A 57,671-nucleotide genomic window follows, 5' to 3' on the forward strand; every position below is an offset into this window, starting at 1 on the left:
CGCTCTTAAGGCCTGCGAACCTACAGCCAGCGTGGCAATTAGCAATGATAAGGTACCAGCCAAAGCAAAGCGCCACCAGCTAAGTTCAATTTGGTACGCAAAATTTTGCAGCCAATGGTGTATTACCAGCCAGCCAACCGGTATGGCTAGGGCAAAGGCCAGCAATACCAGGGCGACAAAATCTTTAACCAGCATGGTGGTTAATATTGTTACCGATGCCCCTAAAACTTTGCGTATGCCGACTTCTTTTTCTCTTTTTTGTGCCGATAAAAGCGCCAGGCCCAAAAGCCCTATCGCCGAAATAAAAATGGTGATGGCTGCAGCAAAGGTGATAACCTGTTTCCAGCGGTTTTCAGTTTCATAGGCCGCCCGGTTCTCTTCATCGCGAAACTGGTATTGAAAAGGATGATCGGGGTAAAGGCGATGGTATATTTTCTCCATCGAGAGCAGCGTGGTGGCAGTATGGCCGCCTTGGATGCGTACAATCATTTTTCCTAATGGTAGCGAAGGTTCCTGTGTAAAAACTATGGGTAGTATTTTTTCTTTTAAGGATTCATTGTGGTAGTCTTTTACCACCCCCACTATAGTTACTCTTCGGCTCCCCCACGTGGGCAGGTTCATATAATCGATGGTTTTACCGACAATATTTATTATCCCCAATTGCTTAGCAAGGGTTTCGTTCACTAATACCGACAAGGTAGAATCCAATGGAAAAGCTGGCGAAAAGTTACGTCCGGCAACTATGTTCACTCCCAATACAGGCAGATAATCGTCGGCAATGTGCTCATAAGTGGCTGTAAATTCTTTTGTACCAATCCGGGTTTTGCCGCCAAAGTGCCCTACGTTTGTGTACGACACACCGGTTACTCCTGGTAGTTTCGAAAACTCTGTTCGGTATAAGTCCATTACCTGCCTGCTCCTTATTCCCTGGCTAACCGTAAAATCAACCAGGTTTTTATCGGCATAGCCTACTGATGTTTGCGTAAGCAGGTTAAACTGCGCATAAATAAATAGAGTTGAGATAATAAAAAACGTAGCCAGTGCAAACTGTATAACCACCAGGCTTTTTGCTAAATAGTTTTTACCAATGGTATTTGCTTTACCATTCAATGCCGTCAGCGGGTTAAAGCCGGATAAAACCATTGCCGGGTAAAATCCCGCCAGGCTGCCTGTAAACACAGGCAACATAATAAACATAGTAATCAATCGCCAATCCAATAAGGATACAAAGTCCAGTTGTTTGTTGGCTAAAACATTAAAAACAGGCAGGGCAACTATCGCCAACCCTACAGCGAAAACAGCCGCAATTAAACAGGTAATCACCGATTCGCCTACAAACTGTGTGGCCAAACGGCTGCGTTTGCTCCCCATCACCTTCCTGATGCCAATTTCCTTACCCCGCTTAATAGACTGTGCCACCGTTAGGTTCACAAAATTGATACAGGCAATCAGCAATATAAACACCGCAACGCCGCCAAGGATATAGGAATATACCGGGTTGCTGCCCATTGGCGTACCCGCATATTCGGTATTTAAATGCATGGCAGTGATTGGCTGTAGTCCCCAATTGAAATGATTGCCATACCCTGCAAGGTTATTCAAATCAATTTCATCCTTTGCCCCTGTCTGATAAACCTGGTCCATTTTACGGGCGACTCCCTGGAGGTTGGCCCCTGGCGACATTAAAAAATAGGTGGGAAACGATACCCCACATCCACCCATTATCCGGGCTCACGGTTTCGAAATACGAGAATGGCAAAAGTATGTTAAACTGTATGCTGGAGTTTTTCGGCGCATCTTTGGCTACGCCGGTAACGGTGAAAGGCTCGAACTTGCCATTAATTTCCAGCAGCAAGGTTTTACCGACGGCTTGCGTAGTGCCAAGATATTTTATTGCGGAGGTTTTGCTCAGCACCATCGAATGGCGGTCAGCCAATACACTGTTTGCATTCCCCAAAAGCAGCGGGAAACTGAAGATGTTAAAAAAACTTTTATCAACCCAGGTAACCTGTTCACTAAAAATGTCGTTGTTCCTTTTTATGACGATATCCTTTGGGTTTACACGGGTAAAATCCTGCATTTCGGGTATTTGCTGCTTAAAGGCCGGACCCTGTACCAATGCTGCTATGGCAAATTTTTGGCTGCCGCCGTCCTGTTCTGTGCGGACACAGGTCAGCTGGCATATATTGTATTTTTTAAGATGAAAACCATCGAAACTTAACTCATCTTTTATGTAAAGAATGATAAGTATACAGCACGCCAGCCCAATACTAAGCCCGGCTATATTAATGAACGAAAGCGCCTTGTTTTTGCGGATATTCCGCAGTGCTATTTTTATATAATTGCGTAACATAACGTAGTTTTTTAATTAATTTTTTATGCAATGGCAACCCAGGGACGCCATTTGAAGCATGCATTTTATGTAATGAGTAAGTATTAATATGTGATTTCTGCCGACGGTCTGTTATGGACTGGTGCCCTGCTTTCGCGCTCGTTCTGCAGCCGCTTTTTCAGCTCGCTTTTTGGCTTCAAGTGCGTGCGTTGGATTTTGCGGCGAAACGATTTGTTTTGTATTTACTAACGAACTTATATTATTTACCGGGCCGGCAGTTATAAATAGCACGCCGAAAACCAATAATATAGCAAGGCAAATAATTTCAATGTAGTTAAGTCCGCGGTTGCGGTTGTCGATCATCCGCTCCATACGTGCTATTATAGCGGTACCTTTGCCGCCTAAAGCAAAAGTATGCCTGGGTGGGTTAAAGTTATACTCCTGGAAGTGCACCAAAGCCCTGATATAGTTTATTTTATTACCGGTTTGGGCCAACACTACGTCATCGCAACAGTTTTCGCGTTCCGTTTTTATTAAATGTGATAGCCAAAGCACTGCCGGATTAAAAAACAACAGCGTTTCCATTATGCTTTGCAGCAGGTTAACCAGGTAATCATTCCTGCCGATGTGGGCCAGTTCGTGCAAAAGAATGGCTTCCACTTCCGGTTGTTCCATTGAATTGACCAGGCCTACAGGTATAAGTATCACCGGCTTCAGGTAGCCAATAACCAAAGGTATTTTTGTGATCCCCGATTCAAGCGATGTTACAGCTTGTTTAATTTTTAGCGACGACCCTAGTTCTTTAAGTTTCTGATTCCAAAAAGCCGGTAACGGGTTAATCTTTACCTGCTTTAGCCGCTTGGTTATATAGAGGCCAAAAAGTAGCCGTGCACCTTGCAGCATTACGACCAATAACCATATTGCAACAATAATTCCAGCCTTTTCGTGCGCATATTTCATCCCAAAACCGAGATAACTCCAAACGCCCGTTAGCGCATTAGTTTTTATAATGACTGGAGCGTTGTTGATATTTAAATTGCTTTCGACCGGATTTAAAAGCTCAAATGCAAGGGTATATATAAATGCAATGGTAAACAACAGTAAGGTGCCAGTCAGCAGCCCGTACCTTATTGCAGCGGTTGTTTTTCTGGTAAATAACACGATAGTGCCCGTTAGTATTGCCAACAATATTCCCTGCCACAGCGAGTGCACCAATGTATGGCAAATAGCCTGGCTGATGTGTGAGGGGAATAAATGTTGTATACGCTGCTCCATCTTATTTAGCCTCTTTTTGCAATTTGTCCAGCAGTTCCTTCATTTTTTGCAAATCCTCTTTGGTGGTTTTTTTGTTACCGGCCAGCTGCATCATCAGGCTGCCTGCCGAGCCCTGGTAAAGGGTATCTAAAAATTTATCCAATAAATGCTCTTTGGTTTTCTTTTCATCCTCTACCACATGGTAAACATGCTGCATACGGCTTTCATCCCGTTTTAAAATACCTTTATCTACCATTAGCTGCATCAGCTTTAAGGTGGCGGTATAGTTCAACTCGCGAATTTTGTTGAGCTCCCCCATCACAAACCGAACCGGTGAAGGCCCATGCTGCCACAACACCTGCAGTATCTCCAGTTCTGATTTGGTGGGCTCTATGGGTTTATTATCTGTGGGTTGAGTAATCTTCATACTACAAACCTACAAATATTTTTGTAGGTACAAAATTATCTGTAGGTTAATGGGGTTATTTAACAAATTTTAACAGGGTACGGGGAATTGTGGGTGCTGAAAGGCATTCAAACGTAAAGACGCAATGTTTTGCGTCTCCCATTTTTGTAGAGACGCAATACTTGCGTCTCCCACGTGCAAATCAAAAAAGACGTTTTTTCAAAAGGTTGGTTTTAGAGACGCAAGGTATTGCTCTCCGAAAAAAATTATTTTACCCTGCAAATTCAGAGATGCAAGTTTGCGTCTCTACAAAATCATTTCGAAAGCTTCCTGCGCTTAACCTCTTTGGTAATCAAACCCAGCTCACGGCTCATTTGGCCGGCTATGGCAGTGTTCTCTTGCGCCCGTCTGAAAAGGTAAGGCAAAACGGCCTTTATAGGCCCGTAAGGCACATATTTGGCCACATTGTATTTGGCATTCGCAAGGTTAAAGCTCAAGTTATCGCTCATGCCCAGCAGCTGTGAAAAATAAACATGGGGATTATTATGGTCGATGGTCTTTTTATCCAACAATTCGGCAAGTTTTCGGCAACTTTCTTCGTTATGGGTCCCTGCTACAAACGCAATTTGGGCAATGTGATCAGTGCAATAATCTAGCGATAAATCGTAATCCCTGTCTGACGATTGTTTATCCGGCTGAATGGGCGATTGATAGCCTTTTTCTTCGGCTCGTTTACGTTCTTTCTCCATGTAGGCTCCCCGCACCAGCTTGGCGCCCAAAATAAAGCCACCGGTAGCTGCGACCTCATGATCGTTTTTTAATGATTGCAGTTTATCATGCCTGTAAAGCTGGTAAGTATTGTATACAATGGCTTTTTCGGTATTGTACAGGTGCATCATATCCAAAGCCAGCATATCAATGGTTTTCTGTATCCAGCTTTCTTCGGCATCTATCATTACCGGAATTCCTTTGGCATGTGCCGCTGTACAAATTGCCAAAACGCGCGACTGTACCTTTTCCCATTCTTCCTGTTCTAAAATACTAAGCTGCGCCTTTTCATCAAGTTTTTCCAATAGCGAGAACCGGGCTACACCTGTAACCTTAAAAACGGTAATCGGAACAGACTTATCCACGGCTGCGCGTTCGATGGTACGGATAATTTCGTCGCGGGTATTGTCAAATACATGCTCGTCGTCTTCCCCTTCTATCGAGTAGTCGAGGATGGTGCCTACGCCGCCGTTATAAAGGTTTTTTATGGTTTTATCGCATTCGGCAATGGTTTCGCCGCCGCAAAAATGTTTAAATATGGTTGCTTTTATCAGTCCCTTAATAGGCAGGCCGATATTAATGGCAAAGTTGGTAATAGGTGGGCCAATTTTTACTAAAAAATTAACGTTAATAACTTTAAAAAGCCAATAAGCACGCTTAAGGTCAGAATTGGACGAATGCCGGAAAGCTATCTCCGTATTCTCGAAAGACAAATTATTTTTTTCAGTCATGGGTCAGTTAGTACAGGTCATGTTTGTAGTTGATAACCTATGGAAAACATCCATCGACTACCAACTATGAATTATGGGCCAGTTTGCAAAATTATAAATTGCAAGCCAAATATCTCATTATTCGTTGAATAGTTTATTTTTGCTGCCCGATGATAGAGTTTAAAGTAACCGGCGACTATATACCAATGATACAATTATTGAAAGCAGCCAACCTGGTGCAAACCGGCGGCGAAGCGCAAATAGTTGTAACTGAGGGAGAAGTGATGTACAACGGGCATGTTGATTACCGCAAACGCCTGAAAGTAAAAAAAGGCGACACCGTTGAATTCAGAGGTGAAATTATCAGAGTTATATAAATCATGCAGACCATCCACAGCGATAACTACCCCATATTTTTTGAAAACAGCCTGGCCGAGCTTAAAAAATTTGTTGATGCCGGCAAATATTCACGATCGTTTATTTTAACTGATGAGCACACCTCGGTTCACTGCCTGCCCTTAGTACAGGCTGTTTTTGACGGGCATGAGAATTTCGATATCATAGAGGTGAGTTCGGGCGAAGAAAGCAAAACTATCGACTTTTGTATAGGCATTTGGAAAATGCTGATTGATTTTGAAGCAGATCGCAAAGCATTACTAATAAACCTGGGCGGCGGTGTAATTACCGACATGGGCGGATTTGCAGCGTCGACCTTTAAACGGGGGATTGATTTTGTACACGTACCCACTACCCTGCTTTCGCAGGTTGATGCCTCGGTTGGCGGCAAAACGGGTATCGATATGGATAATATCAAAAACATCATCGGTACTTTCACCCAGCCAAAAGCAGTATTTATTTCTGACGAATTTTTAAAAACGCTGCCCGAAAGACAGATACTCTCCGGCGTTGGCGAAATGCTAAAGCACGGACTGATAATGGATGCTGCTTATTGGGAAGCTTTAAAAAACAGCGATTTAAGCAAGCCGTCTGCGGCATTGATCCACCGCTCTGTGGAGATAAAAAACGAGGTTGTAATTGAAGACCCAACCGAAAAAGGTATTCGTAAGGCCTTAAACTTCGGGCATACCATTGGTCACGCGGTTGAAACTAATTCATTGATAAATGACAAACGCCCGTTAACACACGGCGAAGCTATTGCTTTAGGTATGATTTGCGAGGCTTATCTGTCGCACAAAAAAACCGGCTTAAGTAGTGCTGATTTAGACGAAATTGTAAAGGTGATAAGTAAATTATACCCAAAATACAATCTTGCAGAAACAAACTTCGATACGTTGTGTGCAATAATGCTGAAAGATAAAAAGAACCAAAACGGCAACATAAATTGCACTTTATTGACTAACATTGGCCAATGCGTGCTTGACAATATTTGCACTAACGACGAACTTTGCGAAAGTTTATCATTTTACGCAAATTTGTAACGTTAAAACGCTCGATTAGGGTTTTCAAAATCCGAAATCGAACATCCGAAATTCGAAATCATTAAGCTATGTTCCACCCCGACCCCAGGCAGGAAACCGCAATTGTACTGGTAAGCTTACTGGTAGTGATGACCGTACTAGAAATGTGGTTCAGTTACCGCGAAAACCGGCATTATTATGAAAAGCGGGACACGCTCACCAATATTTATTTAACGACGCTTGCATTTTTGTTAAACCTTGCGGTTGGCGGCTCTACGTTTTTTATTCTGCATTTCGCGTGGCAGTTCAGGTTGTTTCAAATACACAATGCCATTATTTACTGGGTGATATTGGTTGTGGTACAGGATTTTTTATACTGGGCGCTGCATTATACCGGGCACTATTGCCGCCTGTTTTGGGCCATTCATGTAACCCACCATTCCAGCGAACATTTTAATTTTACAACCGGCTTCCGTTCCACCGTTTTTGAGCCGCTTTACCGCGTGTTTTTTTATCTGCCCCTTGCCTTTATGGGCTTTAGTGCTGTTGATATTTTGTACGCATACCTGGTAACCCAGCTTTATGGCAACCTTGTGCATACACAGTATAATGTGCCGCTGCCCAAATGGTACGGGCTTGTATTCGTAACGCCATCGCATCACCGGGTGCACCATGCATCAAACGTACCCTATCTTGATAAAAACATGGGCATGGTTTTAATAATATGGGACAGGCTATTCGGCACCTTCCGTGCAGAAAATCTACCCGAACCCGTAAAATATGGCTTAACTCACCAGCCCGAAAACCTTGGCCCGGTAAATGTATTATTTCACGAATGGCAGGCTTTATTGGCCGATGTAAAAAAAGCGCCAAACTTAAAAATTAAAATGCAATATCTTTTCAATCCACCGGGATGGAGCCATGACGGTAGCAGCCAAACCGCAAGGGTGATGCAAAGGCAGTGGGAAGAAAATCAAGTTTCAAAACAATTAACCGGACCCACCTATAACGCCTGAACAAATATTATCTAAACCGAGCCTTAATAATTTAAATAAAAAGCTGTTATATTTAGATAATAGTTTTATCCCACCAATTATGAAAAAAACACTTTTATCATCAGGACTGGTTTTTGCGTTTGTTGCCTTAACCTTAACTGCGTGTCATTTTAGCGTTGGCACCAGCAAAGATTTTAATACTGGTTTAAAGGAATCGCATAATGGTTTTGCGGTAAGTGATGTTTTCCTCGCCAATAAAGATGGTCAGCACTTAAAAAACAATAAAGTAAAAATGGATTCCACATTCACCATCGTAGCTACCGGTGTTGAAAATTATAAATTAAATGGCGGCAAAGCCTACCCCGGCTGCGAATTAACTTTAAAAGATAAAACGGGCAAAGTACTGGGTTCGATTCCTGATTTAATGGCCGATATTGCCAAAAATGGCCTCGTTCCAACGGGCGCTACTACTTTAACAGCAATGTTGTCCCTACATCATCCATTTGTATCGGGCGAGACCTACCACGTAACAGCGCGCTTTTTTGACAAATATGAGCCGAAAAATGAGATAAAAGTGGATGTAGAAGTATTGCTCCAGTAGTTACTTATTGGGCATCCATTTGATAATTCCCGGTATCGGGCAGCAAACTCGCGTCTGATACACATCAATGCAGGCTAATAACGCGCGTTATTTGCCAAATACCATTTCTAAGTCTCCACACTACTATAAACTTATCAGGTTTGGATGGCGTTTCACTTTCCTGGTGATTAATAAATCGGTGAAGGCCAACCTCTACAGCGCCAAACCCGGCTATGGGATAAACCTCAATACTCCCCGGCACCAGCACCCTGGTCACTTTGCCGCAAATATTCTTCTTTAACGCATCCAAAAGAGCTTGTTTTGAAGTCTGCAAGCCTCCTTTGTCGTGGTAAAACTCTATGCTGTCGGCATAAATAGCGGCTTGTTTATCCATATCGCAAGTGTTGTAGGCGTTAAAATACACGCTGTCCATATGCGCGATGGTATTATATAACTCCTGCGATTCGGGTTTGTACGTATAGGTTTCCTTATTTTGCGCGGATACCACAACCGCAGTAACCATAATAGTAAGCGAAGTTAAAAGTGTTGATAGTTTAAAGATTTTCATGATTACAATATTATTTACAGTTTGAGAGTCCAGTTCCATGCCAATTAATTAACAAACTGACAATCAAATATTTGAATCCTGTTAAAAACAGAACACGTTCGTTAATGATACATGTATCGTTTGCTTTCGATACCATTAGTGACCCTAACAAATCTAAGCATCCCCATTTAAATTAATACGAATATTCGCAGGGTTTCATTTTATTTCCTGACTTTTGAAGTAAACCAATAACCAATGCAAATCAAATTTTTTTGCCCTAAATGGGGTTCGGATAATATCACCTGGGATGCCTTTTGTGCAAAGGTAAAAGCAGCGGGCTATGATGGTGTTGAAACCCCTGTGCCTTTTGATGCTGCCGAACAACAGGAGATTATTACTGCAATAAAAGACCATGAACTATTGCTTATCGGGCAGTATTACCAATCGTTCGAAAAAGACTTTGAGGCGCACAAAAGCAGCTTTAAGAAGTACATGGAGTACCTGGCAGCAATGCAGCCTTTGTTAATCGACTCGCAAACCGGTAAAGATTATTTTACCGCTGCCCAAAACAGCGAACTTTTTACAATTGCACAGGCAGTAACTAACGAAACCGGCGTAACAATAGCCCATGAAACCCATCGCAATAAGGCCCTATTTGCCGCACATGTTACCAAAGACTTGCTGATAGCCAACCCCGAGGTAGTCATCACCGCCGATTTTTCGCACTGGTGCAATGTATCCGAAAGTTTACTGGAGCAGCAGCAGGAATCGCTGGATGTTGCCACAAGCAGGACTGTGCATATCCATGCCCGGGTTGGTCACGCCGAATCAGCACAGGTATCCGACCCGCGGGCCCCGGAATGGAGCGCCGAAGTTGAAGCACATTTGACGTGGTGGGATGCTATTATTGATTGTAGACTAAAAAGTGGTGCACAACTTAGTACCATCACACCCGAATTTGGCCCGGCACCTTATATGCCGGCATTGCCTTATACTAAAATGCCGGTAGCGAACCAGTGGGATATTAATGTTTATATGATGGGGATGTTGAGGGCGCGGTATAATTTAAACCATGAAGAGTAATAATGTGCACTAAAAGGATTAAAATCAAATAAAACACACGTTTTCTTAGTGTTACCCATCATCTTCTGAATTATTCGGAACCAAAATAAAATCTTTGTTAAGGTCAGCTAACAATTCCAAATATAACTTTCTTTTAATTCGTTTGTACCATATCCACAATTCCATAACAAAAAGGTAAATAAAGATTGAAGAAACGATAACAAATGAAGAGGACTGAATATGCAATTTGGCTGCTAAGACCACCGAAAGTTCAGTAAATGACAGTAGGTTTACGAAAACAAGTATTATTGAACCGACAAAAAAGCGCTTCCAAAACCATTTCCCCATAATATACTGCTCAATTGCAATAATCGATAATAACCCCAAATAATCATTTGCTTCACTATACCTTGTTTTACTCTCTTCAATTGCAGGTCCAACAAACTTGCCCATATATATTTCGCCAATTTTACCGGAAATAGAAAATAGAGTAAGTACTATGGTAAAAAATCGCAAAGAAACTGCACTCAGACACAACAATGCAAATAGAATCCCCGCCATAAATATCATTCCAACACTTGTTTTTGTTAATTTACCTCTATTGGGCGCTATAATAAAAGTATATTCTTCGTCATTTAAATCCGTAATCGTTCCGTAAATCCACGATAGGTAACAAAGTGTAAGGGTTACTCTCAAAAAGGTTGATGAGAGTTTGTCATTAATTTCCGGGGCGGGGATTTCTTTGAATTGAAGCCATGTAAAAAAGATAACAAGCGCCGCGCCGATATACTTAATTAAAGCTTTTACCACTTCGAATATTTGCCTTCGTCTAATTAGTTCTTCGTTTGGAATTAGAACACTTGGTCTAACTTTTTTCTTGTCCATTAGTATAATGTATAAGGTTCAAACAGGCATCAGGCAATCTACAGAGAAACGAGTGGATTTATAATGATTTATAATAAGGTTAAATATGCTTAGTAAAGCTAACTGTTAATAATGATAAAAGCAACAAGTTAGCCCTTGAACCTGCAAATTGTTATCCTTCTATTATTTCTTGATAAACAAGGCTAAAAACCTATATTATAGATTGACCCACCAAATTTTATTCTGTTTACCCCCTTTATTTTCAAAAAAATAAAATTTTCTATTGACAATACCATTTCTACCCGTATATTTACACCGCAAACAAAAACAAAATGAAATTTAACAGTGCATATTTTTATGGTTACTACTTTTACTTTACCAGTAAGAGCCGGGACTAATATGCAGTAACAAACATATAAAGAAACTGAAAAGTCCCGGCCAAAAACCGGGACTTTTTGCGTTAAAGGGAGTTTATGAAACAAGAACAATTACGAGTTGCAATTCAGGGGATACGCGCTTCGTTTCACGAAGAAGCAGCATTCAAATATTTTGGTGAGGATATCCATACTATTGAATGCAACTCGTTTAAGCAAACATTCGAGGCGTTAAAAAATAAAAATGCTGATTATGTGGTAATGGCCATAGAGAATAGCATTGCCGGCAGCATTTTACCCAACTACTCGCTGTTGCTCAGCTATGGCTTCCCGGTTGTGGGCGAAATTTACCTGCCCATACAGCTGCACCTGATGGCGTTGCCGGGCGTAAAGTTCGAGGATATTAAATATGTAACCTCGCACCCTATCGCCATCCGCCAGTGTGTTGATTTTTTTGACGAATATCCGCAGCTAAACATTGTTGAAAGCAACGACACCGCTGCCTGCGCCAAACGCATCCGCGATGAGCAACTTACCGATACCGTAGCTATTGCCAACTCGCTGGCCGCAAGATTATATGGGCTGGACGTATTGGAGCGCCGTATTGAATCGAACAAAAAGAATTTTACGCGTTTTTTGATACTCACCCATCATGAAAATGTATCGAAAAAGAATCCTAATAAAGCCTCGCTTTGTTTCCAGGTGAGTAATACCGTTGGGGCGTTGGCCAAGGTGCTTAACATATTTGCAGAACAGGGCCTTAATATGAGCAAAATACAAAGCATGCCAATTTTAGGCAAGCGCAACGAGTATAACTTTTATGTAGATGTTGAATGGGACGATACCAAAACCTACGACATTGCCATACGCCAGATATTGAAGTATACCCAAAACTTTAACATACTGGGCGAATATGAAAGGCACGACGAAGAAAACGGCGCACTGCCAAAAACTGTAAAGAACGAAAAGGTACCGAGGACATATATTAAAATTAAGAAGATGAGCTGAAGGGAAGTCCGAAAGTCGGGAAAGTCCGGAAAGTCAGTAAAGACAGAAGGATAGCGGAGGTTTGAAAGTCAGAAATCCGCAAATGAAAATTAGCAGAGAACCAAAAACAATTAAAATATAAAAAACAATCTTCCGGTCTTCCGGACAAAAAACAAAGAAATGAAACTAAATTTAAACATACAACCATTAAGCTCATGGATTAAGACCGGTAGCGAACCGTTATTAATTGCAGGACCTTGCAGTGCCGAAACTGAAGACCAGTTGGTAGCCACCGCCCATTTATTAGCAAAAACCGGCAAGGTATCAGCCCTTCGTGCAGGTATCTGGAAACCACGTACCCGTCCGGGTGAGTTTGAAGGCATTGGCAGCATTGGCCTACAATGGTTAAAACGCGCAAAGGAAGAAACCGGCCTGCCAACTGCCATTGAAGTTGCTACCGCCAAGCACGTTGAAGAAGCTTTGGCCGCAGGCGTTGACATCCTTTGGGTGGGCGCACGCTCAACCGTTAACCCTTTTACCGTGCAGGAAATTGCTGACGCTTTGCGCGGCGTTGATATACCGGTAATGGTTAAAAACCCGGTAAATCCCGACCTTTCATTATGGATTGGTGCGTTGGAGCGTATCAATAATGCAGGTATTACCAAGTTAGCAGCTATACACCGTGGTTTTTCATCGCACGAAAAAAGCGCATTCCGTAACGAGCCAATGTGGGATTTGGCCATCAGCCTTAAAACACTGGCACCAGAATTACCACTAATTAACGACCCAAGCCACATTACCGGCAACCGTGATTTGATTGGCTACATATCGCAAAAAGCATTGGATTTGGATATGCAGGGCTTAATGATAGAGAGCCACATCGACCCTTCAGTGGCCTGGACAGACGCTAAACAACAGGTTACGCCTGCTGCTTTGGTTGAAATTATTGAACACTTAACCTTGCGTAAGCCTGAAATTCGCAATGCTGCTGTAAAGGATAAATTGGAAGAACTACGTCACCAGATTGACAAAATAGATGACCTGGTTATTCAGAAAATGTCTGAGCGTATGAACATTGTTGAGCAGATTGGTAACTACAAAAAAGACAACAACATCACAATTTTGCAAGTTAACCGGTGGGATGAGATTTTGAGAAAAGGCGTTAACTACGGCAAAGCCCTAAAATTAAGCGCAGAGTTTACTGAGAAATTGCTGGAATTGATCCACGCAGAATCAATCCGCAAACAAACCGAGATAATGAATAAGGACAAAGCCGGACAGGCAGCAGATAAATTAACGCACGCGTAATTGCCCGCATAACCTTGCACTTTGGAGACGCGAAGCATCGCGTCTCTACAAAAGGTGTTTTTAAAATTCCGTAGAGGCGCAATATTTTGCGTTTCCTGAACAGAAAATTATATACAGAGACACAAAGTATTGTGTCTCTACAGGAATATATTTTAATGAAACATAATATCATCCTTACCAAAACAAGCAAAACAACAAAAGGCACGGTACAGCTGACTGGTTCAAAAAGTGAGTGCAACCGGGCGCTGATAATTGAAGCGCTAAGCAATGGTAAGGTAAAAGTTGAAAATATTTCGGACGCAGCGGATGCGCAGACGTTGTCTGAAGTCCTGAGTCGAAAGTCTGAAGTCTTGAGTCAGAAAGCAAACGATTCCGGACTTGAGACTCAAGACTTAAAGCTCGTAGACATTGGCCCCGCTGGCACGGCTATGCGTTTTCTAACTGCTTATTTTACATTGCAGGATGAAGAGGTAATACTAACCGGCAGCGCACGGATGAAGCAACGCCCGATTGGCGTTTTGGTAGACGCTTTACGCGAGTTAGGTGCCCAAATTGACTATGTAGAAAATGAAGGGTTCCCTCCTATTAAACTAAAAGGCAGCTTAGCGCAGCAATCTAACAAGGTCAGTATAAAAGGAAATATAAGCAGCCAGTACATTACTGCCTTGCTGCTTATAGCTGCCCGGCTGCCTTTGGGTTTAGAATTGCATATCGAAGGCGATTTAACCTCGCGACCTTATGTTGAAATGACGCTAGCCATGCTGCAAACAGCCGGTATTCAACACAAATGGGTTGATAACGTAATTTCGATTGAGCCGCAGGAATTCAAACCGACATCGATTTATATTGAACCGGATTGGAGCGCCGCGTCGTATTGGTATGCGATTGCTGCTTTATCGGACGAAGCGGAGTTATTTTTACCCGGTTTGACCCAGTATAGCCTGCAGGGTGATAGCGTTATAACCGAGATAATGGCCAACTTTGGTATTACTTCGCAATTTAAGGATGGCGGTGTCTACCTGCAAAAGGAAGTTAAACCAGTCTTCCGGAAAATATTTGACATGAAGGAATGCCCCGACCTGGCACAAACTGTTATAGTGGTTTGTGCAGCGTTAGGCCACGAAGCTACATTTACAGGACTTGAAACCCTGAAGATAAAAGAAACCGACCGCATAAAAGCCCTGCAAAATGAGCTTGCAAAAATTGGCGTTAAACTGGTTGAAAAAGGCCAGGTTTATAAGCTTGACTGCAGCGAAAAGCAAATCCCCGACCGTATATTTGTAAATACCTACGACGACCACCGTATGGCCATGGCCTTTGCGCCGCTGGCGTTAGTGGTGCCCGAGGTGGAAATTGAAGATGCCGATGTGGTTGAGAAATCGTACCCGGCTTTTTGGAAAGATTTGGAGAAGGCGGGATTTGAGGTGGAGGTGAAAGTGTAAAGCCGAAAGGCAAAAGCTAAAAGCCCCGCGTCATTGCGAGGAACGATCCGCCAGCTGGCGGACTACGCAGGACATTCAGGGAACAAAACAGTTGTGGCGTGTATGCGGCCGCCTGCTCATCACAAACTAAAGGTCCTTGATTTGCATGTGAAGAGGTTGCTTCGTTCCTCGCAATGACGGGCGCAGAAATAAAATCAAAGAAATCGATGTAATCATTCACCAATCGGTGAAATCAAAAAAATAAAATGGCAGGCAATTCATTTGGGCAATTATTCAGGATAACAACTTTTGGCGAATCGCACGGCGAGGCTATTGGGGTAATAATAGATGGCTGCCCGGCGCAACTGGATATTGATATGGATTACATACAGGGCGAGTTGGACAAACGCAAGCCTGGCCAATCCAAAATCACCACGCAGCGTAAGGAAAGTGATACAGTAAAAATTCTTTCAGGCATTTTTGAAGGTAAAACCACGGGTACACCCATTATGATGCTGATACCAAACGAGGACCAGCGCTCAAAGGATTACACCCACAATGTTGATGTTTTCCGCCCGTCGCATGCAGATTACACCTACCAAACCAAATACGGCATCCGCGACCATCGCGGCGGTGGCAGGTCGTCCGCCAGAGAAACTGCGGCCCGTGTTGCAGCAGGCGCTGTGGCTAAGCTAATGCTAAAGACCCAGGGTATTGATATTGTTGCCCATGTAAGCAGCGTGGGTAAAATCAATGCACCTAACGTAGAGATAAAAAACGCCGATGAATTTATTGCGGACCGCGAAAAAAACATTGTGCGCTGTGCCGATCCGGCTACTGCGGAAGAAATGATCGAATATATTGATTCTATCCGCAAGCAAGGTGACACCGTAGGCGGCAAAGTGAGTTGCTATATACAAAATTGCCCTGTGGGCCTTGGCGAGCCTGTGTTTGACAAGCTGCATGCCGATCTTGGTAAAGCAATGTTAAGCATCAACGCGGTGCATGGTTTTGAATATGGTTCGGGCTTTGCGGGCAGCGAAATGCGCGGCTCTGAACATAACGATATTTTCATTAAAAACTCATTGGGCCAGGTTGGCACACTTACCAATTATTCCGGCGGTATACAGGGCGGCATAAGTAACGGTATGCCAATTGCGTTCACTGTAGCATTTAAACCGGTCGCCACTATAATGCACAACCAGGCTACTATCGATAGCGAGGGTAATGCAGCCGAAATATCAGGCAAAGGCCGGCACGACCCTTGTGTGGTACCACGCGCAGTGCCTATTGTTGAGGCAATGGCTGCACTAGTGCTTGCTGACCATTGGTTGAGGAACAGGAACTCGATATTGCAGCGATAACGCGAAATTCGTTGTGCATATTAGTCTAATAATTAAGTAAGCCTATAACTTGGATATTTATCATTTACAAGTATCCACAAGTTTCCTCCGAACCGGGGTTATGTTTATCTTTCCGCTCATCAAAAACAAGATGCGGCATCTCATAACTGGCCTTGGTTGACAGCAACTAACTTTGCCATTGTTTGTAAATATTATTTCCCCGGTTAGGTTACCTTTAGATATTTAGAAGTATAAAGATCAGGGTGTTAATCACAATTCGCCCCAAAAAATGTCTTTTTACTCATGCTTACCTATACTATCCAATTATACAAAAATGCATACAACGGACTATCTAAAAATAGCTGGTACCTTTCTGCAGTAATGCTCATTAACCGGGCGGGTACTATGGTGGTGCCTTTTATGAGCATTTACTGTGTAAAGCAACTACATTTTAGCATAGTGCAGGCAGGGGCAGTTATGTCGCTATTCGGGGTGGGTGCAATAAGCGGTTCGTTTGTTGGGGGCAAACTAACCGACAAATTTGGATTTTATGATGTACAGGTAGGCGCCTTGCTAAGCGGCGGCATTTTATTTTTGGCGCTGGGTTATCAACATACTTTTCCCACAGTTTGCTTTGGCACATTTATACTAAGTTTTTGTAACGAGTCGTTTCGCCCGGCAAACTCCACTGCCATTGCGCATTACAGCACGCCGGAGAATAAAACACGCTCCTATTCGCTGAACCGGCTGGCGATAAACCTTGGCTGGGCTGTTGGCGCCGGTTTTGGTGGATTGCTGGCATCCGTAAATTACCATTTGTTATTTTGGGTTGACGGCAGCACGAATATTTTGGCGGGATTACTTTTGCTTAAAATTATGCCACGGGCCGGCATTGTTAACACCATTAAAAAATGGAAGCCGGTGTTGCAAAAATCTCGCCGTACCGCGACAAAGTTTACCTGGTTTTTATCCTGCTTTCAACATTGTTCGGCATGTGTTTTTTCCAGTTTTTTATAATGGAACCGGTATTTTACAAACTGCAATGGCATTTCAGCGAACGATTTATCGGCTCGCTGATGGCCCTTAACGGCATACTTATCGGTATAGTTGCAATGGTACTGATAAACTATCTTGAAGGCAAAATGCATGTGTTGATTTATATAGTCGGTGGGGTTTTGCTGGGTGCAGTAGGCTTCGTCTTGCTCGTTTACCTGCCGGCCAGCGTAGCCGGTGCTTTAATAATTGTTTTATTGATGACTTTCGGCGAGATGCTAGCAATGCCTTTTATGAACACCTTTTGGATAAGCCGCGCCAGCGAATACAACCGCGGCGAATATGCAGCCTTGTACAGCATGTCGTGGTCGGCTGCGCAGGTTTGTGCGCCGGTTGTTGGCGGCGTGGTAATTAGTTATGGTGGTTTTAGTTTGTTGTGGTGGGCGCTATGCGGACTGAGTGTTGTTGCGGCCGGGGGGTATTATTTATTGTATAGGTTTACAAGGCATAGCCAATAATATTTAAACATCTTGTACGATTTAATTATATTTGTGTATGGAAACGCTTGTTATAAATATTCCGGAGAAAAAGAGTGCTTTAGTTAAACAGCTATTAAAGGAGTTAGGCGTAACGATAGACAAAAAAGCTACTGTTAATTGTACAAAATCACATCTTCCAAATGCATTAACGGCTAAGACCATTGAGGATGCCCATAATGGGATTGGATTAGAGGGGCCTATAACCGACTTAAAAGCTTTTATGGATTCCTTATAATGTTTGTTTTAACAATAACCGGTCAATTTAAAAAAGACCTTAGAGCAATAAAAAAGCGTTCGTCGAAAAACCATCAGTTGGTGTTTAATTTTCTCTCTGAATTAAAGATTAAAGGAGCTGCAGGGATAAATAAAAAATACTTACCTCATAAGTTATCAGGGAATTACAAAGACGATTGGGAAGCTCACATAAAACCTGACTTGCTTATAATTTGGTTTGAAATAACCAATGAGAATGAAATATTGTTATTAAGAGCAGGCTCACATTCGGATTTGTTTTAAACGATTTATTATCATCGTTCGTTTTAAACTTTCTTTTCGGTAAGCTGAAAGCTTACCACATGCTACCACGAGTTACGCTTTGCTAAACTCGCGGTAGCGATTAGGTCAAATTCTATCCCTAAACCAAACCTCATCGGGCTTTATCTCAATAGTATCCATCAGGTTAACCAATTCTACAGCATCACCCGACGATAAAACCAGACCACGGTTTGCCGGTTTCAGGAACTTTTGCTCAACCATCAGGTCCATTTGCTGTAGCAGCAAGTCGTAAAAGCCGTTTACATTTAGTATGCCTACCGGGTGGCTATGCAGGCCAAGCTGTAGCCAGGTTAGCACTTCGAAAAACTCTTCGAGGGTACCAAAACCGCCGGGCAGCATAATGATGCCGTCGCAAAGATCATTCATCAGTTGTTTGCGCTGGTGCATGTTTTCGACTATGTGCAATTCGGTCAGGCCTGTGTGACCAACTTCCTTATCCATCAAAAATTGGGGGATTACGCCAATTGCTTTACCGCCATGATTTAAAACAGCATCGGCCAAAATGCCCATTATGCCAACTTTGCCGCCGCCAAATACCAGGGTGATGTTGCGGTTTACCATCACTTCGGCCAGTTGTTCAACAGTCTGTCGCAGCAAAACGTCGCCATTAAAGTTAGCGCCGCAAAAAACACAAATTGCTTTCATAAGTAGTGGAATTGTAGTGGCGAAGGTCGTAAAAAACGGGTGACGAAAAAAAGTTTACCATATTATTTTGTTAAAATTGTGAAGCCAATATTTATACACCTGCTATATTCCGGGTCCTGGCCTGTTTAAACCTTTTGAAATGAAGAAAATTATACTTTTTGCATTACTGGGCATTGTGTGCCGATATTCCTTCGGGCAGGCAGCAACTGAAAATTACCGCCAGCTACTAAAATCCGGCTGGAACATGCAATCGGCCATTACTGATGCTACTGCGGGCGGGCAAATTTCAACAACTGCTTTCAATGCCGATAAATGGTACAAGGTAAGTGTGCCGACTACTGTAATAGCGGGCCTGCTGGCCAACAAAGTATATGATTTCGATCCGTTTTATGGCCGTAACTTTGAAAAGCTGAACGATACCCGGCTGGACAAACCATGGTGGTTCCGCAAAGAGTTTAAACTGCCCGAAAGCGAAAATGGCAAAAACGTCGTATTAAAGCTACAGGGTATAAATTATAAAGCCAATGTTTGGTTTAATGGTAAATTGATTGCCGACTCAACCCAGGTAATGGGGCCTTTCCGCATTATAGAACTGGACATAACAAAAGATGTAAAACACACCGGTATCAATGTGTTGGCCATTGAAGTAAAACGCCCCTTCGACCCCAACAAACGCGGCGGCGATTTAGCTATAGATTACGCCGACTGGATACATTACCCGCCAGATTTCAACAACGGCATCATTAATAATGCTGAAATAAAAACTTTCCGTAAAGTTGGTGTTGAATACCCCCTGGTAACCACAAAGTTCGATTTACCCTCACTGACTGTTGCCCATTTATCGGTTGATGCCATGGCGGTTAACTATACAGATAAGCCACAGGATGTCACGATAAAAGGTAAAATTAATGGCAATGTAAGCTTTGAGCAAAAGGTTCACCTTAATCCGCGCGAAAAAAAGCAGGTTACTTTCAGTTCGGCAAGCTATCCACAGCTTAACGTTAAAAATCCCCGCATTTGGTGGCCGTGGGAATATGGCAAACCAGAATTAAACAGAATTGAACTGTCATCGGTTACCAATGGCCAGTTAAGTAATGAGTTAGCTGAAAACTTCGGCATCAGGCAGGTATCGTCAGTGATGATTGATAGTAATAAAGCGCGCAAATTTGTGATAAACGGCAAGCCGATCATGTTGCGTGGTGCGGCGTGGTCACCTGATATTTTTCAGCGCCGTTCGCGCGAGCGCCAGGAACAGGAGCTGAAGCTGGTGCGGGATATGAATATGAATATTGTGCGCTCGGAAGGCAAGCTGGAAGACGACAGTTTTTACGAGATATGCGACCGCGAAGGCTTGTTGGTGATGACCGGCTGGATGTGCTGCGGTGCATGGCAATACCCCGAAAGATGGGATGCAGCTAAACGCAGCGTCGCCATGGCGTCGGACAGTAGCGTGATGTACTGGCTTCGTTATAAGCCATCGATGTTGACCTGGCTAAACGGCAGTGATATGCCGCCGCGTGATAAAAAGGTGGAAGCGGACTGGCTGGCTATTGAGGCTGACCTTAAATGGCCCAACCCAACCATCGCCAGTGCAAACGAAACAGCTTCCAAGGTATCGGGTCCAACGGGTGTAAAGATGGCCGGGCCTTACGATTGGGTTCCGCCCGCCTATTGGGAAGCTGATACAGGCAAATACGGCGGCGCATGGAGCTTTGCTACCGAAATTTCGCCGGGCCCTTCTATCCCACCCTACGAAAGCCTGATTAAGTTTATACCAAAGGATTCTATTAATAATAAAAGCCTCGACTGGTTGTATCACTGCGGCACCATGCAATTCGGAAACACCAAAATTTTTGATACGGCACTTTATGCCCGTTATGGAAAGCCGGCAGACATGATGGATTACCTTAATAAAGCCCAATTGCAAAATTATGAAGGCCATCGCGCCATGATGGAAGGTTACGGCTTAAAAAAATACAACAACGCGACCGGTGTGGTGCAATGGATGTTGAGCAATCCATGGCCGAGCCTGATTTGGCATACCTATGATTATTACTTGTACCCGGCGGGCACGTACTTCGGCATGAAAAAATCGCTGGAGCCGCTGCACGTGATGTATTCATACAAATCAAATGGCGTTGATATTATCAATTCAACGCTGCAATCATTCACCGGGTTAAAGGTTAAGGCAACGGTGTATAATCTCGACGGCACATTGAAATTCACCAAAGAGGCATCCGCAGATGTAGCTGAAGATGGAACAAAAGAGTGTTTTACACTCCCGCAAATAGAAGGCTTAAGTGATGTGTATTTTGTGCGGTTAGAGTTAAAAAATGCCGCTGGTAAAATCGAAAGCATTAACTGGTATTGGTTATCGGCAAAAAAAGATGAGCTGAACTGGAAGAAATCAACCTGGTATTATACACCACAATCAGTTTTTGCCGATTATTCATCTTTAAGCGGCATGGCGAAGGCAACTTTGAAAGTGAGCCGCACATCAGCCAAAACAGAAAATGGCACCTCACACAAAATCACGTTAACCAATGCCGGTAAATCGGTTGCATTTTTTGTGCATATACGGGCATTGAGAGAAAAAGGCGGCGAGGATATTTTGCCGGTTATTTTTGAGGATAACTACATTACCCTTGCTCCCGGCGAAACGCGTACCATCAATGGCAGCTATTTAAATAAGGATGCCGGTAAAAGTGAGCCTTATTTCCTGATAAAAGGATGGAATGTGGACGCAGTTGAATAAAACCGGCGAAGATGTTTTAACTTTGAAGATTAGCGGAAAGTAAGCCGGTAGTTTAAAAATATGAAAAAAGCATCTTCAGCAATTTTATTGGGACTGATCTTTTTACTGGCTGTTTCATGGAAAAAACCTGTAACAGACACCATATCCGAAGGACAACAACCTCAAATATCAATTGATAAAAAGGGAGTTATCCGCGTGGTGTTTGGGCAGCAGGATAAAATATTTTGTGCCACCTCTGCCGATAACGGAGCTACGTTCTCAAATCCGGTGCTAGTGGCTAATGTTCCTGATATGCACCTGGGCATGTCGCGCGGACCGCAAATAGCAAGTTCGGATAAATTTTCAGTGATAACAGCCATGGATAAGGCCGGTAATATTCATTGGTACAGGCTAAGCGCGGGAAAATGGAACGACATGGGCAATGTTAACGATTTGAAAAAATCAGCCCCGGAAGGTTTAATGAGCATCGCTGCCGATGGCAAAGATAATTTTTATGCGGTCTGGCTTGATACCCGCACAGGTGGCAATAACCAAATCTATTTCTCATCGTTGCAAGGCAACAATACAGGTTGGTCTAAAAATATGATGGCCTACCGTTCGCCCGATGGTCACGTTTGCGAATGTTGCAAACCTAACATTGCTGTAAAGGGTGCACAGGTTGACATCATGTTCAGGAATTGGCTAAGCGGATCAAGGGATTTGTATTTGGCAAAATCCAGCAATGGCGGCAAATCTTTTACCCCGGCCGAGAAATTGGGTAATGGTACGTGGAAATTAAACGGATGCCCGATGGACGGTGGCGGCATTACTATCGGTGATAACAACCTGGCTAACACAACCTGGCAACGCAGCGGCACTATTTTTTATGCCGAACAGGGCAAACCCGAAATTTCTGTTGGTGCCGGAAGAATTTGCAGCATTGCCGGCAACGGAGCAAACACCTTAATTGCGCTTCAAAAAAACGATACCGTAAAATTATTCAACCTAAAAAACAGGAGCGAAACCTTTATTGGCAATGGCAGCTTTATGAAGCCTTTGGCATTACCCGGCGCCAAAACACTATGTGTTTGGGAGCAAAACAATAAAATTAAGTATAGAAAAATTTAGGCAGGCAGCCGAAATATTTTAAAAGCGTTATTTGCGTTTATATGGAGTAAATAATTGCGTTACAAATTTTAACTTTGAACACGCTAACCCGCAGTTTAATTTCAAATATTATTTATGAAGACTTTAAAAACACTTTCATTTGCCCTGATACTGGCTTTTTTGGCCGTGGCGAGCAATGCAAAGCCGGCCACCAGTAACACTATCGACAAAATAGTGGCCGCCTATCTCGACCTTAAAAATGCCCTGGTAAACAGTGATGGCAATGCAGCAAAAACAAAGGCTAAAGATTTAGTTACAGTATTATCGGCCCCGGGTGACGCAAGCCTGACGGCGGCACAGCAAAAAATATTCTCCAAATACCAGGATAAGCTTCTATTTGACAGCAGGCACATTAGCGAAACTAATACAGTTGAGCACCAGCGTGAACATTTCGCCAGCTTATCGACAAACATGTACGAAGTTTTGAAAGCTGTTAAGTTAAACAGCGCAACGTTGTACCAACAATACTGCCCCATGAAAAAAAGCCTACTGGTTAAGTGAAAGCAACCAGATTAAAAATCCGTATTTCGGCAGTAAAATGCTTACTTGCGGCGAGGTTAAAGCCACGTTGGCGCCAACCAAATAACAAGCAAACAGTAACGACATCGGCAAAGCCCGCAGATACTAACCATGTGTTTGCGGGCTTGCTGGTTATATAGGCTTGTTTTTTTGACAACAGTCACATTTTGCCCGTGCAACTGTCATGTTTAATCCGGGCGTCTATAACCAATTTTGTGTTGACTTAAAAGATTAACAACATGAAAAAATTGCACACCCTATTATTCATATTGGCTATTGTAACCGCTGGGTTAACGAAAACAATCGCCCAAACGCACCAGGAAAAAACCGCCAAAATCTTCATCAACAAAAAAGGTGAGATTAATGACGAAAACGGAACCAAACTTGGCTTTATTGACAAAGACAATATTGTAAAAGACAATACCGGCAAAAAGCTATATTTTATTGATAAGGACGGCAACGTTATCGACTCGCAGGGAAAAACTTTAGGCAAGGCGCAAAAAAATGGCTTTTACTACAATAACAAAGGCGAAAACGTGCTTCAAACCAAAGACCTGAACAAAGAAAAATGTGCTATTTTAGATCCACAGGGCCACAATATTGGTACGATCCACCAAAATTACAAATTGCATGCGTGTGCCGCCCATTGCTTCTTTTTAGAGCAGAAAAAGTTAAAAGCAGAAAAAGAAAAAGCTAAGACGAGATAGGTTCTTTTAGCCAGAAACTCATTAAAGTCCGAAAGATCGTTTGTCCGTTTTTCAGGGAACCTGGGAGCAAAAAGATTTTTTCGGGCTTTTTATTTTTCGGACTTCTCGGACCTGTTCCCTACCACCACTTCAGCGGAAACTCAATTGCATCTACTGAACTTACAATTAAATCGGGTTTAAAAGCGTAGTGACTAAGTTGTTCCTTTTTTGCAATACCGGATAGTACCAGGATTGTTTTATAGCCCATTTGCACACCGCCCTGTATGTCTGTTTCCATGGTGTCGCCAACCACGGTTGTTTCGGCCGTTTCCAGGCCAAGGTATTTGCGTGCCGAACGCATCATTACCGGGCTTGGTTTGCCGGTAACAAAGGCTTTGCGGCCAGTGGCTTCTTCAATCATCGCGGTAGTTGCTGCAATGCCCAGGTTGTTCCAGCCGGGTTTTTTGGGCGATGGGTCGCGATTGGTGGTGATAAACTTGGCACCACCAAGAATCATATCAACAGCGCGTTGAACCATCTCTAAAGTAAAATTCCTGCCTTCGCCAAGCACCACAAATTCGGGGTCGGTATCAACCAGGGTAATGCCGTTTTCGTGCAGGCTGGTAAGTAGTCCGCCTTCGCCTAAAACATAAGCTGTACCGCCAGGACCCTGATCGCCAAGGAACTTGCCGGTTGCCATGGCGCTGGTGTATACATGTTCCTGGGTAACTTCAATACCGAAACTTTTTAGCTTACGTACGGCTTCCAAACGGGTGCGCTGGCTGTTATTGGTCATAAATGTAAACGGAATTTTCTTTTCGAGCAGCTTGGCGATAAATTTATCAGCACCTATTATCAGCTGCTCGCCGCTGTATATCACGCCGTCCATGTCTATTAATAGTCCTTGTTTCATGGGTAGTAGTTTTTATTATCAAATCGGGGTATTTAGTTTCCCAATATTTTCAAATATAAGATAATGGCGCGCGACAATAGGCGTATGGTAACAAAAATGATTTATACTTAACAAGTTGCCATGAAATAATGCGATCTATTAAATTAATATCAATACCAGGTTATTTGGCGGTGCTTGTTGCAAAATTTTGCTGTAAATAAGCTAACTTATCGTTGCAATGAAACAAAACATTGCGCAACCTGACGATGTTTTAAAACGAAAACGCCCCGCAGTTTCCCACGAGGCATTTTCATTTACAAAACTTTAATCGTTATTGGCTTATTGTCCTTTCGGAACTTCGTCGCCTTTACCTATCAAGCCCATAAATTGGTCGAGCTTAGGTGTAATAATTATTTGGGTACGCCTGTTCTGACTCTTGCCACTTGGTGAAGAATTATCGGCTATCGGGTTATATTCGCCGCGACCTCCTGCAGTCAACCGTTTAGGGTCGACATTGTAAGTAGTCTGCAAAGCTTGTACTACCGACGATGCCCTTAGGCCGCTTAAATCCCAGTTGTTACGGATGTTGGTCTGTTTTATCGGTACGTTATCGGTGTTACCTTCAATCAGCACATCGTAAGTGGAATAGTCGTTGATAATTTTCGCAACTTTTGCAAGTACACTACCTGCGGTGGGCGAAATTTCATAACTACCCGATTTATACAGCATATTATCGGCCAGCGATACGTAAACAACACCTTTAAGTACCTTAACATCAACGCCCTGTGCCTCAGCCGGGCTAAGCGAACGAGTGAGATTGTTGGTGAGAATCATGTTAAGTGAGTCGCTTTTGTTTTTCAACTCAACCAGGTGGCGGATGTATTTATCCGATGCAGTAATCTGATCGGCCAGTTTGGCAATGTTAACATTGCCCTGGTTGTTACCGGCCAAACATTTATTCAAAGCATCCTGCAAAGCTGACGCATTTGATTTTGCCGCAGCAATTTGCTCCTCCAGGCTGGTAACCCTGGCCCTGCTGCCCGAAAGCTCCTGCTGGGTAACCTGCCAGCTTTGTTTCAATTTGCTGTTTGTATCGAGCGACTTATTATAATTTGCTTGTAATTCGGCATATTTTTTATTGCTTACGCAACTTTGGGCTACTACCGCTACCAAAAGAATTATTGGTAACAAAAATTTAATTTTCATAAGTATGTGATTTTACTTTAACCGATTATAATTCATCTATAATCGACACTTGTAACAACAGCATAAGCTGAAAAAAGTTTATATTATTTCCTTTTTGTAAAAATAATTTTGTATTGAAAAAGTAATTTTCCTTCAATAGCGCACTATTTAGGCGTTTAATTTTCGAGGTACGATTTTGCATACAGGCAACCGGTATTATACTGGTGTCGTATTGTATTAATATTCACCGGCTGCGAAACAGTCAGTCCCGAAATTTTAAAAACGGACTTTCATCGGTTTACTGTGGCGGTTAATCTATGTTTAGTTAGGTTCTATCTATTTTCAAGCTCAGTAATCAGGTATAATTATATATTTGAGCAGATATTATAAACTAAAACTTAAAACACTTAATAATTATAAAACTTTCAAACAACCAACAATGAAAAAACTTATTTATCCCGCAGCAGCAGTAGCACTGTTATTCGCATCAGCTTTTACAGTAATCAGATCGCAGGACTGGAAAATTGCCGAGGGCTATTCTATAAAATTTGATGGCGGCGACCCGTCAGGCGAATTCGGGGGATTAAAAGGCGCCATCAGCTTTGATGCAAACGACCTGGCAAACTCCAAGTTCAGCACAAGCATTGATGTAGCAAGCATAAACACCGGGAACGGCATGAAAAACACCCATGCCAAAAGCGAGAAATGGTTCGACGCAGCAAAATATCCAAGCATCACCTTTACATCATCGTCAATAGCTAAAACAGCATCAGGCTACGCCGCCACAGGCACGCTTGATATGCACGGTGTTCAAAAACCAGTTACCATTCCTTTTACTTTTGATGGCAGCACATTTAAAGGCAGCTTCGAAGTTAATCGCATGGATTATAACGTAAACACAGCCGAACCAGCCCACGGCAGCCAGAAATTTAAGGTTGATATTACCGTTCCGGTTTCAAAATAACAGGCAATGTTTAAACGAGCATTTTTTCACGGCCTCGCGGCAAGTGTACTTGCGGCAATTGTAGGCATAATTTACAACCGGATATACTTTTTTGCTACAGAGGCAGATTTCTCGAAAGTATTAAACATTGGCAGCATAACCGGCATTAGTGTTATGGTTTGCATGCTGGCGACTTTTGTATATTTTGGTTTAGCCACGTGGCTTAAAAAGACAGGGGAGATCGTATTTAACTTATTGTTTTCTATCATCTCTTTTGCTTGTGTAATGATACCCATATCTATTTCGTTACCATTAACCATAAAAACACCGGAGCTATTCCCCGGATTGGCGGTGCCGATGGTTTTTTTCCCGGCCCTGGCCTGGTATACGTTAAAACCGCTGTTTACCGGTAGCAACAAATAAAAACGACCAGGTACAACTTATAAATTAAAACGCCTTCCGGGAAACCGAGAGGCGTTTTGCGTTTAAAGTAGGGCTGATATTAATGGAAAAAATCTTCTTACCATTTTGTTATTTGTATTAAACTTTAACTGTTATTCGTTAATCAAAAAGTTGACTATTCTGCACGCGTGACCTTTGCTCGCCTTATTTTTTTGTTCGCTTATCCTGATCTTCAATACATGGCTGCCGGGTTTTAAATCACTACTGAGTAAAAGGTACCATGGCAAATGAAGCATGCCGCTCCACTGGGTGTACAAGTCGATATTTTTGAATTCGCCGTTATCAATAGCGTATGAAATTATGCCCGCATCTGCACCGGAAACTATGGCGATTCCGGCAGCTGTGCCTTTAAAATGCAGGGATAACTCCGCTCCCGGCGTGTTTGAGCTTAATACCGGGATATTTACAAAGCCTTCGCGCGTGGGTAATCCATCTGCCGGTTGCCATTTGGGTGTAATTGTCCAGCCATTTTTATAAACCGCATTTTTAATATTGTAATAGTTGCCATTTTGAAAACTTGCTTTATTAAGCGGTTTTGGCAATGCCATTTTAAGGCTTGCTATGCTTTCAGGCAGATGGTCAAAACAATCCTGGAGCAAACTTTTGATGGTGGCAAAATATAACTCCTGCCCAAACACAGCCGGGTGAAGGTCTTTAAAATCATCGGTCCACGTAAACTCCTTATTGCTCATTTTATCCCTTACTTCCTTAGCAAGGTTAATAAAAGGAAGATTATAGTAATGTGACACTAACTGGTGGTTATTGATCTCCGCCGGCTCCCGCCCCCTGTTATAATCACTTGTTTTTTCAGGGTCGGCAAAGGCCATCATCACAATGTCCATCTCCGGGTTGCTTTTTTTAGCATGCCTGATGATGCCTTCAAGGGCACGTACCTGGGTGAGTCTGTCAGTGCCATTCGCCTTGTCGTTTACAGCTGCTTCTACAAACAAAAGGTCTGTCTTTCCCGAATCAAGCACATCCTGCTGCAGCCTGAAAGCGTGGGGTAGGCTGCCTAAAGAAGGGATACCTGCCGCGATGAAATGAAATTCCGCATCGGGGAACCGTTCCTGCAGATACCTGCCTATTTTTTGCCGCCAGCCTGGATTATAGGTGATCGATCCGCCAAGAAAAGTAACCGTGGCTTTTTTACGGGTGGTAACCGCATGATAAAAATTACTTAAACCGCCTGCCATTTCAAAGTAATTGCTGTATGGCAATGTCTTTTTTACCGGGAACGAGTTATTGAATATAAAATCGGCATAATAATCCGGCCTGTCAATCGGGAAATGATGCCCCTGTAACTCCTGCGGACCAATAGTTACCGGGTGAACGCTAATTGGCCCCCCGGCAGCTATGTACCGTTGTGCAAACAGGTAGGTATTTTCGGCAGGTGGCGCCAGCTTATCATTTAATCCTATAACATGCAACATAGGCACCCTGAAGGCTGCAAGCCCTTCCAGGTTGTCAACAGGGTTATCGTTATAAGCCATTGCCTGCGGCTCGGTAAAATGGTAAACGGCCTTTAACTGGCTCCATAAAGCGGTATCGCCTATCCCTTTTTCCTTGCCACCCGGCCAGCTTTTAATATCGCATACCGGGGTTTCTGCATAAATGCAGGTAACTTTATCCGGGTTCCGTTTTGCCCATGCGTAAGCATACAGTGCACCGCGGCTTACTGCCTCGAGGGCAACTTTTGGGGCCAACGATACTTCATTAGTGAGATAATGATAAAACTTATCCCAAACCTGTAATGATTGCGGGCTTCCGTACTGATCATCAACGCTTATATAAGCAATATAAAAGCCCCTCGAAAGCAGGATGCTATCCATGTCAGTATGCCAGTCGGGAAATGAAGCTCTCCAAATCCAGGGATTTCCCGGCAAGGCGTGGGCAGGCTTTACATAATACGCCATATGGCCCTCTATGGCAAGCGCCTTTTTCTCAAAACCTTTCCATAAACCTGGTGGAGGGTTTTCCTGTGCTTTTACCAATAAAAAAATGCTCACCAGCAGGGTGGTTAAAATAAGTTTTCGGGATTTTATTTTCACTTCTAATAAAATATTTCATCACAAATTAGTTAAATCAATTTAAACTATACGCTGGCGATGGTAATTACAGGAAAAAATGGGGTAAGCGCTAAGGACAATTATTGAGGACCTGCTTTATTTTATTATTAATACGCGAAAGCATGAAATCGCCAACAGCCTCCTCGCTTTCGGGGAATTCAGCATCCTGGTATGCCTTTTGGCGATACCATTTTAACAGCGCTTCTTTTTCAGCTTCAGAGGCAGTATTGTCCCTGTATTTCTGAATTAAAATATTAATACGGTCCTGGTTCAATTGGTTATTGCGGGTTTATACAGGTGTGTACCCTAGGAAAGGGTTAACCCTATATGGAGGGTGAAATATTTTCAAGGAAAAATGAAAGAGGAAATAAAGCGCTAAATTTGATAGCAGATAAATAGTTGTTAAGGCTGTAGTTAAGAAAGCCGTAATTGAAAAAGGGTACGGCGATGTTATTGTGATCGACAATGTTAAAAGTCACGCTGACGACCCATTTTTTGTAAAAAAAGTGGGATACGTAAAAAAACGTTAAGTAAAAAAACTTACCAGGGGATAAAAGTAAATAGCGAAGCAGATCATGAATTTAATTCATAAAATAAGAGCAGATATACAGAACGATTTCAATCAAGATACTTTTAATAAAGGCGACACTGAAACATCGATTTCCCCTTCTAAAAAATTCAGATTGGAAGCGACTAACTTTTGGTCGAACGAACCGAACTGGAATCTGACCAAAGTGGAAATTTATGATCAAGCGCGAAATGACAAAATATTTGATTTTTTTATAAATGAAGACCAGTTTTTTTACGACTGGATGCTAACAAATGGCCTTGAATATTTAATATGTGCGGAAGATATCTTTGGCGGTCAAACAATTGTTGATTTAACAAATCTTCGGATGGCTGGGTATTCTCCTAATGAGGACGGATTTATATGGACGAATTTCAGCTTATCTCCAGATGGTAAAACGCTGGCAACAATTGGCTGTTATTGGGCTTGCCCCTATGTAATAAAGCTTTTTGATTTCTCCAACCCCTTAATCTTACCGTTAAGAGAAATAAAAGAAATTATGTTGGCAGCCAATGACGAGGTTATTTTAGGTTGGCTGGATAACGAAACATTAAAAACGAAGGGAATAGAAAGAGAAAGCATTAGAGAATATGACGATGATGGTGCTTTTACTACCCGGACAATAAGTGAAACGCCATTCGAACGTGAAATTAAAATAATGGAATAAAATCCCTTTGAGCAAAACAAAGTCTATTGACGAAAAGGAGTTTTATCTGCGATTATGCCTTAAGGAAAAATACAGCTCACGCGAATTAGAAAGACAAATGAATAGTGGAGTTTTTGAAAGGGTCATGATCGGAAATCAAAAACTCCCGGCAGTGATGAGAGAGATGGGGTTTAATGGGCAAATGGTTCCAACATTTGATTGATGGCCACCTGACGCAAAATTGATATAACGTAAACTTATGTCAGTTCTCGTAAATTGATCGCATTGCGAAAAATGACCGAGTAGACCACGAGTCAAAATTATTAATTTCAGCGTGGTTAAAATGAGAAGTCCGTTTATTGCAATTATTATTCCTTTTAACGATACGGCTTTGATTAAGATTACAAAATTATTTTGATCAATTTGCATCCTCAATAAGCAAATAAACGGCACAAAAGTAAAACTTACGTCAACTGGTGGCTGTGAACTGACGGGAGCTTTGTATTTCGTCTTGCTCCTATAATATGTATTTAAACTTCCTAAAATTTAAATCTATTCTTAAAATTTCCGAACATTGTAGGAGTAGGAGTAAAAATAGAAACGACCAACTTGTAGACTTGTATTTCACAAACTGTCGTACTCGAACCAAGCGTTAAACGTGAATCTTTTTGTTATTCTTAGTTTGACGGTAGTATCCCTAAGCACACGACTGTTAATTATCGTTAGATTTTCTCTTTGAATCAGTTTTTTTAAAAATCCGCTAGTATCAATATTATCAAATCTCAGTTTAGAGGAACTGCTTTTATCCATTATAAAATCAATACCTCTAGAATATCGTTTACTCGTTACCGTGTGGACTAACCACCCGTCCACTCCGAGGTATTGATATACTGTGAACGAATGATTGTCACAATAAAAATAGGTTTTGTCGCCAGTAACCGACATAGGTGCTGGGTATTCGGTTTCAAATACCGATACGGAATCTTTTCGATTACATTTAAATTTCACTGGTGCCTTTTTATTCCAGGGGTTAAATACAATCATACTATCTAATAGGTTGCCTTTGTAAACCAGTTCATAAAATCTACGTCCTTGAGTTTTTTGTTTTCTGGCCTCTCCTGGACTGATTGCAATAAGACCACAATAACATTGGAAACTAAAATCTTCAAAAAACAATGATTTATAATTTTGTTCTTTTTTGCATCCAATAAATAAGTATATAATTGAAACCAACACAACGTTTTTCTTTATTATCAATAATTTAGTCATATTCGGAATTTTTATTACTACTAAGGTAATACGTTACAATTTATTTTTGCCGTTTTTATCCGGAATTTTACCTGCCTGATCAGTTCCAGTAATTGCTCCTCTAGCGCGAGTATCCGGGCTGGCGAAAAGAGGTGGGCTACTCGTGCTCCGCTTGCTAAGTGGCCAATATGCATGCGGCGGTATCCTTCCCTAAACATTGAGGTTCCTTGATTGTCCTGTGCAGAGATTGCTTCGTTCCTCAATGACGCGCGGGGAGGAAGGTCGTCACCGCTACCGCAAGTATTTCCCTTCTATCGCAGCCGCCCCGATTTGTCGGGGTGGCCCGCTGACAGGTAACAAAGCGATAGGTAGACAACAATTAATTATGAATCACTTAAAAGTGCAAATTTTGAACCGTAAAAAGCCCGCCTCGTTAGTAAAGCGGTCTACCTAAACGCGGACCACAAGCGAGCACGCTTGCGGTAGCGTAAGACGCTTGAACCGGCGGGAAACTGAACCCATAAACATTAGCTGTTTCGTTTTATAAATAATCTATTTTCATGTTCAATTGCGGATTCGCAAATGCTTTTAATGGCGCTATATACTTGTAAGTCGGACGGGGCTAAGTTATCAACGATAGTAAGTAGCTGATCATAGAACTCTTGCAATCTAACAACAAGAGAAAACGTTGAACCATAATTATTGGCAATGTTTAAAAGGCGAACTAAATTTTCTGGATCTGATGTTTCGTCATAGGGAATCCAGTCAATAATTCCGCTAAAGTCGGCCTGAAATAATCTAACTTCATACACAATGTTATCTGCACCAACTTTTTCAATTAAGACAACCTCCAATTCTCCTTTATAATGCTCTGAATATAGATCTATAGTAATCATTTATTTTGCTTTAAAATGTCCTTTTTCTAAAATTAGTGCCCCCCCTCCCGCCTATTCATCGTCTCGTTTGAACCTATGCAAATGTAAGCGTCCCCGCTTACAACAACCCGTTTGCAATGTCGCAAAATAGCTCATATTTATTACCATGCAACGCCTCAACCGTAAAATGTATAAGGGATCAGTTGAAACATATAAATGCGCCTGCACGCTTAACCAGACCTTTGCTTTACAAATTAAAATATAAAGCAATGAAAAAGACAGTATTAATAACAGGCGCTTCATCCGGGTTTGGAAAAGTGGCCGCTAAATTATTTAATAACAGGGGCTGGAACGTAATAGCCACCATGCGTTCGCCCGAAAAAGAAACCGAACTATCTGCGCTTAGCGATGTTTTGATAACTAAGTTAGATGTTACCGATAAGCAAACTATACAAAACGCGGTGGCAGCGGGCATCGAAAAATTTGGCAAAATTGATGTATTGGTGAACAACGCGGGCTACGGCGCATTGGGTGCATTGGAAGCCGCTACCGAAGAAGAGGTTAAACGGCAATTCGATGTCAATTTGTTTGGGTTGATAGCAATGACAAAAGCGGTATTGCCAGGTATGCGGCAACAAAAAGCAGGTACAATAATCAATATTTCTTCGGTTGGTGGAAGGGTTACTTTCCCGTTCAGCTCACTTTATCATGCAACTAAATTTGCGGTTGAAGGGTTGACGGAATCTTTGCAATATGAATTAAATCCGTTTGGCATAGGTTTAAAAATCGTTGAACCAGGGGGTTATAAGACCGAGTTTGCCGGACGTTCGATGGCCCTTTTCGGCCTTGATAATTTCGCTGATTATCAACCCGCATTTGGTAAATTCACCGCCATGCTGGATCAATGGCCAATGTCTGAAAATATTGGCGAAGTGGCCGATGCGATTTATGAAGCAGCAACCGATGGTACTGAAAAATTGCGTTACCCCGTTGGTCATGACGCCGCGCAATTGATAGAAGCCAGGAAACAAATGGATGATGTGGATTTTAAAAAAATGATGGCTGCCCAAACGGGTATTTAAAATTAATGGCTGCCCAAATGCGTGTAATTCAAATTGTCGCCGAAATACCGCATAGTCGTCTATTTTTCGATTATAAAGCATGGTGGAATTTGGCTAAAGCCCCGTTTTATTATTTTATTATTCCCGTCGGCTAAAGCCAGACGGCAATGAATTGAAAAGAACTGTTTCATTGCCGTCGCTTTTAAGGGACGGGACATAAATAAGCGGATTAGGGCTTTAGCCAAAAATTGGAAGCGATGATTTGAATTGCACCCGCCCAAATAAGGGCAGCCATTAATTTTTATGGTAACTTTATAAAAGTAAAAACATGCCGGATAAATACATTGATCTTCAATCTATCAGCGACCTGCACAAGCTGGTAAAATATACACCACCGAAACACCCGCTGGTGAGTGTTATAAACCATACAGACTTTTATGAAAAGCGCCCTAAGGAGAACGCTTTTTACCGTTTTGGCTTTTATATCATTTCCTGCAAAAAATTCGAGGGCCTGTTAAAATATGGTAAAGGATATTACGACTTTAATGAAGGTTCCCTGATGTTCACCGCACCCGGACAAGTTATAGCGCCCGGCCCGGACGTTACCGTTGAGGAAGGTTGGGCCCTGTTCATTCATCCCGATCTGATCCATGGTACCGATTTAGGTAAGAAGATACACCAGTATTCCTTTTTCAATTATGAGGTGAACGAAGCCCTGCATATTTCGGAAGAGGAGAAACTGATCATTAAAGATTGTGTGGCAAAGATTGAAAGAGAGTATTCGCAAAATATAGACAAGCACTCACAAGGCCTAATTGTCAGTAATATCGAACTGTTGCTAAATTACTGCAGCCGTTTTTACGACCGGCAGTTTTATACAAGGGCAAAAGTTAACTCGGATGTGGTGCAACAGTTTGAAAAATTGTTAAAGGATTATTTTTCGCAAAGTACCCTGATTGAAACAGGCATCCCAAACGTTAAATATTTTGCTTCCCAACTCAACCTGTCGCCTAATTATTTGTCTGATCTTTTAAATAAGTTTACGGGCAAAACCACCCAGGAACACATCCACCTGGAATTGATAGATAAAGCTAAATCGTTGTTATGGGGTACGAATGATTCTATCAGTGAGATCGCATACGGGCTTGGGTTTGAACATCCCTCCCACTTTACAAAGATCTTCAAATCAAAGACAGGAAAGTCGCCCAGTGAATATAGGAACGTAAACTAATCTTAACAGATGTAATATCGGGTGTGAAAAACCATCAGCCCAGCCAGGAATATTTACGGCCTGCCATCATTAGCTTCGGTATTCGTTGCCGCGTTTAATTGGTTAAAGTTATCATTCCCTTTTCCCCGGATTGAATTTTCGCGATTCGTCCTTCCTAATATGTGATCCAGCAGTTCCGGCGTGAGCGCCATATCAATTGCTGATGTTTTCATGCCCCAGTAGGGTTTGGGGATTAGGCCGGGTGTTGCTTTTGGGTCATTGGGAATTACGTCATTGGTTATTGGTGGGGATTGTATAAGCTGCGGGGTTGGGTGTTCTGTGTCAGGCCTTTCTTCATACTTAAATCCCGGCTCCGTGAACCCCTCCCTACCCTCCCCGGGGAGGGAATTTGCGCGGGGGCTTTCAGCAACTATATTTTCCAGTATTTGCATTTCAGTAAATACTTCATTATCTATTAGTACCTCATCTGCGGGTGTTCTGCATGGCGGAGAACACACCCCAGCCACAACACGATCCGCCGCGCCCCCTTCTGCGCCACCGCTAAAGCTAAGGCGGCACGCGGTCAAGAGGGGATCCGAAAGACCCTCATCTACACATGCTTCCTCATCCGCACATTCACGCATCTGCATATCCGCACATCCATGAAGCAGGCGGTTAACCGTAGCGAGGCCTATACCCAGCTGGTTACTTATTTCGCGCTGACTGTGGCCGTTGGCAGAAAGGGCGGCTATTTTATGGGCCAAGTGTTGGCGGTCGGCGGCGGTGCGGGTGAGCAGGTGGTGGCGTTCGGGGCTGTTGCCTTCGAACTGGAAGTGCAAAAAGGTGCCGGGTTTTTGGATACGGCACAGGGCTACATTGTCGTGGCCGTAGCGCTGCCGGGTGTTGCGCTGTTTGATTTGTTTGAGGTAGCAAAGGTCGGCGTCGGCGGTGCTTTTGCCGATGGCGAAGGCGCTGTCGGCGAAGTTGATGAGCAGTTTGCTGCCGTGGAGGTCGTCGGCGCTGATGGGTTGTGTGGCATTGCGGCGTTTTGGGGTGTGCGCCAGTACGAGGATAGACAGTTTATGCTCGGTTTTTAATGCCTTGAGGCTTTTCATGAGCGCAAGCGCGACAGCCGAATTTTCGGTACCGCCGCGCAGGCAGGTGATGTTGTCGATGATTAAAACTGTGGCTTTAGCCTGGTTTACTTTATACTCAATGGCTGCAATCAGCAGCTCGTTTTCGTTAACGTTAGGCGTCGGGTCGGGGATAAAATTATACTGGGCGCGGAAAAAATTATCTGAAAACTGGTAGTCTTCTTCGCCCTGGCTGTAGCGCAGCCCGAACTGTGTTTTGCTCAGCTCGAAATCGATGTAGAGCACACGGGTCGGTGGCGCCTGGCAGGTGAAAGGTGCAATGCTTTGTCCGCGGGCTATGCTTTCACCGATCTGCACAGCCAGGATGGATTTGCCGATATTGGTGTCGGCAAACAGCATACAGAGTTCGCCCTGGTGCCAAAGCTCGCCAAGCAGCTGTTTGGCTTCGGGTTCGCGCCGGGCAAGTTCCAGCCAGCGGTTGCCGTTTTCGATGGTGAACATGCGGCGAATGTCGTCGGGACTGGGTGGTGTGGGTTCGGGGCGGTTTTTCTTAGCCGGGCGGTAAGGCAGTCCGCGGCCTTCGGCGCGCAATTGTTCGATGATGGGCGGGCGTTCGGATAGTGGGTTTGTTTGCATAATTGTTGTGATTACAACAAATTTAAGGGGTTGATTTGGTTAAAGTGCTGACACTGTTTTGTCAGTGGGTTGACGCATCTTAGAGACTGGTTAAAACTAATTTGGGGAGGCGTCTCCGGTACACAACGACCTTGCATCTTTAACTTAGGTGGCGTGAATAGCATATGGAAGACGCAAAACATTGCGTCTCTACGCCGAAACGCATGTTTTATATCGTTTGATTCAGCTATTTGCAGATTTTCCAAAAATGAATACACTGATAATGAGGATGTTTCAGAACGTTCCGGGCGTTCCATGTGCAAAAATGGAACGCTTCATTAACCGCACTGATAATTCTATACACCAGCCTTGCATGGGTTTGCAAATCATTTCACCTTAATCTTTAACCCTACCTTTTTTTTAACAAAAACGAACATATTTTTCAGGAAATAGCAAACAAAAGGGGTTAACTAATCAAATAAATGTCACCAAGTGATTTTTTTTATTAAAAAATCAACAAATAAACATACGTTTTTTAATGAAAATTAAATTAATATAAATATTAAATGATAATTACTATAAATTTTATGTTAAAGCTTTGTAAAACAGCAATAAAATTTACGTGGTAAAGCTATAAAACACTAGTTTATTGAAAATATTTAAAAAAAAGATGTAAATATTTGTATTTTTGATTATCTTGCGATGCATTTATTACGAATAACATTAATTAAATGAATAGAAAAACACTTTTAATCTATTTTCCTCTGTTTTTTTTATTTCTGTTAACGACTTCCTGCTCGTCGACGAAAAAAATCAAATATTTTCAGGACATACCAGATTCCGGGGAATTAAAAACGATTGCCAAAGGGGAATATGCAGAACCTAAAATATTGGTCGATGATATACTAACGATCAATATCCAAACAATAGATCCGCAGTCTTCGGGCCCTGTTTCAACAGGAAATATTACAAGCAGCAATGCTACTGCTTTAGGGGCCGCCGCTCTTTTTTCCAATGTTGGCGCGAGCCCCTCATCTGGCTACCTCGTAGATAAGGAAGGAACCGTTAATATTTCTATAATCGGAAAAGTTAAGCTTGCTGGCTTAACAACTTTTGAAGCTACGCAGGCTATTCAAACAGCAGTTAACAAATATTATAAAGACGCAACCGTGAATGTCCGGTTCGCAAATTTTAAAATAAATGTTACGGGTGAAGTGCTGAGGCCCGGCACCTATACAATGCCAAATGAAAAGGTTACAATACTTGACGCTTTGGCACTTGCTGGTGACCTAACCATATTCGGAAAGCGGGAAAACGTGTTGCTGATCCGGGATAACCCGGATGGCACCAGGACGCCGTACCGTATCAATCTTAAAAATAGTGATATCATGTCAGCGCCATATTTTTATCTGCGTCAAAACGACTTCATATATGTTGAGGCAAGAAAAGCTAAATCTGATGCTACAGACGCCGCCCAAACGAAATATATCTCGATAGCAGGAACCATTTTATCTTTAATTATTGTATTTGCCACAAGGCGTTAAAATTATTATGGCTGAACAAACTTATTCAAATAAAGGAAAAATTATTACCAATATACATGGTGAAGAACGATTTGATTTGAAGGCTTTCGTAGCGAAAATATTAAATCACTGGCCATTATTTTTAGGAAGCGTAGTGGTTTTTATGGGGATTTTCATGGTGTATAAAAGGTACAACAAGCGCTATCTATTGTGCAGGATACTATTGCCGGTGTGTGGCTGCAACGGATTGAATACACCTTATAAATAAACTATTTGAGATTGGTAGAGCAACCAGGTTTAAACAGCCTTTAAACACTCAAAATACAGTTTACTTTATATGTCTAAAATCAATTTAAAAACGCCCATCAGCTATTATGGGGGTAAACAAACATTAGCTACAAAAATCATTTCTTTACTCCCGGAACACGTATTGTACTGCGAACCCTTCATTGGCGGCGGTGCAATATTCTTTGCAAAGCAACCTTCCGAAATTGAAGTTTTGAACGATACCAATAAGGAAATGATGAACTTTTACCGCACGGTTCAAAACGACTTTGTTGGACTTGAGAAGGAGATTAGGATAACGCTACATAGCAGAGACCTTCACCGCAAGGCAGCGGTTATTTATAACTATCCTGACCTGTTCAGTGAGATTAAAAGGGCCTGGGCTGTTTGGGTATTAAGCAGCCAAAGCTTTTCGGCGCAACTGGATAACTCATTTGGCTATGATAAGTCAAAGCAAACCACTACTAAGAAGATAATAAACAATCGTGACGGGTTTACCGAGGAGTACGCTATCAGGTTGCAAAACGTCCAATTAGAGTGTGCTGATGCGTTGTATGTAATCAGGAGCCGGGATACAAAGAACACATTCTTTTATCTCGATCCACCGTACTTCAACAGCGATTGTGGCCACTATGACGGATATTCGGAGCAGGATTTTGAGAACCTGTTGATACAGTCCAGTAAGTTGGAAGGTAAATTTCTTTTGTCCTCGTACCCCTCCGAACTGTTAACCAGGTATGCAAAGGCAAATGGTTGGTATATGTGGTCAGTCGAAAAGGGAGTAACAGTCAATCAAAAGAGTGGCTATTTAAAGAGGAAGATTGAAGTGTTAACGTCTAACTATCCGATTAACTAAGCCTTGTGTGAGGAGTAAAAAAGGCCCGGACGGCAATGAATTATTGGCGATAAAACATAGCAGGAGTAGCAAGCTACTCCTTGTCCGGGCTTTACTATTTAGATTGAGTAGAGCCGTTTTTTACTATGTTTTATCGCCGGTGTAAAGATAGCAAAAACCAACAAAGCCCGGCATTGGCCAGGCTTTAAAATTTACACGATTTGAAAAATTAATTTATACGATTAGTTTTGGCGATTATATATGGCATTGCTTGACCTGAAAGGCAAGGTATTGGGCACTCCTTGTTATGAGTTGCTTGGTGGCGCATTTAGGAAGAATATTTTGTTGTATGCCAACTATTGGTTCACAGGCGGAGGGCATAACGCTGATGATTATGCTGCACAGGCAAAAAAAGTAAAGGAAGCTGGCTTTACAGGGTTAAAGTTTGATCCTTTTGCACACACTAATTATCTGTATGGCGAAGATCTTTCAAGTAACCTTACCCTTACTGCACAACAACAGGATCTGGCATTTAATGTAAGCAAAGCTGTTCGTGAGGCTGTTGGCCCCGATTTTGATATTATGATAGAAACCCATGCCATGCTTAACTACCGTGTGGCAGTAAAAATGGCCCAGCTTTTATCCACATTGGATATTACCTGGTATGAAGAACCCGCAGGTCCCGAAAGTGCAGATACTTTACGTGCCATGCGTGAGCGTATTCCCTCAAATGTATCTATTTGCGTTGGCGAACGTCATTATACCCGCCACGGTATTCGCCCGGTGCTGGAAAAAAATATTTGTGATATAATGATGCCTGACATTACCCGCTGCGGTGGGCCGTCTGAAATGAAACGCATGGCCACTATGATGGAAGCCTATAATGTTCTATTGGCACCGCATAATCCTAACGGACCACTATCCACATTAGCATCTGCCCATGTTTGCGCATCTGTACCGAATTTTTTCAGGCAGGAATTTATGTTTAATGACGTGGCATGGCGGGATACAGTAATTACATATCCCATAAAAGACATGATAAAAGATGGACATTTGCATTTAAGCGACCGCCCAGGTCTGGGTGTTGATTTGGTAGAGGAGGAGATGGAAAATCATCCGGGCATATTACAACCAAGGGCAGGGTTCTATGTATAATAAAAAGATATAATATGATCCAAATTGATCTTACCGGAAAAACAGTATTGATAACAGGCGCCTCGTCAGGTATCGGATTAGGTATAGCAAGGATGTTTGCAAAAGCCGGGGCAAATGTTTCTGGCTGTGGCCTGGAAAAACACGATGGCGGATTTGTAAAGGAGGCAGAAGAACAGGGTGTAAAAGTACTGTACACGGTCTGCGATGTTACAAAAAAAACAGACCGGGAAAAACTCATCAAAAACACGGCCGATGCCTTTAACGGTATTGATATTCTGGTGTCCAATGCCGGGCAGAATATTTTTGAAGGGGCTGAAAAATGTGAGGAAGAAGCATGGCAGCATAACATTGATCTGAACCTGGCATCACACTGGCAATTGGCAAAGTTGTGTAAACCCTATCTTGAACAAAACACCGGCGTTATAATTATCATAACCTCCAATCATGCATATAGCACCATACCCGGATGCTTCCCTTACAATGTATCGAAAACCGCATTAACCGGATTGATCAGAAGCCTGGCAATAGAATGGGGCCCCCGCATACGAACTGTTGGTTTGGCGCCTGGTTTTATCGATACGCCTGGCAATCAGCAGTGGTTTAATTCGTTTCCCGATCCTGAAAAAGAGCGGCAACGAACAATTGATCTTCACCCTGTTAAAAAATTAGGCACGCCGGAGGAAGCAGGCGCCTGGTGTGTATTTTTAGCTAGTGATTATGCCGCTTTTGCTTCCGGGACAACTTACTTGCTCGATGGCGGAAGGAACGCATTAATGCAGGATAGCTAACGGTATTCAAATAGTCAATTATTTAATTTATACATAGCAGTAATACGGTTCAATTCTACTTCCGTTTTTGGATTAAATTCACCACTTTTCATATAGTTTTCGATACTAAAAGCGAGCTGCCTTGCCTCGGGCCTGTCCGCCATATCTGTCAGAAGATCGATTCCGGAAACCATGAGTTTACCCGTCCCTACTTTGCATTCGAATAACAGAGAAAGCGACCTGGCTTTTACCCAGTCATCAACCACACGGACAATGGGTTTGAGGCCCTTTGCCACACTGTCGACCAAGATCGGGCTGCTGTGCGTCATGGCATCCCACCATTGGTAATCCGCATAACTCCTGGTCGGGAACAATTTGAGCGCCGGGTGGTGTGGGTCACATAGAATGCCGAGCGTCTCCGGTGCTTGTCCGTGTGTCCAGGCCGTATTCCAAAAGATGCTGGAGAACCCGATAGCTACCTTTCCGCCGTATTCATCTTTTAGCGTGCCTTTTTTTAAGGTTAATAATACACTTGCGCCCTGCTTTAGTGATGTAATCACTTCGTCGGTTAGCCGGTCTGTTACAATTACCCTGGCGTCTGCTTTTTTAACCTGTTCCGGGTAGACAAAGAACCGCCAGTTATTAGAATATTTCCCTATTTTAACCGTTAGGGTCAATTCCGCAGCCTGCCGGATAGTTTTCAAGTCGGCCTTCAGTACACCAAGAGCAATGCCGTTACCTTCCGGGATATCGCGTTTAGTGAGTATGCCCGAAAAAAGGATTTTCCCCGTTGCATCGGTGATGTTCCAATTTGGAGAGACTCCGCCAAGGGCATGTTCAGAAAATTGCGAAATTTCAAGTCGAACGTTCAGGATTTCGCTATTCAGGTAGATCATCTTCGAAAAACGGGCCAAAGGCACCACGTCATTACAGAAACGATTGAAGATGGTCGCGGTGATATATGACTTTGGCTGGTAAAATGCATTTAGTACACCCACCAATGCCGTTCCCTGGCCCGGAAAATCCTCAAGTCCAAGCAACTGGAAACCGCCAAAGCCTTTTGTCCGTAATGCCGCTTCGATGTCTGCTTTATAGCAAAGTGTCTGTAATCTTCCGGAAGCGTCAAGGAATTGATTTTCGTACGCACTTAAGCCATTCGCAGCCAGCTGATCGCGGAATATTTCGAAGTTGCGTGCTTTGAAAACGCCTTTATATTTACCTATTTCCTTAAAATCGGGATATGCGCACCATTGGCCAATTTCATGGCTGATTGTGGGGTGCTGCCATTTTGAAATAATTTCAGCCCAGTCATAATCAGTCGAAGGCTTTTTTCCGTTGATGATACTTTTGATACCTTCACCCCAATGCTGGATACGCGGATCGGGGGTGCTGTTATAGTCAGCCCCGGCTATAATAGGCCAACCTGAACCTGTGGTGTATAAACGCCGCGGATCTTTTGCTTTCCAATATTTTACAAAACCGGTTAGGTATTCAGTCATGTGATTCCCTGCGGGCTCATTTCCATAATCCATCAGGCAGAAGGACGGATGATTTCCATATGCTTCCGTTATTTTTTTACTTTCCTTGTAAATGTATTGATCCAGTGGCTCCCCGTCGCCAATCACTGCGCCCTGGTTGGCCCACGAAGAGCACTCGATCTGGAAATACATGCCGAGCCTGTCGCCTGCAGTAAACGCTGCTTCCGGCGGGCACCAGGAATGGAAACGGATATGATTTAAACCAAAAGCCTTGCAGGTTTTCAATATTCGGAGCCAGGACGCCACGTCGGTCGGCGGGTAACCAGTTAACGGAAATGCAGCGCAATCCAGTGTTCCCCTTAGAATAGTTGGGTGCCCATTGATCAGGAATTGTGTGCCGGCAGAACTGAATTTACGCATGCCAAAATGAATGGTCTGCGCATCATGCCAAGCGGCAGATGCGAGGGTAACCCTTATCGCGTACAGATTGGGATGATGTTCGCTCCAAAGCTCAGGATGGGCGCCCATAGGGTATACGATGTTGATCGTGTCCGATAAACTTCCCGGGACATGCGTTATGGATACAGCCGGCAATCCCACCTTACCTTGAGCCGCGATGGCCTGCAGCGTTAGCTTTGCCTGCTTTTTGGCCAGCGGATTTTGTTCGATAACTATCCTGGCCAAAACTTGCTTCCGGTCGATATCCGGGTATAACTGGATATCTTTGATGAAGCTGCGCGGCTTTGCGGCCATGTAAATCCGCCCAACCATGCCATTCCAGTTACCTTGCGTATGATCACTGATGCTGTGCGAGTTTTTCCCGACATTAATTTCATTGACGCGGTTATCAACCCGTATGGAAAGGGTATGCCGGCCGGCAATAAGCCCTTTTAATAATAAGTAGTCATGAGGTGTGCCAAGGCTGTTTTCGGTCCCGATAAAACGGTCATCAACGTAGATGCCGGTTGTCCAATGTGCGCGTTCTATAAAAAGTTCAACCACTTTACCACTCCAGGACGCCGGAATTATGACTTCGGTTTGATACCATGCGGCGCCTTTGTAATACTTTTCGGGCTGCAGCCAGAATGGTATCTTGATATGCCCCGTTTCCCTGTACCTGGCGTATTCCGGTTTGCGAAACCATGAAGAATCTTCAATGCCTCCCGTCCATTGGGTATTTACCGTAATTTCATCGCCCAGGTGATTACTGGTCATTGATCCCGGCAGTGTTATCACGCCTTCAAGCTGTTTTTTATACCAACTTTGTTTAATACCAATATCATTTGGGTCCGTCCGGAACTTCCATTTGCCGGAAAGTCTGATCGTATCGTCGGCGACCAAACGCCGGCCTTGCATTGCATTAACCTCGACGGAAAAAAGGATGAGCAGGCTCGCCGTTAAAATGATAATGAGCGGATGTTTGATAGCCATAATTTATTTATAAATCCGGTGTAGCACAGAAATTCAATATAAGCGTTTTTAACTAAGCCTGTTATAATTGTTTCATATCGACTTGCCGTCTTAGTCAATTAAAGAATTTAATTATCTTAAGGGATAATTGGTATGTCGAAGTTACTCCACTCAATAAAAAATGCCAATGGACATTTATTGGAAAAAGATGGATTAAATTCTTATTGAAACATGTTGAATTCTGCAATAAAAACGCTGTGATCTGGCATCGAAATTTTAATGCTTGGCGATTGGCACGAATCATTTTTCTATTAAAAGGAAATTAATAGCCTTTTATGAATTATTATCAACTTAATTTAGATACAGACTTGGCTAAATCCGGAAGCAAGCCAGAACGGCACATCATGAATTTGTTGCGATTGTAGACCAGATATGGGCCAACCATTACGAATGAGAAGCACCTCTGGTAGTCTTCTCAATGTTGTCCCACATCGCGTCCGGCACCATTTCCAGCGCGTTAAACTGGCCCGCGCCCTGTAACCATTCCCCCCCGTCAATAGTAATTACGTCACCGTTGATATACCCCGAAAAGTCAGAGACCAGGAAACCTGCGAGATTAGCCAATTCCTGGTGTTCCCCCACCCTTTTTAGGGGGACACGATTTTTAAAATCAAATTTTTCGGCCATCGCACCAGGTAACAAGCGTTCCCACGCTCCTTTAGTCGGGAACGGGCCCGGGGCAATTGCATTACAGCGTATTCCATGCCTTCCCCATTCTACAGCCAGCGACCTTGTCATGGCAAGTACCCCGCCTTTAGCACAGGCTGATGGAACTACATAAGCAGACCCCGTAAAGGCATAGGTAGTGACAATATTAAGAATATTACCAGGCATCTTTTCTTTGATCCAGTACTTCCCCAAAGCAAGCGAGCAATTCACCGAACCTTTTAATACGATATCAATTATAGCAGAAAAGGCATTTGCGGATAAACGCTCTGTTGGAGAAATAAAATTACCCGCCGCATTATTTACCAATACATCAACTTTGCCGAAAGTGCTAACAGCTGCTGCCAGCATGTTTTCAACTTCTTCATATTTTCTTACATCGCAAGATATAGCCATAACTTTTCCGCCGGTGGCCGCTTCCATTTCGACAGATGTCTGTTTTAATACTTCTAGTTTGCGGCTGGTAATAACTAAATTGGCGCCAAGTTTTAAAAAGTAAGTGCCCATTGCTTTGCCGAGTCCGGTACCCCCGCCGGTGATAACAATAGTTTTCCCCTTTAAAGCATCATCTTTTAACATGCCTTCAGCGCGTCCCTGTGTTTGTTCCATCGTGATTATATTTGCCGGCCTTACCTATTTATTAGTTTTTTACCGAACTGGCCTTTGACTTTAAATTTTGAATGATCATTTCCAAACCAGCCCTTGTTTCGGGTGCCCACCATTGTGTAAGCATTTGATCGATCGTTGTGCTTTGATCTTTGTTTATATGGCTGGTCAATTTACTTCGCATGTTTAATTTGCTTTGGCTCCATGTTACCGGGTTAAACTGCATATAGGATCTCAGCTTTTTTTCCGCCTGAACAAGCAGGTTTTCAGCCGCACAAACTTCATCTATCAGCCCGGTTTTTAATGCCTGGTTTACATTGATAAGTTTACCCTCCAGCAGGTATTGGTAAGCCTTTTGCCTACCAATCCAAAATGCATAAACTTCAAATACGCTTTCAGGAACGATGATGCCAACGGGAATTTCGTTTAAGCCAATGATATATTCTCCTTCGGCCATTAAACGGTAATCGCAGCAAATGGCCAAAACACATCCGCCCGCCGGGCTATGGCCGCTAATAGCTGCTACTATTGGTTTATTGAAAGATATGAGAACGCGCTGGAGCTCAAAAAAATCAGTCCAAAACGATTTAACCTGCACCTCGTTATAACCGTACACTTCAATAAGGTCAACGCCTGACGAAAAAAAGCCCTGCTTACCTGTTAATATTACCCCGCCAACGCCGCCGTCTTTTTCAATATCTTTTATACAGGCAGTCAATTCCCTCAACATTTGGTGATTGATTGGGTTCGACCTGCCCCTGTCTAAAGTAATTGACGCTACCCGGTCATTTATCGTAACTACTACGGTTTCCATCAGTTTATTTATCCGGGGTTGACACTAATTCTGTTTGATCACCATACATCTCCTCTATTTTGGAATTATACTTTTCGGTGATGATTTTGCGGCGCATTTTCCCGGTAGGCGTAAGTTCTCCGCTCTCCACCGTCCATTCGTTCGTTAGCATAGTGAATTTTTTGATTTGCTCTACATGATTAAATTCCGGGTTGTAACCATCAATAATTGACTGGTACATCGCAATAACACGATTATCTTTAATCATTTCTTCATTTGATGTGTCAGGGACGTTGTTTTTCCTGCACCATGGTTTTAAGTTAGCGTAGGAAGGTACGATAAGCGCTGAAGCAAATTTCTTTCCGGCACCAACTACCATCATCTGCTCTATAAAGTAATTTTCCTTCATTTTATTTTCAATGGGTAGCGGGGCTACATATTTACCACCGGAGGTTTTGAAAATCTCTTTTTTCCTGTCAGTTATTTTAAGGAATGAATCTTTATCCAGTTCGCCAATATCGCCCGTACAAAACCATCCATCATGCAAGACTTCGGCGGTAAGCTCCGGATTTTTATAATAGCCGGGCATTACATTGGGCCCCTTGCACAATATTTCGCCATCATCCGCAATTTTCACCTGCACGCCGCTCAATAATGGTCCGACAGTCCCAAACTTTCTTTTCTCTGGTAAATATTGGTTTACAGAAATCACCGGCGACGTTTCTGTAAGCCCGTATCCTTCTAAAATAACAATGCCTGCAGCTGTAAAAAGTCTTTCCAGCCTGACGGGGCAGGCAGAGCTCCCGACAACGATGGCCTTTACATTGCCGCCTAACGCAGCGCGCCACTTACTAAAAACCAGTTTGTCAACAATAGCCAGTTTGGTGCGATACCATATGCTTTTGTTCCCGATTTCAAACTGGTCGCCAATCTTTATCGACCATAAAAATATTTTGCTTTTTATCCCGGTTAGTTTTTTACCTTCAATAATGATCTTTTCAAAAACCTTCTCAAGTACCCTGGGCACAGCGGTAAATATATACGGGTGCACCTCTCTAATATTCGGACCGATGGTATCCATACTCTCGGCGTAATAGATCGAAAAGCCGAAGAAAAGGTAGATATAAGAACACATTTTTTCAAAAATGTGGTTGACCGGCAAAAAGCTAAATGCCCTCTTGTTATCTATCGGGATTTGCTCAAGCACATCGCCCGAAGCCATGGCATTACTTAAAATATTTTTATGGGTAAGCATCACCCCTTTGGGCCTTCCCGTAGTGCCTGAGGTGTATATGATAGTGGTAATGTCATCTTCTGTGATACGGTCGCTTATTTCCGATAAACTCCGGCGGTCATCATCTGTAACGGGTTTTAACAATTCGACCCAGTTGCTGCACTCGTCTAATTGATCGAAAGTATAAATTTCTTTTAACGAAGGGATGTTGTTACGGATGCTGCTTACCTTTTCATACAATTCTTTATTGCTGATAAACATAATCTTGACTTCGGCTTCAATCAAGATCTGTTCAATCTCTTTTGCGTTGGTATTTGGATATAACGGTACCAAAACGGCACCCGTTTGTTGTACAGCCAAGTCGGTAATTATCCACTCGGGCCTTCCGCTGCTGATCAATCCTATTTTATCCCGGCCCTCTACTGAGCCATCACCTGAGGAAATGCCTGATTTCAACAACGCAACAGCCAGCCGGCAAGTCATGTCATGCACTTGTTGGGTGCTATATGACTGCCAAACGCCGTTTACTTTAGCATTTAAAAGATCAGGCCTGGGTTCTTTTGCCTGTACCACCATGCAATCGAATAATCTGAGGGCTTTTTCCGCTGTTACCATTGCTCGTTAAATACTTTGTTATCAATTAACTATCGCCTGAAATACAGGATTATAATAATTCAAATATGCCCGCAGCCCCCTGGCCGGCACCCACGCACATAGTAACCATGCCATATTTTTTGTCCCTGCGTTTTAGTTCATTAAAAAGTTGTACGGAAAGTTTTGACCCGGTACATCCAAGCGGATGGCCTAAAGCAATTGCCCCCCCGTTTACATTAACAACTTCCGGATCCAGTCCCAGGCCTTTTATTATTGCAAGGGACTGGGAGGCGAAAGCCTCATTTAGTTCTATCAAGTCAATGTCCTGTTGTTTTAGCCCCGCAGCTTTCAATGCTTTTGGGATGGCCACAAGCGGGCCGATACCCATTATACGCGGGGGCACGCCTGCAACGGCATAATTAACCAATCGAGCTATAGGTTTCAGGTTATTTTGTTTTAAAAATCTTTCGCTTACAACCATTACAAAAGCAGCACCGTCACTTGTTTGTGATGAATTACCAGCGGTTACCACGCCTTTAGCATTGAAGACCGGTTTCAGCTTAGCAAGGGCCTCTAATGACGTGTCACTTCGCGGGCCTTCGTCCGTATCTACTTTAAACTCCCTTTTCTTTTTTTTGCCGGTCTCGTCTACGTAGGTTTCGGTAATGTTTACCGGCACTATTTCCTCTTTAAATTTCCCAGCAGTGATCGCCTTAATAGCTTTTTGGTGCGAATTAAAAGCGAACTGATCCTGCTCTTCTCTACCGATTTGGTATTCTTTTGCAACAGCTTCTGCCGTTAAACCCATTCCCCAGTAATAGTCGGGGTGTGTAAGGGCTATATCTGCATTGGGTACAATACGCCAGCCGCCCATTGGCAGCAGGCTCATGCTTTCCACACCGCCTGCAATAATGCAATCGGCAATTCCGCTGTGTATTTTGGCGGAGGCGATAGCGATGGTTTCCAACCCTGATGCACAATACCGGTTCACTGTCATCCCGGGTACTTTATCAGTATCCAATGCCATTAAAGAGATGAGGCGGCCCACATTTAAGCCTTGTTCGGCTTCGGGGGTAGCGTTACCCACAATTACATCATCAATTTGCTCTTTATCGACATTGGGCACCAATGTTAAAAGATGTTTGATGACATCCGCGGCTAGCGTATCAGGCCTGGTAAACCTGAATCCCCCGCGGTTAGCCTTTCCTATAGCGCTGCGGCTACCTGCAACAATATATGCATTCATCGATTTGCTTTCAGTTAATTTAAAATCAGTTTCTTAGTACTTTACCACCGGTTAAAATGGATTGAATGCGCTCAAGTGTTTTCTTTTCTGCGCAAAGCGCAAGAAATGCTTCTCTTTCGAGATCAAGCAGGTACGACTCGCTAACCAACGACGGCTGCGACAAGTCGCCGCCCGAGAGCACGAAGCCCAGTTTTTGGGATATCTTTACATCATGCTCGCTTATGTAATTACCGCTGTACATTGTATTGGCGCCCACGTAAGCCAAACCAAGTGCCTGCTTACCTAAAACTTTGATGTCAGTTCGTTGAAGCGGCTGCACATAGCCGTCATTTGCCAGCTGCAAACAATGCTGTTTTGCTTCTGCAAGCAGCCTGTTTTGTGATACTACGACCACATCCCGTCCTTTTTTAAGATAGCCATATTCAAAGGCTTCATAAGCTGAAGTAGAAACTTTTGCTTGTCCGATAGTTAAAAATCGTTCTCTGAAATTATTTAGTTCTATATCACCGTCCTGCAATTCATCTGACAAGCGAAGGGCAAATTCTTTTGTTCCGCCGCCGCCGGGAATCAACCCTACCCCAAACTCAACGAGGCCCATATATAATTCTGCATGGGCCACTACTTTATCCGCATGAAGGCATATTTCGCAGCCGCCACCCAAGGCCATTTGATGAGGGGCTGCTACAACAGGTATGGAGGAATAACGCAAACGCATCATGGTGTTTTGAAAGGTCTTGACCACCATATTAAGCTCGTAAAACTCCTGGTCAACCGCCATCATAAATATCATCCCAACGTTAGCACCTGCGCTAAAATTGGCCCCTTCATTTGATATTACCAGCCCTTTGTAGTTGGCTTCTGCCAACAAGATGGCTTTGTTAAGCCCTTCAATTACCTCACCGCCAATGGTATTCATTTTAGTATGGAACTCCAGGTTGAGAATACCGTCACCGATATCAGTAATAGTGGTCCCGCTGTTTTTCCATATTATTTTCTCTTTGCCGAGGTTTTTCAGCAAGATATAGTTCTCCGTCCCGGGGATAACTTTATAGCCCTTTGATGGGATATCGTAATACATGCGTTTGCCATCCTCAACTTTATAAAAGCTTTTGGCTTCCGTTTCAAGCATTTCGTAAACCCACCGCGCTGGTTTGTTAGCGCTGGCCTCCATATCTTTCAATGTATTTTCAACACCCAGCGCATCCCACTTTTCAAACGGGCCCATTTCCCAGCCAAAACCGGCATTCATTGCGGCATCTATCTTAAAGAACTCATCGGCAATTTCAGGAATACGCTTGCTTGAATAAGCAAAGAGCTGGTAAAAAGTTGCCCGGTAAAAATCGCCTGCTTTATCTTTGGCAGCGAAAAGAATTTTTAGCCTGTCCTCCAGCTTTTCAACCGTTTTAGTAGTTTCTAAAGCAGCAAACTTTACTTTTTGAGATGGTTTATAGTCGAGTGATTTAAGGTCAAGTGCATAAAACTGGTTTACTCCGTCAACTTTTTCCTTTTTATAAAAGCCCTGTCCCGTTTTGCTGCCCAGCCAGTTGTTTTTAACCATGTCTTTCACAAAACCGGGGATTTCAAAGAGCTCATTCGCTTCGTCATCCGGCGCATTTTTAAACAGCCCGTTGGCAACGTGTACCATGGTGTCTAAACCGACTACGTCATTGGTCCGAAACGTCGCTGACTTTGGGTGGCCAATAACAGGACCAGTCAGTTTATCCACTTCCTCAACAGTTAACCCGGTTTTATTTACATAGTGCATCAGGCTCATGATACTGAATACGCCGATGCGGTTACCGATAAAGGCGGGGGTATCTTTTGCCAGCACTGTTGTTTTACCGAGGAATTTATCACCATAATCCATCAGGAAATTAACCACGCCGGGTAAGGTATCTTTTGTGGGAATTATCTCTAGTAATTTTAAATACCTGGGTGGGTTAAAAAAGTGGCTTCCGCAAAAATTCTTTTTAAAATCGTCACTGCGTCCCTCGGCCATAAGGTGGATTGGTATGCCTGACGTATTTGAGGTAATTAGTGTGCCTGGTTTGCGATATTTTTCTACGCTTTCAAATACTTTTTGCTTAATATCCAGCCGTTCCACAACAACCTCGATTATCCAGTCACAATCGGAAATTTTAGAAATATCGTCAGTAAAGTTCCCGGTAGTGATGCGCCTGGCAAAGGATTTAAGGTATAACGGTGAAGGGTTTGATTTTATGGCAAAATCCAGCGCGTCGTTAACTATTTTATTCCTTGCAGCTTTGTTACCTTCTGCAGCATTTTCAGGTACAATATCAAACAGCAACACCTGTACGCCGATATTTGCAAAATGGCAGGCAATACGGCTACCCATTACACCGGAACCTAATACTGCTACCTTTTTTATTATTCGTTTAGCATCCATTTTAATAATTATGCTTGTTAAAATTTTATGGCCATTTATTCTGCACGCGACCACGTCGTCGTCCTTCCAAAAAGTGAGATTCCTATATAGCCGCGTATCGCCAGGGTTTGGCCTTTATAAGTCATGTTACAGGAGTAGGTTTTGCCATTTAACGGATCGTAAATTGTGCCATCGGTATACCTTGTATCGCCGTCTTTTACAAAACCCGATAAAACCTGTAAGCCCAGCCTTGGCCTGCTGCGTAATTTGGGATCGGCATTGAGCTCATCCACTTTGGGCTTCCCGTTTTTTAGTGGTTCTTTAAGCCATACCACTTTGCCATAGAACTTCCCGTCACTTGACTTTGTGATCAATATTTTCCCGCTTTTAACATCGTTGTACCACAATCCTTCTACCTGGTCGGTTTGGGCTTTCGCTATGGATACCGAAAAGAAAGCAAAAGCAAAAAATGCTGCCCGGATAAAGTGTTTTTTTAATATCGTCATTTCACTAAGTATTAAAATAATTAACTGCTTTCTTAACCAATGAAAATTTACCGGCCTAACGGTACCTAATAAACATAAAGCAATAGCCCGTTGATTCAACGAATAAATTACCCGAAGAGATAAATAATTTAGTATTGGTTATATAACAAACTTACTTAAAAGTACCGGGGATAATAAGGGCTATATGGCGGAAACATTTGTCAAAAACTCGGGTGTTTGATTTTAATCGATTTTCCCGGATAATTGTGCCACCAGGTTAATGTATTGCTGCATGGCATCAGCTGTGCCAAGCCCATTAAGTTTTAACCAGGCGTCATATTTTGCCCTGGCCACAAAATCAAACATGCCGGGTGGGGCGATGTTTATATCACCTTCGGTTGCTTGTTTGTATAAGCTGTATAGGCGTAAAAGTGTTTCGTTATCCGGTTTAGCTTGTAATGTCTTGCTTGCAGCTACTGCTTTTTCAAAGGCTTCCTTTTGATCCATTATTTAGTTTTTATAGGTTCTTCAATATAATCGCTGCTTTTCGGAGCGTGCCTAAATAACAGGCTAAGTTCAGGCGGAAGGATAATCAATTTGCGTTTTTCCATATCTATCCAGGCGCCATCAGCTTCAATTATGGCTGCCTTTACGCCGTCGCTGCGGTACAGATCATGCCGTATTGTCCACCGGGAGCCGTCCGCCCGGGCTTTCACGATATCACAAGTCACCTTAATATGCTCATTAATACCTATCTCTCTCAGGTAAAATAGCTCCTCCCTGAATAACACCGGGCCAATTTTATAGCCATATAACACGGCCGGTTTTAAACCAAGACTTTCCAACATGGCTAGTCTGGCCTGGGCTGCAAAATCGGCATAAGCAGTGTGGCGCATATGCTGGTTCGCGTCAATCTGCGCCCAAAGCACTTGTCCTTCATAAAAAACATCCATCATACAGTTTATTTATGTTGCTTGAATTTTCTTACGGCTTCAGTAAGCCTCGGTAAAACCTCCATAGCATCGCCCACCACACCATAATTAGCTGCTTTAAAAAATGGGGCCTCAGGGTCCTTGTTAATTACAACAATAGTTTTTGACCCATTTACACCTGCCAAATGCTGTATTGCGCCGGAAATACCCACCGCGATATATAAATCCGGACGTATGGTACCGCCTGTTTGGCCGACATGTTCGTGATGGGGGCGCCAATCAGCATCAGATACCGGGCGGGAACATGCGGTTGCTGCGCCGAGTTCTTTGGCAAGGTCTTCAATCAGGTACCAGTTTTCCGGCCCCTTCATACCACGTCCACCGGACACGACCAGGCTGGCATCTGAAAGCGAAACTTCGCCGGTTACTTTGTTTACCTCGTTTACTTTTATCCGAAAATCCTTTTCGGAAAAGTCAACCGCCAGTTTCTCGATCACTGTTTTACCAGCCGTTTCTGTTATCGGAAAAGTATTAGGCATCAGCATAATTACTTTTTTATCACTCGTAACATTTACATATGCAAAAGCCTTTCCCGAATAGACTGCTTTTTTAATAACAAACCCTTTATCCATATCGGGGTAGGTCAATGCCCCAACTACAAGGCCTGCCTTTAAATTTGCTGCAACCCGGGGCGCAACGGCCCTGCCGTTGATATCATTTAGTGTGATGATTATTGTGCCGCCTTCTTTTTCAATAGCAGTTAACAACGCGCTTGTATAAGCACGCGGGTGAAGTTCATCAAGCCTGCTGTCTTCAACGTGCAATACTTTTTGTGCGCCATACGCTCCAAGTTTTTCTATTTCAGCATTATCAACGATGCCCAGGATCACGGCGGTGACCGTAGTGCCCATTTTTTGAGCAATACCGGACGCGTAGTGAACTGCTTCAAAATTTTTCTTTTTGATTGTTCCCGCGTCGTGTTCAACAAAAACTATTACAGACATTTTGTTCTAATAATTTATTAAATACTATTCAAGTTAATTAAGGATTAAATCACTTTTGCTTCTGCATGGAGCAGTTCAACTAATTCGTCCATATCAGCCGGATCAATTAATCGCACACCAGCTTTTGCGGGGGGTAATTCATAAGATAAAATAGAGGTGAGAGCGTCATCAACGGCCGGTGTAACAACAGTAAGCGGCCGTGTACGGGCAGCCATAATACCCCTCATATTGGCTATCCGCGCTTCGGCAACGCCTTTCTGACAGGATATCACCAGGGGGAATTTGCAACTATCAGTTTCTTCACCACCTTCAATTTCCCTTTTTACTACTGCGGTATTTCCTTCGGTCTTGATTTCGGTGGCGAAGCCGATGTAATCCATGTCGAGCAACGCAGCGAGCATGGAGCCTACGCTACCGTTATTATAATCAATAGATTCTTTGCCACAGAGGATAAGGTCGTAATCCATACTTTTCGCATATTCGGCGATGTAAACAGCGGTTAGATAGGGATCGGTGCTTTCAGCATCAATCCTTATGGCCTTATCGCCACCAAGCGCAAGCGCCTTTCTGATAACAGGTTCGGTATTCGCTTTTCCCACAGTTACCAGGTCGACATCACTGGCTACGCCGCTTTCTTTTAATTCGATGGCACGGATAAGCGCATACCATTCATCGTATGGATTAATAATATAGGAGACTCCGGCGCTCTCAATTGTTGTATCGTTGCCTTTTAACACAACTTTTGTGCTGGTATCCGGAACCTGGCTTATACACACTAATATCTTCATTTATATTCGGTTCTTTCGCTTTTGTGTTAAAAACAGTATTTGTTTTCGGTAATCAGTTTAGCTGCTATATTTCTGCGTGCCTGGGTCGAATTAATATCTTCTGTTTTGGTGTAGCGCTTAAGCCCCATCAACATCATTCTCTTTTCGTCACCTTCGGCAAAATAATTCAATGCCTCTTTTCCCGCCTTCGCAATTTTTTCCGCGGCATCGTTAATATATACCCGCATAATATCTAATTGCTCTTTACAGCTATCCTCTCCGCGCATTGAAACCAGTTTTTCAACCCGCAACTGCAACGATTCGCTTACATACAGCTCAATAAGCATATCGGCCAGATTCATGAGTACTTCCTGCTCTTTGCCTAACTGCGCCATCAGTTTTTGAACCGCACCTCCTGCCACCATCAGGATGGCTTTTTTAAAATTGGCAATATATTTTTTTTCTTTACTGAATAAGGTTTCTTCTTCAGCCGCGCCAAAATCCGGAATACTCATCAATTCGCCTGCAACTTTTTGCGCCGGGCCCATGAGATCAAGTTCGCCTTTAAGGGCACGCTTAAGCATCATATCTACGGTTAACATCCGGTTGATCTCGTTAGTACCTTCAAAAATCCGGTTTATCCTCGAATCACGGTAAGCGCGGTCCATAGGCGCTTCGGCACTGTAACCCATGCCGCCGTAAATCTGTACACCTTCATCTACCACATAATCAAGTGTTTCGGAAGAATGCACTTTTATAATTGCGGCTTCAATAGCGAACTGCTCGGTGCCTTTGAGTTTGGCGTTCGTTTCATCAAGTCCGGATGCTACCAACATTTCGGTTGCTTCTTCCATATTCTGGCTGGCCCTGTAAACCGCCGACTCCGAAGCATACGTCAGTATCGCCTGCTGAGCCAGTTTGTACCTTATCGCTCCATATTTGGAGATTGCACGCCCAAACTGCTCACGCTCGTTGGCGTAGTGCACCGCCTGGCTTATCACTTCTTTGCTCGCGCCAACTGTACCCCCGCCCAGTTTCATACGGCCGATATTTAAGATATTGACCGCGATCTTAAACCCATTCTGGCGGTCGGATAAAAGGTTTTCTACCGGCACCTTGCAATCGTTAAAAAAAACTTGCCGCGTCGAGCTTCCTTTAATTCCCATTTTATGTTCTTCAGCATTCAATGTAATGCCTTCAAAATCTTTCTCCACGATGAAAGCACTTAAATTTTCATCGTCATCAATTTTGGCAAAAACCGTAAAAACATCAGCAAAACCCGCGTTTGTGATCCACATTTTCTGACCGGTTATCAAGTAGTGCGTACCATCTTCCGACAGCCTTGCCCTGGCTTTACCCGAGTTGGCGTCGGACCCTGAGCTTGGCTCTGTGAGGCAATATGCACCCTTCAATTCGCCGCTGGCTAGCTTTGGAATATATTTTTGCTTCTGTGCGTCGTTGCCATAATAAAGAATAGGTAGTGTACCGATTCCGGAATGCGCTGAGAACGCCACTGAAAATGAATTCCCGGCGCCTAATTTTTCAGTAACCAGCATGGATGTTTTAAAATCCTTACCAAAACCGCCATATTCTTCAGGCACCGAAACACCAAGCAGGCCAAGCGCACCCGCTTCATCCATTAAATGCGACATCAGGCCTTCTTCCTGTTCATCAATGCGGTTTAAATTTGGTTTTACATGTTGTGCAAGGAAGTTAACGCAGGTTTCAGCTATCATTAGCTGTTCCTCGTTCCATTCTTCCGGAATGAATACGCTATCGGCGGCAGTTTCCCTGATCAGAAATTCGCCTCCTTTTAAAGCTTTTACAGTTTCAATGTCGTTCATGATCTATCTTTTTTTATTGGAATGGTCGATACTTTTAAAACCAATTTTTTAGGACTGGCAGCTAGCTTTAAATTCCTGTAATTGGCAGCAAAATCCCTACCCGGTTTATATTTTCAGACCGCTGGTTTCAAAAGCAGTTTACTGATGCTTTTGTGGCATTTATAATCAGGAGTAAAATTAGAAGCGACATTCAACCCGTGAAAGGGCTGCAATACGGAGATATTAGTCAAAAAGTCGGAACATAATCCTGTCGCTGCAGAAAGAAGGATCGCACGGTAATTAAGTATGCGGGATTTAATTTGTTAAAACGAGGCGATAATCTGATGGCGACATGCCGGTATGCTTTTTGAAATATTTGCCAAAAGACGATTGATCGGGAAAGTGGATATTTTCGGCGACGCGCGCAATACTTATGTCATGATTCCTTAATAATACCTTTGCTTCCAATACAACCGCATCGTCAATCCATTCCCCCGCAGTTCTGCCTGTTACCTCTTTGATTGTTTCTGTTAAATGTTTGGGTGACACG

55 protein-coding genes (2 of these 55 cut by a window edge) are annotated in these 57,671 nt (G+C 43.0%); 27 read left to right on the forward strand and 28 right to left on the reverse strand.

Features of this window, described 5'->3' with window-relative positions; all coding sequences use genetic code 11:
• The 5 genes from Q0R52_RS08030 to Q0R52_RS08050 form a co-directional block, all read right to left on the reverse strand.
• A protein-coding gene (locus Q0R52_RS08030) for an FtsX-like permease family protein (RefSeq protein WP_295793777.1) crosses the window boundary here: on the reverse strand, positions 1–1,644 show its 5' portion. 39 nt of this gene lie to the left of the window's left edge; 1,644 of the gene's 1,683 nt are visible here — the first part of the coding sequence; its start codon is at positions 1,642–1,644; its stop codon lies beyond the left edge, outside the window.
• Position 1,645: 1 nt separating this feature from the next.
• Complete coding sequence (locus tag Q0R52_RS08035) at positions 1,646–2,353, reverse strand: ABC transporter permease (RefSeq protein WP_295793780.1); 708 nt, start codon at positions 2,351–2,353, stop codon at positions 1,646–1,648.
• 111 nt (positions 2,354–2,464) lie between these two features.
• Complete coding sequence (locus Q0R52_RS08040; protein WP_295793782.1) at positions 2,465–3,607, reverse strand: M56 family metallopeptidase; 1,143 nt, start codon at positions 3,605–3,607, stop codon at positions 2,465–2,467.
• A 1-nt stretch (position 3,608) separates the two neighbouring features.
• Complete coding sequence (locus Q0R52_RS08045) at positions 3,609–4,013, reverse strand: BlaI/MecI/CopY family transcriptional regulator (RefSeq protein ID WP_295793783.1); 405 nt, start codon at positions 4,011–4,013, stop codon at positions 3,609–3,611.
• Positions 4,014–4,306: 293 nt separating this feature from the next.
• The gene (locus tag Q0R52_RS08050; RefSeq protein ID WP_295793785.1) at positions 4,307–5,491 is read right to left on the reverse strand and encodes a proline dehydrogenase family protein; all 1,185 of its coding nucleotides are present in this window, start codon (positions 5,489–5,491) and stop codon (positions 4,307–4,309) included.
• A 149-nt stretch (positions 5,492–5,640) separates the two neighbouring features.
• On the opposite strand from Q0R52_RS08050, the gene Q0R52_RS08055 reads away from it, so the two are divergent.
• The 4 genes from Q0R52_RS08055 (at position 5,641) to Q0R52_RS08070 (ending at position 8,484) form a co-directional block, all read left to right on the forward strand.
• Positions 5,641–5,847, forward strand: coding sequence for an RNA-binding S4 domain-containing protein (locus Q0R52_RS08055; protein ID WP_295793787.1), 207 nt, complete (start codon positions 5,641–5,643; stop codon positions 5,845–5,847).
• 3 nt (positions 5,848–5,850) lie between these two features.
• Positions 5,851–6,909 (forward strand): 3-dehydroquinate synthase, encoded by a 1,059-nt coding sequence (aroB, locus tag Q0R52_RS08060; RefSeq protein WP_295793789.1) that lies wholly within the window; start codon positions 5,851–5,853, stop codon positions 6,907–6,909.
• Between the two features lie 68 nt (positions 6,910–6,977).
• Complete coding sequence (locus tag Q0R52_RS08065; RefSeq protein ID WP_295793791.1) at positions 6,978–7,904, forward strand: sterol desaturase family protein; 927 nt, start codon at positions 6,978–6,980, stop codon at positions 7,902–7,904.
• Between the two features lie 79 nt (positions 7,905–7,983).
• On the forward strand, positions 7,984–8,484 hold the full coding sequence (locus Q0R52_RS08070) for a hypothetical protein (protein ID WP_295793792.1): 501 nt from the start codon (positions 7,984–7,986) through the stop codon (positions 8,482–8,484).
• 64 nt (positions 8,485–8,548) lie between these two features.
• Here Q0R52_RS08070 and Q0R52_RS08075 read toward each other — a convergent pair whose 3' ends face one another.
• Positions 8,549–9,031, reverse strand: a complete 483-nt coding sequence (locus Q0R52_RS08075; RefSeq protein ID WP_295793793.1) for a nuclear transport factor 2 family protein — start codon at positions 9,029–9,031, stop codon at positions 8,549–8,551.
• Between the two features lie 234 nt (positions 9,032–9,265).
• On the opposite strand from Q0R52_RS08075, the gene Q0R52_RS08080 reads away from it, so the two are divergent.
• Positions 9,266–10,093, forward strand: coding sequence for a sugar phosphate isomerase/epimerase (locus Q0R52_RS08080; protein WP_295793795.1), 828 nt, complete (start codon positions 9,266–9,268; stop codon positions 10,091–10,093).
• 51 nt (positions 10,094–10,144) lie between these two features.
• Here the strand turns inward: Q0R52_RS08080 and Q0R52_RS08085 are convergent, their stop codons facing one another.
• Positions 10,145–10,957, reverse strand: a complete 813-nt coding sequence (locus Q0R52_RS08085; RefSeq protein WP_295793796.1) for a hypothetical protein — start codon at positions 10,955–10,957, stop codon at positions 10,145–10,147.
• Between the two features lie 452 nt (positions 10,958–11,409).
• Between Q0R52_RS08085 and Q0R52_RS08090 the strand changes: the two genes are divergently transcribed.
• The 8 genes from Q0R52_RS08090 (at position 11,410) to Q0R52_RS08125 (ending at position 18,417) form a co-directional block, all read left to right on the forward strand.
• The gene (locus tag Q0R52_RS08090) at positions 11,410–12,318 is read left to right on the forward strand and encodes a prephenate dehydratase (protein WP_295793798.1); all 909 of its coding nucleotides are present in this window, start codon (positions 11,410–11,412) and stop codon (positions 12,316–12,318) included.
• A 159-nt stretch (positions 12,319–12,477) separates the two neighbouring features.
• Positions 12,478–13,605, forward strand: coding sequence for a chorismate mutase (locus Q0R52_RS08095; protein ID WP_252790979.1), 1,128 nt, complete (start codon positions 12,478–12,480; stop codon positions 13,603–13,605).
• A gap of 155 nt (positions 13,606–13,760) precedes the next feature.
• Positions 13,761–15,047 (forward strand): 3-phosphoshikimate 1-carboxyvinyltransferase, encoded by a 1,287-nt coding sequence (aroA, locus tag Q0R52_RS08100; RefSeq protein WP_295793802.1) that lies wholly within the window; start codon positions 13,761–13,763, stop codon positions 15,045–15,047.
• A gap of 245 nt (positions 15,048–15,292) precedes the next feature.
• Positions 15,293–16,390, forward strand: coding sequence for a chorismate synthase (gene aroC, locus Q0R52_RS08105; RefSeq protein ID WP_295793804.1), 1,098 nt, complete (start codon positions 15,293–15,295; stop codon positions 16,388–16,390).
• A 282-nt stretch (positions 16,391–16,672) separates the two neighbouring features.
• On the forward strand, positions 16,673–17,386 hold the full coding sequence (locus Q0R52_RS08110; protein WP_295793806.1) for an MFS transporter: 714 nt from the start codon (positions 16,673–16,675) through the stop codon (positions 17,384–17,386).
• The gene (locus tag Q0R52_RS08115) at positions 17,386–17,880 is read left to right on the forward strand and encodes an MFS transporter (protein WP_295793808.1); all 495 of its coding nucleotides are present in this window, start codon (positions 17,386–17,388) and stop codon (positions 17,878–17,880) included. The genes Q0R52_RS08110 and Q0R52_RS08115 overlap by 1 nt, the downstream gene beginning before the upstream one ends.
• 37 nt (positions 17,881–17,917) lie before the next feature.
• Positions 17,918–18,136: a hypothetical protein gene (locus tag Q0R52_RS08120; RefSeq protein ID WP_295793809.1), complete on the forward strand. Its 219-nt coding sequence runs from the start codon at positions 17,918–17,920 to the stop codon at positions 18,134–18,136.
• Positions 18,136–18,417, forward strand: coding sequence for a type II toxin-antitoxin system YafQ family toxin (locus Q0R52_RS08125; RefSeq protein WP_295793811.1), 282 nt, complete (start codon positions 18,136–18,138; stop codon positions 18,415–18,417). The genes Q0R52_RS08120 and Q0R52_RS08125 overlap by 1 nt, the downstream gene beginning before the upstream one ends.
• A 105-nt stretch (positions 18,418–18,522) precedes the next feature.
• On the opposite strand, the gene Q0R52_RS08130 is transcribed toward Q0R52_RS08125, so the two are convergent.
• A complete protein-coding gene (locus Q0R52_RS08130; protein WP_295793813.1) occupies positions 18,523–19,101 on the reverse strand; it encodes a TIGR00730 family Rossman fold protein in 579 nt (192 codons plus the stop codon).
• A 139-nt stretch (positions 19,102–19,240) separates the two neighbouring features.
• On the opposite strand from Q0R52_RS08130, the gene Q0R52_RS08135 reads away from it, so the two are divergent.
• From Q0R52_RS08135 to Q0R52_RS08150, 4 genes are all read left to right on the forward strand, one after another.
• Complete coding sequence (locus Q0R52_RS08135; protein WP_295793814.1) at positions 19,241–21,856, forward strand: glycoside hydrolase family 2 protein; 2,616 nt, start codon at positions 19,241–19,243, stop codon at positions 21,854–21,856.
• 60 nt (positions 21,857–21,916) lie between these two features.
• Positions 21,917–22,963, forward strand: coding sequence for a hypothetical protein (locus Q0R52_RS08140; protein ID WP_295793815.1), 1,047 nt, complete (start codon positions 21,917–21,919; stop codon positions 22,961–22,963).
• 114 nt (positions 22,964–23,077) lie between these two features.
• Entirely contained in the window at positions 23,078–23,503 is a 426-nt protein-coding gene (locus Q0R52_RS08145; RefSeq protein ID WP_295793817.1) for a DUF3347 domain-containing protein, read from the forward strand.
• A 257-nt stretch (positions 23,504–23,760) separates the two neighbouring features.
• Positions 23,761–24,228: a DUF3659 domain-containing protein gene (locus Q0R52_RS08150; protein WP_295793819.1), complete on the forward strand. Its 468-nt coding sequence runs from the start codon at positions 23,761–23,763 to the stop codon at positions 24,226–24,228.
• Positions 24,229–24,346: 118 nt separating this feature from the next.
• On the opposite strand, the gene Q0R52_RS08155 is transcribed toward Q0R52_RS08150, so the two are convergent.
• Both Q0R52_RS08155 and Q0R52_RS08160 read right to left on the reverse strand, forming a co-directional pair.
• The gene (locus tag Q0R52_RS08155) at positions 24,347–25,120 is read right to left on the reverse strand and encodes an HAD-IIA family hydrolase (protein ID WP_295793820.1); all 774 of its coding nucleotides are present in this window, start codon (positions 25,118–25,120) and stop codon (positions 24,347–24,349) included.
• A 318-nt stretch (positions 25,121–25,438) separates the two neighbouring features.
• Entirely contained in the window at positions 25,439–26,305 is an 867-nt protein-coding gene (locus tag Q0R52_RS08160) for an OmpA family protein (RefSeq protein WP_295793821.1), read from the reverse strand.
• 418 nt (positions 26,306–26,723) lie between these two features.
• Between Q0R52_RS08160 and Q0R52_RS08165 the strand changes: the two genes are divergently transcribed.
• Positions 26,724–27,248, forward strand: a complete 525-nt coding sequence (locus Q0R52_RS08165) for a YceI family protein (RefSeq protein ID WP_295793823.1) — start codon at positions 26,724–26,726, stop codon at positions 27,246–27,248.
• A 6-nt stretch (positions 27,249–27,254) separates the two neighbouring features.
• The gene (locus Q0R52_RS08170) at positions 27,255–27,650 is read left to right on the forward strand and encodes a hypothetical protein (RefSeq protein WP_295793825.1); all 396 of its coding nucleotides are present in this window, start codon (positions 27,255–27,257) and stop codon (positions 27,648–27,650) included.
• Between the two features lie 131 nt (positions 27,651–27,781).
• Here the strand turns inward: Q0R52_RS08170 and Q0R52_RS08175 are convergent, their stop codons facing one another.
• On the reverse strand, positions 27,782–29,695 hold the full coding sequence (locus Q0R52_RS08175) for an SGNH/GDSL hydrolase family protein (protein WP_295793827.1): 1,914 nt from the start codon (positions 29,693–29,695) through the stop codon (positions 27,782–27,784).
• A 130-nt stretch (positions 29,696–29,825) separates the two neighbouring features.
• A complete protein-coding gene (locus Q0R52_RS08180) occupies positions 29,826–30,029 on the reverse strand; it encodes a hypothetical protein (RefSeq protein ID WP_295793829.1) in 204 nt (67 codons plus the stop codon).
• Between the two features lie 301 nt (positions 30,030–30,330).
• Between Q0R52_RS08180 and Q0R52_RS08185 the strand changes: the two genes are divergently transcribed.
• Positions 30,331–30,990 (forward strand): hypothetical protein, encoded by a 660-nt coding sequence (locus Q0R52_RS08185; protein ID WP_295793831.1) that lies wholly within the window; start codon positions 30,331–30,333, stop codon positions 30,988–30,990.
• Positions 30,991–31,593: 603 nt separating this feature from the next.
• Here Q0R52_RS08185 and Q0R52_RS08190 read toward each other — a convergent pair.
• Positions 31,594–32,238 carry a hypothetical protein gene (locus tag Q0R52_RS08190; RefSeq protein WP_295793833.1) on the reverse strand — a complete coding sequence of 215 codons (645 nt, stop codon included), beginning with the start codon at positions 32,236–32,238 and terminating at the stop codon, positions 31,594–31,596.
• A 506-nt stretch (positions 32,239–32,744) separates the two neighbouring features.
• On the reverse strand, positions 32,745–33,113 hold the full coding sequence (locus Q0R52_RS08195) for a hypothetical protein (RefSeq protein ID WP_295793834.1): 369 nt from the start codon (positions 33,111–33,113) through the stop codon (positions 32,745–32,747).
• A 248-nt stretch (positions 33,114–33,361) separates the two neighbouring features.
• On the opposite strand from Q0R52_RS08195, the gene Q0R52_RS08200 reads away from it, so the two are divergent.
• Positions 33,362–34,174: an SDR family oxidoreductase gene (locus tag Q0R52_RS08200; RefSeq protein ID WP_295793835.1), complete on the forward strand. Its 813-nt coding sequence runs from the start codon at positions 33,362–33,364 to the stop codon at positions 34,172–34,174.
• 307 nt (positions 34,175–34,481) lie between these two features.
• Entirely contained in the window at positions 34,482–35,384 is a 903-nt protein-coding gene (locus Q0R52_RS08205) for a helix-turn-helix transcriptional regulator (RefSeq protein WP_295793837.1), read from the forward strand.
• A gap of 53 nt (positions 35,385–35,437) precedes the next feature.
• Here Q0R52_RS08205 and Q0R52_RS08210 read toward each other — a convergent pair whose 3' ends face one another.
• Positions 35,438–37,093, reverse strand: coding sequence for an AAA family ATPase (locus Q0R52_RS08210; RefSeq protein ID WP_295793838.1), 1,656 nt, complete (start codon positions 37,091–37,093; stop codon positions 35,438–35,440).
• A 710-nt stretch (positions 37,094–37,803) separates the two neighbouring features.
• On the opposite strand from Q0R52_RS08210, the gene Q0R52_RS08215 reads away from it, so the two are divergent.
• From Q0R52_RS08215 to Q0R52_RS08235, 5 genes are all read left to right on the forward strand, one after another.
• Positions 37,804–38,616 (forward strand): polysaccharide biosynthesis/export family protein, encoded by an 813-nt coding sequence (locus Q0R52_RS08215; protein ID WP_295793840.1) that lies wholly within the window; start codon positions 37,804–37,806, stop codon positions 38,614–38,616.
• A gap of 7 nt (positions 38,617–38,623) precedes the next feature.
• Positions 38,624–38,863 carry a hypothetical protein gene (locus Q0R52_RS08220; RefSeq protein ID WP_295793842.1) on the forward strand — a complete coding sequence of 80 codons (240 nt, stop codon included), beginning with the start codon at positions 38,624–38,626 and terminating at the stop codon, positions 38,861–38,863.
• 69 nt (positions 38,864–38,932) lie between these two features.
• Positions 38,933–39,736: a DNA adenine methylase gene (locus Q0R52_RS08225; RefSeq protein ID WP_295793844.1), complete on the forward strand. Its 804-nt coding sequence runs from the start codon at positions 38,933–38,935 to the stop codon at positions 39,734–39,736.
• A 240-nt stretch (positions 39,737–39,976) separates the two neighbouring features.
• Complete coding sequence (locus tag Q0R52_RS08230; RefSeq protein ID WP_295793846.1) at positions 39,977–40,870, forward strand: mandelate racemase/muconate lactonizing enzyme family protein; 894 nt, start codon at positions 39,977–39,979, stop codon at positions 40,868–40,870.
• Positions 40,871–40,884: 14 nt separating this feature from the next.
• Positions 40,885–41,658: an SDR family oxidoreductase gene (locus tag Q0R52_RS08235; RefSeq protein ID WP_295793848.1), complete on the forward strand. Its 774-nt coding sequence runs from the start codon at positions 40,885–40,887 to the stop codon at positions 41,656–41,658.
• A gap of 14 nt (positions 41,659–41,672) precedes the next feature.
• On the opposite strand, the gene Q0R52_RS08240 is transcribed toward Q0R52_RS08235, so the two are convergent.
• The 13 genes from Q0R52_RS08240 to Q0R52_RS08300 form a co-directional block, all read right to left on the reverse strand.
• Entirely contained in the window at positions 41,673–44,546 is a 2,874-nt protein-coding gene (locus Q0R52_RS08240) for a sugar-binding domain-containing protein (protein ID WP_295793850.1), read from the reverse strand.
• Between the two features lie 423 nt (positions 44,547–44,969).
• On the reverse strand, positions 44,970–45,860 hold the full coding sequence (locus Q0R52_RS08245) for an SDR family oxidoreductase (protein ID WP_295793852.1): 891 nt from the start codon (positions 45,858–45,860) through the stop codon (positions 44,970–44,972).
• 31 nt (positions 45,861–45,891) lie between these two features.
• The gene (locus Q0R52_RS08250) at positions 45,892–46,671 is read right to left on the reverse strand and encodes an enoyl-CoA hydratase/isomerase family protein (RefSeq protein WP_295793853.1); all 780 of its coding nucleotides are present in this window, start codon (positions 46,669–46,671) and stop codon (positions 45,892–45,894) included.
• Between the two features lie 4 nt (positions 46,672–46,675).
• Positions 46,676–48,499 (reverse strand): long-chain fatty acid--CoA ligase, encoded by a 1,824-nt coding sequence (locus Q0R52_RS08255; RefSeq protein WP_295793855.1) that lies wholly within the window; start codon positions 48,497–48,499, stop codon positions 46,676–46,678.
• A 49-nt stretch (positions 48,500–48,548) separates the two neighbouring features.
• On the reverse strand, positions 48,549–49,724 hold the full coding sequence (locus tag Q0R52_RS08260) for an acetyl-CoA C-acyltransferase (RefSeq protein WP_295793857.1): 1,176 nt from the start codon (positions 49,722–49,724) through the stop codon (positions 48,549–48,551).
• A 25-nt stretch (positions 49,725–49,749) separates the two neighbouring features.
• The gene (locus Q0R52_RS08265) at positions 49,750–52,131 is read right to left on the reverse strand and encodes a 3-hydroxyacyl-CoA dehydrogenase/enoyl-CoA hydratase family protein (protein ID WP_295793858.1); all 2,382 of its coding nucleotides are present in this window, start codon (positions 52,129–52,131) and stop codon (positions 49,750–49,752) included.
• Between the two features lie 35 nt (positions 52,132–52,166).
• Positions 52,167–52,616, reverse strand: a complete 450-nt coding sequence (locus Q0R52_RS08270) for a DUF2147 domain-containing protein (RefSeq protein ID WP_295793859.1) — start codon at positions 52,614–52,616, stop codon at positions 52,167–52,169.
• Between the two features lie 222 nt (positions 52,617–52,838).
• Positions 52,839–53,102 carry an acyl-CoA-binding protein gene (locus tag Q0R52_RS08275; RefSeq protein ID WP_295793860.1) on the reverse strand — a complete coding sequence of 88 codons (264 nt, stop codon included), beginning with the start codon at positions 53,100–53,102 and terminating at the stop codon, positions 52,839–52,841.
• Complete coding sequence (locus Q0R52_RS08280; protein ID WP_295793862.1) at positions 53,102–53,551, reverse strand: acyl-CoA thioesterase; 450 nt, start codon at positions 53,549–53,551, stop codon at positions 53,102–53,104. Before Q0R52_RS08280 ends, Q0R52_RS08275 begins: the two co-directional genes overlap by 1 nt.
• 5 nt (positions 53,552–53,556) lie before the next feature.
• Positions 53,557–54,531 (reverse strand): electron transfer flavoprotein subunit alpha/FixB family protein, encoded by a 975-nt coding sequence (locus tag Q0R52_RS08285; RefSeq protein ID WP_295793864.1) that lies wholly within the window; start codon positions 54,529–54,531, stop codon positions 53,557–53,559.
• A gap of 44 nt (positions 54,532–54,575) precedes the next feature.
• On the reverse strand, positions 54,576–55,319 hold the full coding sequence (locus Q0R52_RS08290; RefSeq protein WP_295793866.1) for an electron transfer flavoprotein subunit beta/FixA family protein: 744 nt from the start codon (positions 55,317–55,319) through the stop codon (positions 54,576–54,578).
• A gap of 26 nt (positions 55,320–55,345) precedes the next feature.
• Positions 55,346–57,142: an acyl-CoA dehydrogenase family protein gene (locus Q0R52_RS08295; RefSeq protein ID WP_295793868.1), complete on the reverse strand. Its 1,797-nt coding sequence runs from the start codon at positions 57,140–57,142 to the stop codon at positions 55,346–55,348.
• Positions 57,143–57,436: 294 nt separating this feature from the next.
• Positions 57,437–57,671, reverse strand: partial view of a helix-turn-helix domain-containing protein gene (locus tag Q0R52_RS08300; RefSeq protein ID WP_252790922.1) — the final stretch only. The gene runs 653 nt beyond the window's last position; the window shows 235 of its 888 coding nt (coding positions 654–888); the start codon falls outside the window, past its right edge; it ends in the stop codon at positions 57,437–57,439.

The sequence above is a fragment of the Mucilaginibacter sp. genome, from assembly GCF_025359345.1.
Lineage (GTDB): Bacteria > Bacteroidota > Bacteroidia > Sphingobacteriales > Sphingobacteriaceae > Mucilaginibacter.

What these genes read in the sequence shown, in the direction of transcription:
- Q0R52_RS08225 (WP_295793844.1), top strand. Translation starts at nt 38,933, where the DNA reads ATGTCTAAAATCAATTTAAAAACGCCCATCAGCTATTATGGGGGTAAA.
- Q0R52_RS08075 (WP_295793793.1), bottom strand. Translation starts at nt 9,031, where the DNA reads ATGAAAATCTTTAAACTATCAACACTTTTAACTTCGCTTACTATTATG.
- Q0R52_RS08140 (WP_295793815.1), top strand. Translation starts at nt 21,917, where the DNA reads ATGAAAAAAGCATCTTCAGCAATTTTATTGGGACTGATCTTTTTACTG.
- Q0R52_RS08050 (WP_295793785.1), bottom strand. Translation starts at nt 5,491, where the DNA reads ATGACTGAAAAAAATAATTTGTCTTTCGAGAATACGGAGATAGCTTTC.
- Q0R52_RS08115 (WP_295793808.1), top strand. Translation starts at nt 17,386, where the DNA reads ATGGAACCGGTATTTTACAAACTGCAATGGCATTTCAGCGAACGATTT.
- Q0R52_RS08200 (WP_295793835.1), top strand. Translation starts at nt 33,362, where the DNA reads ATGAAAAAGACAGTATTAATAACAGGCGCTTCATCCGGGTTTGGAAAA.
- Q0R52_RS08220 (WP_295793842.1), top strand. Translation starts at nt 38,624, where the DNA reads ATGGCTGAACAAACTTATTCAAATAAAGGAAAAATTATTACCAATATA.
- aroC (WP_295793804.1), top strand. Translation starts at nt 15,293, where the DNA reads ATGGCAGGCAATTCATTTGGGCAATTATTCAGGATAACAACTTTTGGC.
- aroA (WP_295793802.1), top strand. Translation starts at nt 13,761, where the DNA reads ATGAAACATAATATCATCCTTACCAAAACAAGCAAAACAACAAAAGGC.
- Q0R52_RS08110 (WP_295793806.1), top strand. Translation starts at nt 16,673, where the DNA reads ATGCTTACCTATACTATCCAATTATACAAAAATGCATACAACGGACTA.
- Q0R52_RS08270 (WP_295793859.1), bottom strand. Translation starts at nt 52,616, where the DNA reads ATGACGATATTAAAAAAACACTTTATCCGGGCAGCATTTTTTGCTTTT.
- Q0R52_RS08065 (WP_295793791.1), top strand. Translation starts at nt 6,978, where the DNA reads ATGTTCCACCCCGACCCCAGGCAGGAAACCGCAATTGTACTGGTAAGC.
- Q0R52_RS08160 (WP_295793821.1), bottom strand. Translation starts at nt 26,305, where the DNA reads ATGAAAATTAAATTTTTGTTACCAATAATTCTTTTGGTAGCGGTAGTA.
- Q0R52_RS08295 (WP_295793868.1), bottom strand. Translation starts at nt 57,142, where the DNA reads ATGAACGACATTGAAACTGTAAAAGCTTTAAAAGGAGGCGAATTTCTG.
- Q0R52_RS08240 (WP_295793850.1), bottom strand. Translation starts at nt 44,546, where the DNA reads ATGGCTATCAAACATCCGCTCATTATCATTTTAACGGCGAGCCTGCTC.
- Q0R52_RS08045 (WP_295793783.1), bottom strand. Translation starts at nt 4,013, where the DNA reads ATGAAGATTACTCAACCCACAGATAATAAACCCATAGAGCCCACCAAA.
- Q0R52_RS08080 (WP_295793795.1), top strand. Translation starts at nt 9,266, where the DNA reads ATGCAAATCAAATTTTTTTGCCCTAAATGGGGTTCGGATAATATCACC.
- Q0R52_RS08130 (WP_295793813.1), bottom strand. Translation starts at nt 19,101, where the DNA reads ATGAAAGCAATTTGTGTTTTTTGCGGCGCTAACTTTAATGGCGACGTT.
- Q0R52_RS08205 (WP_295793837.1), top strand. Translation starts at nt 34,482, where the DNA reads ATGCCGGATAAATACATTGATCTTCAATCTATCAGCGACCTGCACAAG.
- Q0R52_RS08190 (WP_295793833.1), bottom strand. Translation starts at nt 32,238, where the DNA reads ATGACTAAATTATTGATAATAAAGAAAAACGTTGTGTTGGTTTCAATT.
- Q0R52_RS08195 (WP_295793834.1), bottom strand. Translation starts at nt 33,113, where the DNA reads ATGATTACTATAGATCTATATTCAGAGCATTATAAAGGAGAATTGGAG.
- Q0R52_RS08145 (WP_295793817.1), top strand. Translation starts at nt 23,078, where the DNA reads ATGAAGACTTTAAAAACACTTTCATTTGCCCTGATACTGGCTTTTTTG.
- Q0R52_RS08230 (WP_295793846.1), top strand. Translation starts at nt 39,977, where the DNA reads ATGGCATTGCTTGACCTGAAAGGCAAGGTATTGGGCACTCCTTGTTAT.
- Q0R52_RS08090 (WP_295793798.1), top strand. Translation starts at nt 11,410, where the DNA reads ATGAAACAAGAACAATTACGAGTTGCAATTCAGGGGATACGCGCTTCG.
- Q0R52_RS08095 (WP_252790979.1), top strand. Translation starts at nt 12,478, where the DNA reads ATGAAACTAAATTTAAACATACAACCATTAAGCTCATGGATTAAGACC.
- Q0R52_RS08165 (WP_295793823.1), top strand. Translation starts at nt 26,724, where the DNA reads ATGAAAAAACTTATTTATCCCGCAGCAGCAGTAGCACTGTTATTCGCA.
- Q0R52_RS08210 (WP_295793838.1), bottom strand. Translation starts at nt 37,093, where the DNA reads ATGCAAACAAACCCACTATCCGAACGCCCGCCCATCATCGAACAATTG.
- Q0R52_RS08275 (WP_295793860.1), bottom strand. Translation starts at nt 53,102, where the DNA reads ATGGATCAAAAGGAAGCCTTTGAAAAAGCAGTAGCTGCAAGCAAGACA.
- Q0R52_RS08120 (WP_295793809.1), top strand. Translation starts at nt 17,918, where the DNA reads ATGGAAACGCTTGTTATAAATATTCCGGAGAAAAAGAGTGCTTTAGTT.
- Q0R52_RS08185 (WP_295793831.1), top strand. Translation starts at nt 30,331, where the DNA reads ATGAATTTAATTCATAAAATAAGAGCAGATATACAGAACGATTTCAAT.
- Q0R52_RS08155 (WP_295793820.1), bottom strand. Translation starts at nt 25,120, where the DNA reads ATGAAACAAGGACTATTAATAGACATGGACGGCGTGATATACAGCGGC.
- aroB (WP_295793789.1), top strand. Translation starts at nt 5,851, where the DNA reads ATGCAGACCATCCACAGCGATAACTACCCCATATTTTTTGAAAACAGC.
- Q0R52_RS08235 (WP_295793848.1), top strand. Translation starts at nt 40,885, where the DNA reads ATGATCCAAATTGATCTTACCGGAAAAACAGTATTGATAACAGGCGCC.
- Q0R52_RS08035 (WP_295793780.1), bottom strand. Translation starts at nt 2,353, where the DNA reads ATGTTACGCAATTATATAAAAATAGCACTGCGGAATATCCGCAAAAAC.
- Q0R52_RS08245 (WP_295793852.1), bottom strand. Translation starts at nt 45,860, where the DNA reads ATGGAACAAACACAGGGACGCGCTGAAGGCATGTTAAAAGATGATGCT.
- Q0R52_RS08215 (WP_295793840.1), top strand. Translation starts at nt 37,804, where the DNA reads ATGAATAGAAAAACACTTTTAATCTATTTTCCTCTGTTTTTTTTATTT.
- Q0R52_RS08250 (WP_295793853.1), bottom strand. Translation starts at nt 46,671, where the DNA reads ATGGAAACCGTAGTAGTTACGATAAATGACCGGGTAGCGTCAATTACT.
- Q0R52_RS08265 (WP_295793858.1), bottom strand. Translation starts at nt 52,131, where the DNA reads ATGGATGCTAAACGAATAATAAAAAAGGTAGCAGTATTAGGTTCCGGT.
- Q0R52_RS08040 (WP_295793782.1), bottom strand. Translation starts at nt 3,607, where the DNA reads ATGGAGCAGCGTATACAACATTTATTCCCCTCACACATCAGCCAGGCT.
- Q0R52_RS08280 (WP_295793862.1), bottom strand. Translation starts at nt 53,551, where the DNA reads ATGATGGATGTTTTTTATGAAGGACAAGTGCTTTGGGCGCAGATTGAC.
- Q0R52_RS08170 (WP_295793825.1), top strand. Translation starts at nt 27,255, where the DNA reads ATGTTTAAACGAGCATTTTTTCACGGCCTCGCGGCAAGTGTACTTGCG.
- Q0R52_RS08135 (WP_295793814.1), top strand. Translation starts at nt 19,241, where the DNA reads ATGAAGAAAATTATACTTTTTGCATTACTGGGCATTGTGTGCCGATAT.
- Q0R52_RS08125 (WP_295793811.1), top strand. Translation starts at nt 18,136, where the DNA reads ATGTTTGTTTTAACAATAACCGGTCAATTTAAAAAAGACCTTAGAGCA.
- Q0R52_RS08085 (WP_295793796.1), bottom strand. Translation starts at nt 10,957, where the DNA reads ATGGACAAGAAAAAAGTTAGACCAAGTGTTCTAATTCCAAACGAAGAA.
- Q0R52_RS08290 (WP_295793866.1), bottom strand. Translation starts at nt 55,319, where the DNA reads ATGAAGATATTAGTGTGTATAAGCCAGGTTCCGGATACCAGCACAAAA.
- Q0R52_RS08255 (WP_295793855.1), bottom strand. Translation starts at nt 48,499, where the DNA reads ATGGTAACAGCGGAAAAAGCCCTCAGATTATTCGATTGCATGGTGGTA.
- Q0R52_RS08285 (WP_295793864.1), bottom strand. Translation starts at nt 54,531, where the DNA reads ATGTCTGTAATAGTTTTTGTTGAACACGACGCGGGAACAATCAAAAAG.
- Q0R52_RS08055 (WP_295793787.1), top strand. Translation starts at nt 5,641, where the DNA reads ATGATAGAGTTTAAAGTAACCGGCGACTATATACCAATGATACAATTA.
- Q0R52_RS08070 (WP_295793792.1), top strand. Translation starts at nt 7,984, where the DNA reads ATGAAAAAAACACTTTTATCATCAGGACTGGTTTTTGCGTTTGTTGCC.
- Q0R52_RS08260 (WP_295793857.1), bottom strand. Translation starts at nt 49,724, where the DNA reads ATGAATGCATATATTGTTGCAGGTAGCCGCAGCGCTATAGGAAAGGCT.
- Q0R52_RS08150 (WP_295793819.1), top strand. Translation starts at nt 23,761, where the DNA reads ATGAAAAAATTGCACACCCTATTATTCATATTGGCTATTGTAACCGCT.